Source organism: Clostridium sp. AUH-JLR23, from assembly GCF_964238065.1.
Lineage (GTDB): Bacteria > Bacillota_I > Bacilli_A > Erysipelotrichales > Coprobacillaceae > Allocoprobacillus > Allocoprobacillus merdigallinarum.
The window spans coordinates 57,672-108,475 of sequence record NZ_CAXSKY010000007.1 but is presented as its reverse complement, the minus strand read 5'-3'; the positions used below and the strand labels follow the sequence as shown (position 1 = coordinate 108,475).

General features: G+C 32.0%; 49 protein-coding genes and 1 other annotated feature (1 of these 50 only partly in view). Of the genes, 47 read left to right on the top strand and 2 right to left on the bottom strand.

The features are described 5' to 3' along the window. The first annotated feature begins 137 nt into the window (after positions 1-137). From ACESR5_RS05245 to thrS, 14 genes are all read left to right on the top strand, one after another. Positions 138-1,262 (top strand): FAD:protein FMN transferase, encoded by a 1,125-nt coding sequence (locus ACESR5_RS05245; protein WP_373154554.1) that lies wholly within the window; start codon positions 138-140, stop codon positions 1,260-1,262. A 10-nt stretch (positions 1,263-1,272) separates the two neighbouring features. Further along, complete coding sequence (locus tag ACESR5_RS05240) at positions 1,273-1,512, top strand: TIGR03905 family TSCPD domain-containing protein (RefSeq protein ID WP_087243347.1); 240 nt, start codon at positions 1,273-1,275, stop codon at positions 1,510-1,512. 70 nt (positions 1,513-1,582) lie between these two features. After that, a complete protein-coding gene (locus ACESR5_RS05235) occupies positions 1,583-1,891 on the top strand; it encodes a hypothetical protein (RefSeq protein WP_289527588.1) in 309 nt (102 codons plus the stop codon). A gap of 39 nt (positions 1,892-1,930) precedes the next feature. After that, complete coding sequence (dnaE, locus tag ACESR5_RS05230) at positions 1,931-4,990, top strand: DNA polymerase III subunit alpha (RefSeq protein ID WP_373154552.1); 3,060 nt, start codon at positions 1,931-1,933, stop codon at positions 4,988-4,990. Between the two features lie 2 nt (positions 4,991-4,992). Further along, on the top strand, positions 4,993-7,602 hold the full coding sequence (gene polA, locus ACESR5_RS05225; protein ID WP_087243344.1) for a DNA polymerase I: 2,610 nt from the start codon (positions 4,993-4,995) through the stop codon (positions 7,600-7,602). Positions 7,603-7,609: 7 nt separating this feature from the next. Then, a complete protein-coding gene (gene mutM / locus ACESR5_RS05220; RefSeq protein WP_087297962.1) occupies positions 7,610-8,422 on the top strand; it encodes a DNA-formamidopyrimidine glycosylase in 813 nt (270 codons plus the stop codon). A gap of 12 nt (positions 8,423-8,434) precedes the next feature. Continuing rightward, positions 8,435-9,031: a dephospho-CoA kinase gene (coaE, locus tag ACESR5_RS05215; RefSeq protein ID WP_087297963.1), complete on the top strand. Its 597-nt coding sequence runs from the start codon at positions 8,435-8,437 to the stop codon at positions 9,029-9,031. Further along, positions 9,012-10,259 (top strand): DnaD domain protein, encoded by a 1,248-nt coding sequence (locus tag ACESR5_RS05210; protein ID WP_373154550.1) that lies wholly within the window; start codon positions 9,012-9,014, stop codon positions 10,257-10,259. The genes coaE and ACESR5_RS05210 overlap by 20 nt, the downstream gene beginning before the upstream one ends. After that, complete coding sequence (locus ACESR5_RS05205; RefSeq protein WP_087297965.1) at positions 10,256-11,149, top strand: ATP-binding protein; 894 nt, start codon at positions 10,256-10,258, stop codon at positions 11,147-11,149. Before ACESR5_RS05210 ends, ACESR5_RS05205 begins: the two co-directional genes overlap by 4 nt. A 96-nt stretch (positions 11,150-11,245) precedes the next feature. Then, entirely contained in the window at positions 11,246-12,202 is a 957-nt protein-coding gene (gene pfkA, locus ACESR5_RS05200; protein ID WP_373154560.1) for a 6-phosphofructokinase, read from the top strand. 44 nt (positions 12,203-12,246) lie between these two features. Then, positions 12,247-13,659 (top strand): pyruvate kinase, encoded by a 1,413-nt coding sequence (gene pyk, locus ACESR5_RS05195; protein WP_373154558.1) that lies wholly within the window; start codon positions 12,247-12,249, stop codon positions 13,657-13,659. A gap of 404 nt (positions 13,660-14,063) precedes the next feature. After that, positions 14,064-14,342: a hypothetical protein gene (locus ACESR5_RS05190; protein WP_087243336.1), complete on the top strand. Its 279-nt coding sequence runs from the start codon at positions 14,064-14,066 to the stop codon at positions 14,340-14,342. Positions 14,343-14,572: 230 nt separating this feature from the next. After that, a complete protein-coding gene (locus tag ACESR5_RS05185) occupies positions 14,573-15,088 on the top strand; it encodes a GNAT family N-acetyltransferase (RefSeq protein ID WP_087305578.1) in 516 nt (171 codons plus the stop codon). Continuing rightward, positions 15,088-16,821 (top strand): threonine--tRNA ligase, encoded by a 1,734-nt coding sequence (thrS, locus tag ACESR5_RS05180; RefSeq protein WP_129737498.1) that lies wholly within the window; start codon positions 15,088-15,090, stop codon positions 16,819-16,821. Before ACESR5_RS05185 ends, thrS begins: the two co-directional genes overlap by 1 nt. Before the next feature lie 71 nt (positions 16,822-16,892). Here thrS and cysK read toward each other — a convergent pair whose 3' ends face one another. Continuing rightward, positions 16,893-17,819, bottom strand: a complete 927-nt coding sequence (gene cysK / locus ACESR5_RS05175) for a cysteine synthase A (RefSeq protein WP_373154547.1) — start codon at positions 17,817-17,819, stop codon at positions 16,893-16,895. Between the two features lie 164 nt (positions 17,820-17,983). On the opposite strand from cysK, the gene ACESR5_RS05170 reads away from it, so the two are divergent. The 7 genes from ACESR5_RS05170 (at position 17,984) to ACESR5_RS05140 (ending at position 23,629) form a co-directional block, all read left to right on the top strand. Continuing rightward, complete coding sequence (locus ACESR5_RS05170) at positions 17,984-18,334, top strand: hypothetical protein (protein ID WP_087243331.1); 351 nt, start codon at positions 17,984-17,986, stop codon at positions 18,332-18,334. A gap of 9 nt (positions 18,335-18,343) precedes the next feature. Further along, positions 18,344-19,510 carry a cation diffusion facilitator family transporter gene (locus tag ACESR5_RS05165; RefSeq protein ID WP_087243330.1) on the top strand — a complete coding sequence of 389 codons (1,167 nt, stop codon included), beginning with the start codon at positions 18,344-18,346 and terminating at the stop codon, positions 19,508-19,510. 40 nt (positions 19,511-19,550) lie between these two features. Further along, positions 19,551-19,784: a binding site (T-box leader), on the top strand. 33 nt (positions 19,785-19,817) lie between these two features. Next, positions 19,818-20,837: a methionine ABC transporter ATP-binding protein gene (locus ACESR5_RS05160; RefSeq protein WP_087297994.1), complete on the top strand. Its 1,020-nt coding sequence runs from the start codon at positions 19,818-19,820 to the stop codon at positions 20,835-20,837. Position 20,838: 1 nt separating this feature from the next. After that, on the top strand, positions 20,839-21,504 hold the full coding sequence (locus tag ACESR5_RS05155) for a methionine ABC transporter permease (protein WP_087297993.1): 666 nt from the start codon (positions 20,839-20,841) through the stop codon (positions 21,502-21,504). A 12-nt stretch (positions 21,505-21,516) separates the two neighbouring features. After that, positions 21,517-22,338: a MetQ/NlpA family ABC transporter substrate-binding protein gene (locus ACESR5_RS05150; protein WP_087243327.1), complete on the top strand. Its 822-nt coding sequence runs from the start codon at positions 21,517-21,519 to the stop codon at positions 22,336-22,338. A 110-nt stretch (positions 22,339-22,448) separates the two neighbouring features. After that, entirely contained in the window at positions 22,449-22,946 is a 498-nt protein-coding gene (locus tag ACESR5_RS05145) for a hypothetical protein (protein WP_373154545.1), read from the top strand. Then, on the top strand, positions 22,943-23,629 hold the full coding sequence (locus tag ACESR5_RS05140) for an ABC transporter ATP-binding protein (RefSeq protein WP_168081650.1): 687 nt from the start codon (positions 22,943-22,945) through the stop codon (positions 23,627-23,629). The genes ACESR5_RS05145 and ACESR5_RS05140 overlap by 4 nt, the downstream gene beginning before the upstream one ends. 26 nt (positions 23,630-23,655) lie before the next feature. On the opposite strand, the gene ACESR5_RS05135 is transcribed toward ACESR5_RS05140, so the two are convergent. Further along, positions 23,656-25,446, bottom strand: a complete 1,791-nt coding sequence (locus tag ACESR5_RS05135) for a flavin reductase (RefSeq protein ID WP_087243321.1) — start codon at positions 25,444-25,446, stop codon at positions 23,656-23,658. Between the two features lie 225 nt (positions 25,447-25,671). On the opposite strand from ACESR5_RS05135, the gene ppk1 reads away from it, so the two are divergent. The 26 genes from ppk1 to ACESR5_RS05005 form a co-directional block, all read left to right on the top strand. Next, positions 25,672-27,726, top strand: coding sequence for a polyphosphate kinase 1 (gene ppk1, locus ACESR5_RS05130; protein ID WP_087297991.1), 2,055 nt, complete (start codon positions 25,672-25,674; stop codon positions 27,724-27,726). Between the two features lies 1 nt (position 27,727). Continuing rightward, positions 27,728-28,816 (top strand): 6-phosphofructokinase, encoded by a 1,089-nt coding sequence (locus ACESR5_RS05125; RefSeq protein WP_373154556.1) that lies wholly within the window; start codon positions 27,728-27,730, stop codon positions 28,814-28,816. A gap of 126 nt (positions 28,817-28,942) precedes the next feature. After that, entirely contained in the window at positions 28,943-29,419 is a 477-nt protein-coding gene (locus ACESR5_RS05120) for a pyridoxamine 5'-phosphate oxidase family protein (RefSeq protein WP_373154544.1), read from the top strand. 141 nt (positions 29,420-29,560) lie between these two features. Beyond that, a complete protein-coding gene (locus ACESR5_RS05115; RefSeq protein WP_087297988.1) occupies positions 29,561-30,142 on the top strand; it encodes a TVP38/TMEM64 family protein in 582 nt (193 codons plus the stop codon). 438 nt (positions 30,143-30,580) lie between these two features. Beyond that, a complete protein-coding gene (locus tag ACESR5_RS05110; protein ID WP_373154542.1) occupies positions 30,581-31,939 on the top strand; it encodes an MBOAT family protein in 1,359 nt (452 codons plus the stop codon). 11 nt (positions 31,940-31,950) lie between these two features. After that, positions 31,951-33,072 carry a hypothetical protein gene (locus ACESR5_RS05105; protein ID WP_373154541.1) on the top strand — a complete coding sequence of 374 codons (1,122 nt, stop codon included), beginning with the start codon at positions 31,951-31,953 and terminating at the stop codon, positions 33,070-33,072. 1 nt (position 33,073) lies between these two features. Next, on the top strand, positions 33,074-34,582 hold the full coding sequence (locus tag ACESR5_RS05100; RefSeq protein ID WP_289527936.1) for an amino acid adenylation domain-containing protein: 1,509 nt from the start codon (positions 33,074-33,076) through the stop codon (positions 34,580-34,582). Next, complete coding sequence (locus tag ACESR5_RS05095) at positions 34,575-35,756, top strand: alanine racemase (RefSeq protein ID WP_373154539.1); 1,182 nt, start codon at positions 34,575-34,577, stop codon at positions 35,754-35,756. Before ACESR5_RS05100 ends, ACESR5_RS05095 begins: the two co-directional genes overlap by 8 nt. Before the next feature lie 4 nt (positions 35,757-35,760). Then, positions 35,761-35,988, top strand: a complete 228-nt coding sequence (locus ACESR5_RS05090) for a phosphopantetheine-binding protein (protein WP_087243312.1) — start codon at positions 35,761-35,763, stop codon at positions 35,986-35,988. Beyond that, positions 35,981-36,409, top strand: coding sequence for a DUF5301 domain-containing protein (locus ACESR5_RS05085; protein WP_129737524.1), 429 nt, complete (start codon positions 35,981-35,983; stop codon positions 36,407-36,409). The genes ACESR5_RS05090 and ACESR5_RS05085 overlap by 8 nt, the downstream gene beginning before the upstream one ends. Positions 36,410-36,530: 121 nt before the next feature. Then, the gene (locus ACESR5_RS05080) at positions 36,531-37,289 is read left to right on the top strand and encodes a MurR/RpiR family transcriptional regulator (protein ID WP_373154537.1); all 759 of its coding nucleotides are present in this window, start codon (positions 36,531-36,533) and stop codon (positions 37,287-37,289) included. A 9-nt stretch (positions 37,290-37,298) separates the two neighbouring features. Then, positions 37,299-38,315, top strand: a complete 1,017-nt coding sequence (locus tag ACESR5_RS05075; RefSeq protein WP_373154535.1) for a CapA family protein — start codon at positions 37,299-37,301, stop codon at positions 38,313-38,315. Between the two features lie 213 nt (positions 38,316-38,528). Beyond that, positions 38,529-39,263 (top strand): Abi family protein, encoded by a 735-nt coding sequence (locus ACESR5_RS05070; RefSeq protein WP_087304067.1) that lies wholly within the window; start codon positions 38,529-38,531, stop codon positions 39,261-39,263. Then, positions 39,260-39,478: a hypothetical protein gene (locus ACESR5_RS05065; protein ID WP_373154533.1), complete on the top strand. Its 219-nt coding sequence runs from the start codon at positions 39,260-39,262 to the stop codon at positions 39,476-39,478. Before ACESR5_RS05070 ends, ACESR5_RS05065 begins: the two co-directional genes overlap by 4 nt. Before the next feature lie 133 nt (positions 39,479-39,611). Beyond that, positions 39,612-41,024 carry an ROK family protein gene (locus ACESR5_RS05060; protein WP_373154531.1) on the top strand — a complete coding sequence of 471 codons (1,413 nt, stop codon included), beginning with the start codon at positions 39,612-39,614 and terminating at the stop codon, positions 41,022-41,024. Positions 41,025-41,086: 62 nt separating this feature from the next. Beyond that, positions 41,087-42,037 (top strand): methionyl-tRNA formyltransferase, encoded by a 951-nt coding sequence (gene fmt, locus ACESR5_RS05055; protein WP_373154530.1) that lies wholly within the window; start codon positions 41,087-41,089, stop codon positions 42,035-42,037. Positions 42,038-42,288: 251 nt separating this feature from the next. Continuing rightward, positions 42,289-42,786 carry a GyrI-like domain-containing protein gene (locus tag ACESR5_RS05050; RefSeq protein WP_373154528.1) on the top strand — a complete coding sequence of 166 codons (498 nt, stop codon included), beginning with the start codon at positions 42,289-42,291 and terminating at the stop codon, positions 42,784-42,786. 118 nt (positions 42,787-42,904) lie between these two features. Next, positions 42,905-43,546 carry a helix-turn-helix domain-containing protein gene (locus ACESR5_RS05045; RefSeq protein ID WP_087243304.1) on the top strand — a complete coding sequence of 214 codons (642 nt, stop codon included), beginning with the start codon at positions 42,905-42,907 and terminating at the stop codon, positions 43,544-43,546. Positions 43,547-43,549: 3 nt separating this feature from the next. Beyond that, the gene (locus tag ACESR5_RS05040; RefSeq protein ID WP_087297976.1) at positions 43,550-44,851 is read left to right on the top strand and encodes a pyrimidine-nucleoside phosphorylase; all 1,302 of its coding nucleotides are present in this window, start codon (positions 43,550-43,552) and stop codon (positions 44,849-44,851) included. Positions 44,852-44,924: 73 nt separating this feature from the next. Then, positions 44,925-45,767, top strand: a complete 843-nt coding sequence (locus ACESR5_RS05035) for an HAD family hydrolase (protein WP_087297975.1) — start codon at positions 44,925-44,927, stop codon at positions 45,765-45,767. Between the two features lie 226 nt (positions 45,768-45,993). Beyond that, the gene (locus ACESR5_RS05030; protein WP_087243301.1) at positions 45,994-46,746 is read left to right on the top strand and encodes a MurR/RpiR family transcriptional regulator; all 753 of its coding nucleotides are present in this window, start codon (positions 45,994-45,996) and stop codon (positions 46,744-46,746) included. Positions 46,747-46,758: 12 nt separating this feature from the next. Continuing rightward, positions 46,759-47,565, top strand: a complete 807-nt coding sequence (locus ACESR5_RS05025) for a Cof-type HAD-IIB family hydrolase (RefSeq protein ID WP_373154525.1) — start codon at positions 46,759-46,761, stop codon at positions 47,563-47,565. A gap of 57 nt (positions 47,566-47,622) precedes the next feature. After that, positions 47,623-48,003 (top strand): methylglyoxal synthase, encoded by a 381-nt coding sequence (mgsA, locus tag ACESR5_RS05020; RefSeq protein WP_087298119.1) that lies wholly within the window; start codon positions 47,623-47,625, stop codon positions 48,001-48,003. Further along, positions 48,000-48,674 carry a TIGR00266 family protein gene (locus tag ACESR5_RS05015; RefSeq protein ID WP_191341722.1) on the top strand — a complete coding sequence of 225 codons (675 nt, stop codon included), beginning with the start codon at positions 48,000-48,002 and terminating at the stop codon, positions 48,672-48,674. The genes mgsA and ACESR5_RS05015 overlap by 4 nt, the downstream gene beginning before the upstream one ends. A 3-nt stretch (positions 48,675-48,677) precedes the next feature. After that, entirely contained in the window at positions 48,678-49,607 is a 930-nt protein-coding gene (locus ACESR5_RS05010; protein WP_373154524.1) for a DUF1848 domain-containing protein, read from the top strand. Between the two features lie 585 nt (positions 49,608-50,192). Then, on the top strand, positions 50,193-50,804 hold the 5' portion of the coding sequence (locus ACESR5_RS05005; RefSeq protein WP_373154522.1) for a D-alanyl-D-alanine carboxypeptidase family protein. Its footprint extends 534 nt past the window's final position; 612 of the gene's 1,146 nt are visible here — the first part of the coding sequence; its start codon is at positions 50,193-50,195; its stop codon lies beyond the right edge, outside the window.

Sequence of the window (50,804 nt, the reverse complement as noted above, 5' to 3'; positions counted from 1 at the left end):
ACATATAGTCATACCACAAGAATTACAGAAATAAAAAAAGAGTCACCTAGTCTAATATACTAAGTTGACTCCATTGACCATGAAAAATTCATGGTTTTTTTTTATGTTTATTGCTATAATGAACACTGGTGATGAAATTGAAAAAAGGAATATTAAGCTTATTGGCTTTATCAATGATGAGTTTAGTCGTTGGATGTGAAAAAAAATATGAATTAATGAGTCATCATTTTACGGGACCATTTGATACCATTACGACTTATATGTCTTATGCCAATAATGAAGAAGAATTTAATGAACAATGTGATTATATTGAAGAACAGTTGAATTATTATGATCATCTGTTTGATAAGTATAATACATATGATAATATGAATAATCTCAAAACAATTAATGATAATGCAGGTCAAAAGGCTATTGCGGTTGATCAGCCGTTAATTGATTTATTGACACTAAGTATTGAAAGAAATAAAACGATTTCTTCTAAAGTGAATATCGCTTTTGGAAGTGTCATTAATATTTGGCATGATTACCGTGATAAGGCTGAAGCTAATGGTGGTATTGGTGAAGTGCCAGATAGCGAAGAATTAGAAAAAGCTAATTTACATACAAGTATTGATAGTATTCAAATTGATGAAAAGCAAAAGACTGTCTATATTGATGATCCAGAAGTTTCAATTGATGTAGGTGCGACTGCTAAGGGTTATGCGATTGAATTGATTAAAGATGGTCTGATTGAAAAAGGTGTTGATAATTTCTTATTGAGTGGTGGTGGCAATGTGGCCAGCCATGGTCAAAGAAAAATTCAAAAAGAAGGAGATTTTTATCTTGATGAATGTGCCGATAAATTCTGTGTCGGTATTGAATCGCCTCAAGATGGCAATTATTCAGCAAGTGCAGATGACCCTGACAGTGAAAATGAAGCTGTTTTAGTTGTTCAGGGAGAATCAATTGTCACAAGTGGAGACTATCAAAGATTCTATCAGGATGATAATGGAATCAGATATCATCATTTGATTGATCCGGATACTTTATATCCAGCTGTTTATTTTAGAAGTGTCAGTATCATTACTGAAGATAGTGGCTTGGCTGATTTCTTGAGTTCAGCTGTCTTCTTGATGAGTTATGAAGATGGATTGAAATTGATTAATTCATTGGATGGCGTAGAAGCAATCTGGCTATTAGAAGATGGTCAAATCAGAATGTCAGATGGTTTAAAAGATAATGAAAATATTTATGTGATAGAAAAATCAAGATTGAAATAGGAGGAAAAGTATGCAAAGTTATAAAACCAAAGGAACATGTTCATCACGTATTGATTTTGATATTGAAGATGGTAAAGTAACACATGTGAAATTTATTGGTGGCTGTTCAGGAAATACACAGGGAGTAGCCAGACTTGTTGAAGGGATGAGTAAAGAAGAAGCGATTGCCAGATTAGAAGGTATTCGCTGTGGTGCGAAATCAACATCTTGTCCAGATCAGCTTGCAAAAGCATTAAAACAAGCTCAGTAGAACAAAACAATGTTCTACTTTTTTTGTCTTTTTTAGTTGTTGTCTACATATGATAGATTAGGTGATGTCTATGATGATACGTAGAATGAAAAAAATGCAACTGTTATGTGGAATTCTTTTAATATTACAACTGGTATGTTTTCAATGGATTATTCCATTTCATTTTTTAGCTGTTTTGTTGAGTATCATTATTATAATTAATCAAAGATGGTTTAAAGTTATACAACTTCAATATCATTTTTATTTAATTGGTTTATATTTTTATCGTTTATGGGTTTTAAGTATTGAAAGTTTTTATTTTTTAGATTTGATTTATGTTGTGTTTTGTCTGTATATTGCGATTATGTTAATTCTTTTCTCGTTTCATTGTATCTTATAATGATTTTTTTTGTTATAATGTAGCATAAAGGAGGCGGTTATGATGTTTGGTCATTTGCAGATTTATAGTGGTTATAGTTTTCAGCAAAGTACAATTTTAATTGAAGATTTGGTTATGGCTGCAAAAGAGAAACATTTAGATGCCTTAGCCTTAACAGATAAAAATAATATGTTTGCGACAATAGAATTTAGTGAAACATGCTTAAAAAATAATATTAAACCTATTTTGGGCATGGAAGCTAGTGTCTTGATTGATGGGAATATTTATCCGTTTATTCTTTTGGCTATTGATGACCATGGTTATTTTGATCTGGTTCAAATCTGCTGTGAGATTAACTTAAGTCAAGATCGTGCCATTGCCTTAAATAAACTGGCTTTATATCATGAACATCTTTATATCATTTCTGGTTTGGAAGATGGCATTATTGAACGTCATGTCGCAAAGGAAATGGAAGATGAAGCCATTAAATATATGCGTTTATTTCAAGAACTTTTTCATGATCATTATTATATCATGTTACAAAATCATCGTTTAAAATTTCAGGAACAACGCAATCAAAGAATCATATCTTTGGCTCGTTATGTCAAAGTCAAAGTGATTTGTTCTAATGAAGTGCGCTATTTAAAAAAACAGGATGCTTTGGCTGTTGATTTGATGCAGGCTTCTTTAAGTGGGACGGTCTTAGATGTGCAATATGAGCCATTGACGCAAGAAAAATATTTAAAAAGTGAAGCTGAAATGGAACAGTTATTTTCATCAGAGATTATTGAAGAAACAAGAAAAGTGTTAGTGACATGTAAAGCGACAGTGCCTTTACATGAAAAATATTTACCAACATATCCTGTCCCACATCAGGGAAAAGCTGTTGATTATTTAAGAAGTTTATGTAAGGTTGGATTAAAGAAACGCTTTGGTCATCAGGACATTCCCGTCACTTATAAAAAACGTCTACAATATGAATTGAATGTGATTCATGAAATGGGATTTGATGATTATTTTTTAATTGTCTGGGATTATGTTCGCTGGGCAAAAGTGCATAAAATTCAAGTCGGACCAGGAAGAGGGAGTGCGGCTGGAAGTCTGGTTGCCTATGTTTTAGGAATTACCAATATTGATCCATTACGTTATGATTTGTTGTTTGAGCGTTTTTTAAATCCTGGTCGTGTTTCTATGCCTGATATTGATATTGATTTTCAGGATGATCGTCGTGATGAAGTGATTCGTTATGTTATTGATAAATACGGTCAGGATCATGCCGCACAGATTGTCACTTTTAATACTTATGGACCTCGTGTAGCAATCAAAGAAATGGGAAAAGTCATGGGAATTCCACTTGCACGATTAGAATTAATTGCCAAGATGATACCGACTTCTCCTAAAAACAAAAAAACGATTACGCAGATGTATCAGACTTCTGCTCAGTTTCAATCTCTGATCAATCAAGATCCACGTCTTAAAAAAATCGTTGGAGCAACGAGTATTATTGAGCATTTACCACGTAATGTATCAACACATGCGGCGGGAGTTATTTTATCTAGACGTGCTTTACATGAAGTTGTGCCATTAGTTGTAGGACCAACTTCAACATTAATGAGTCAATATTCTAAAGATTATATTGAAACAGCTGGTTTTCTGAAAATGGATTTTCTAGCTCTTAAAAATCTCACAATGCTGGATTATATTTGTAAAGATATTGAACACAATGAAGGGGTTTCTATTGCGTTGAATCAATTGCCATTAGATGATGAAAAGACATATCGCCTGATTTCCAAAGCAGATACTTTTGGTGTCTTTCAGTTAGAATCTTATGGGATGCGTCATTTGTTAAGACAGATGAAACCTTACTGTTTTGATGATATTGTGGCAGCCATTGCCTTGTTTAGACCAGGACCTATGGAAAATATTCCGACTTATTTAAAACGTCGCAGTCATCAAGAAAAGATTACATATCCTTTAAAGGAGTTAGAACCTATTTTAAAATCGACTTATGGCATCATGGTTTATCAGGAACAAATGATGCAGGTTGCCCAAAAAATGGCAGGTTTTTCACTTATGAAAGCTGATATACTGAGAAAGGCAACATCTAAAAAAGAAACACAGCTGATGCAGTCCATGAAAGAAGAATTTATTCAAGGTTGTTTAGATCATGGTTTCACTCAGGAAAAAGCTATTGAAGTTTTTGGCCTGATTGAAAAGTTTGCCGATTATGGATTTAATAAGTCACATAGTGTGGCTTATGGATACGTGGCTTATCAGTTGGCATATTTAAAAGCCAATTATCCACTATACTTTTTTGCATCGATCTTATCTAATGAATTATCAAGTGAAAATACAAAGGTGCATTGTATTCAGGAGTGTAAAGCTTATCATGTCCAGATTTTACCACCGTCAGTCAATTATTCTCAGGCTCGTTTTATGGTGGAAGATGGGCATATTCGCTATTCTTTATTAGCCATTAAAAATGTTGGATATGCGGGTTATAAAGCTATCGTTGAAGAACGTGAAAAAGGATTATTTTTAGATATTTATGATTTTATGATGCGTATGGAAAATTCACATTTATCTAAAAAAATGTTAGAATCATTGGTTGATGCAGGGGCTTTGGATGAGTTTGGAATGTCACGTCAAACCATTTTAAAGAATCTGGATGCAATTAGGGATTATGGACATTTAAAAGAAAATCTGGGGATTGATGAAAAACCGGTTTTAACGATTTATCAAGATCAGCAGGAAGAAAAACTCGCAAGAGAAAAAGCTGTATTAGGTGTGTATTTATCGATGCATCCTATTGAACTGATGAAACAAAAGATTCAGACAGCTTATGTTAATGTGGCTGATTTGGATGAATATATCCAAAAGACAGTCAATGTTGTTGTGCAGTTACAACGTGTGAAAAATATTACTGATCGTAAAGGTCAGGAAATGTGTTTTATTGAAGCAATGGATGAAACAGGTAGTATGGATGGTGTTGTCTTTGCTTCAAGTTATAAAAACATAGGAATGATGTTAAAGAAAGGAAATATTTGTCTTATTCAGGGAAAAGTAAATATGAAAGATAAATTATCTTTGATTGTGGATAAGGCAAGGGTTGTTGAATAGATATGGAAGAATTAATTTTGATTGATGGAAATTCATTGTTATTTAAAGCTTATTATGCAACAGCATCAATGGGGAATTTAATGGTGAATAAAGATGGGATACCAACCAATGCAGTCTTTGGCTTTGCGAATATGTTACAAAAGATATTAGAACGTGAAAGTGCTTATATTGTTGTGGCATTTGATTATGGTAAAAAGACATTTAGAAATGATTTACTGGAACAATACAAAGCCACAAGAAAAGAGACGCCTGATGAATTAAAATGTCAGTTTGCGATGGTTAGAGAATTTCTAGATGCTTATTCTATTCCTTATTATGAATTAGAGGGATATGAAGGTGATGATTTAATTGGCACATTATCAAGGCTAGGGGAAGAACAAGGTTTAAGCGTGTCTATTTTTACAGGAGATAAAGATGCTTTTCAGCTTGTTTCTAAGCAGACAACGGTTTATCGTACTGTGAAAGGTGTCACTCAGCTTGATGTTTATACACCTGAAACGATTCAGGAAAAATATGGGTTGGTTCCTGATCAGATTCGTGATTTTCTAGGACTTATGGGAGATAGTGCTGATAATATTCCTGGAATTAAAGGTGTAGGTGAAAAAACAGCTTTAAAATTGCTTCATGAGTATGGAACGATTGAAAACTTAAAGGAACATATGCATGAAATCAAAGGAAAAATGGGTGAAAAGATTCGTGAAAATATTGATATTGGACTTCAGTCTAAGAAAATAGCTACGATTTTAAGAGATGTTCCTATGACATTGGATTTAAATCAGGCCCGTTATGATGGATATGATTTTGAAAAGCTTAAGGCTTTTTATACACATTATGATATGAATTCATTATTGAAAAAGATTTCTGTTGAATCACGTCCAACATCAAAAACGGATTTTCAATATGAAGTTGTTCAAAAAATGCCACCGATTCAAGAAGACAGTAGTGTTTTAGGGGCTATTTATGATCAAAACTATCATAAATCCATTGTTTTAGGATATGCTTTATATAATGCACATCAGGCTTATTTTATTACTTTTGAAGATGCTCTCAAAGATCAGCAGTTTTTAGACTATTTAAAAGATGAGCATTATCATAAATACAGTTATAATATCAAAGCTCAAATTTTATCAGCCAAATGGAATGGCATTGAAATCAAAGGTATGGACTTTGATTTACAATTAGCCTCTTATATTTTAAATCCAAGTTTAAAAGATGAAATGAAATATATTGGAGATTATTATGGTTATACATCTTTACAATATGAAGAAGAGGTTTTTGGAAAGAACACAAAGAAACATATTCCTGAATTAGATTTATTAGCCAAACATACCATCTCTAAAGCGAAGGCTATCTATGATTTAAAAGATCAGGCCATTGAAAAACTAAAACAGGAAGAACAGTATGATTTGTATCAGAATCTAGAATTACCAGTGACTTATATTTTGGCTCAAATGGAATATGTTGGAGCTAAGATAGATGTTGATGTCTTGAAGAAACTGGAACAGAATTTTGATCAGCAGATTAAAGAAATTGAAGAAGATATTTATATGCTGGCTGGTGAAAAATTCAATATTGCTTCTCCTAAACAGTTAGGTGATATTTTATTTCATAAATTAGGTTTGCCTAATGGTAAAAAAACAAAGAGTGGGTATTCTACATCACAGGATATCTTAGAAAAGATTGAAGACTTACATCCAATTGTGCCTTTGATTCAACAATATCGTATGTTGACAAAGTTATCATCTACATATGTCAAAGGATTACAGGAACAAGTCTTTCCTGATGGTAAAATTCATACCATTTTTAATCAGGCTTTAACACAGACAGGACGTTTATCATCTATTGATCCTAACTTGCAAAATATTCCTGTTCGCCAAGAAGAAGGAAAACTGATTCGACAGGCTTTTGTAGCGAGTCATGATTATTTAATATCTTTTGATTATTCACAGATTGAATTGCGTATTTTAGCACATTTGGCTCAAGTGAAATCATTGATTGACGCTTTCCATCAAAATAAAGATATCCATACACATACAGCGGCACTGGTTTTCAAAGTCAAAGATGAGGATGTCACACCACAAATGCGTCGTCAGGCCAAAGCCGTTAACTTTGGAATCATTTATGGTATGGGAGAATTCCGTTTATCTAAACAGATTGGTGTGACATTATCTGAAGCTAAAGAATTCATTCGTCGCTATTTTGAAGAATATCCTGAAATTCAACAATATATGCATCGTGTTGTAGAAGACTGCAAAAAAAATGGTTATGTATCTACAGTATTGAACCGTAAACGTTACATTCCAACTATTAATGATAAGAATTTTATGGTGCGTGAACAGGCAAAACGTTTTGCGATGAATTCTCCAATTCAGGGAAGCGGTGCTGATATTTTAAAACTTGCGATGATTCAGGTAGATCGTTTAATGAAAGAAAAGAAAATGAAATCACAAATGATTTTACAGGTACACGATGAATTGATTTTTGATGTTTATAAAGAAGAATTGGATGAAATGATGACGATTATCAAATCAGCTATGGAAAATGCCTTCCAAATGGAAGTTCCATTAAAAGTAGATGGAACTTATGCAACCAACTGGTATGATTTAAAATAAGGATTATATGCCAGAATTACCAGAAGTAGAAACCGTCAGGCGTACTTTAAAGAATTTTATTTTAGAACGCCCTATTTTAGGCATTGATGTTTATTATGATCGTATCATTCAGGGAGATACACAATTATTTGTCAAAAGTCTTCAACATGAAATCTTTTGCGATATTGATCGTGTTGGAAAATATCTGATTTTTAAATGTCAAAATCATGCATTTGTTTCTCATTTGCGTATGGAAGGAAAATTCCATATTGTTGAAAGTGATGAGCCTGTCAGTAAACATACACATGTTGTTTTTCATATGGATAGGCATCAGGATTTAAGATATATAGATACAAGAAAGTTTGGACGTATGGAACTGGTAAGTCTGGATGATTATCGTGAACAGTTGCCTTTAAAGAAATTAGGTCCAGAACCTTTTGAAATCACAACAGAGGCTTTATATGAACGTTTGCATCATTGTTCTTTGCCTATTAAAACAGCATTGCTTGATCAAAGCATGATGTGCGGGATAGGAAATATTTATGCCAATGAGATATGTTTTTATATGCATATTGATCCACGTACCAAAGCTTCTCGTTTATCTCGAAAAAGAGTAGATGAATTAAGAAAGGTTGCGATTATGGTATTGCAAAGTGCCATTGAACAGGGTGGCACAACGATTCATTCCTTTGATGCTAATGGTATACATGGTCTGTTTCAGGTTCAGCTTAAAGTTCATGGACAAAAGGTTTGTCCAGTCTGTCATCATGATATTAAAAAAGTCATGGTTCATCAGCGTGGCACTTATTTTTGTCCACAATGTCAAAAGAAACGTTATTAAGGGGTGTGAAAAATGAGTCGAGTCATTGGAATTACGGGGTCAATTGCAGTGGGAAAAAGCAGTGTGACACAATATTTAAGAACACATGGTTATTGTGTTTTGGATGCTGATGAGATTTCACATCAGGCTTTAGAAAAGAACAGTGGATGTTATCATCAGATCATTGCTCACTTTGACTGTTTAGATGAAAATGGAAATATCAGTCGCCAAAAGCTGGGACAGATTGTTTTTCATGATGCCAAAAAGAAAGCTTTATTAGAAAGTATTATTCACCCTTATGTGAAAACAACATTACAGGAGGGAATTGAGACTTCTCAAGAACCGCTGATCTTTTTAGATGTACCATTATTATATGAAACGCATATGGATGAAATGTGTGATAGTGTCATTGTTGTTTATGTTGATGAAATGACTCAAATGAAACGTCTGATGGCACGCAATCATATTGATGAAACACAGGCTCAACATTTAATGAGTCAACAAATATCTATCGAAAGAAAAAAAGACATGGGAGATTATATCATTGATAATCGTTATGGTTTTGAAGAGTTATATCAAAATATAGAAAGGGTATTAAAGGATTTAAAAGATGAAACTGTATGTGACTGATTTATATCGTGTAGAAATGCGTTATCCGCTTGATGACGTACAAATAGATACATTATATTATCTGTATCAGCCTTTGATTGGCATGAATGCAATGCATTTGTATATGATGCTTGTCATGGAAGGAAAACGTATGCGCCGTTTTATTGCACCTTGTCCACTTTCACGTTTAACATCTTATATGTCAATGAGTGTTATGGATATGGAAAAAGCTTTACGTAGTTTAGAAGCAATAGGATTGGTGAAAACCTATGTCAAACATGAAAATGATATAACCCAATATATTTATCGCCTTTATGCCCCTCTATCTTTAAAAGCATTCTTTAAAAATCAGATTTTATCTTCATTATTACAGTTGTCTTTATCTGAAGAGGATTTTCAAAAAACAGTGCAATATTTTAAGATTTCTTTAGAAAATCTAGATGGTTATGAAGATATTACAGCAAGATTTCAAGATGTTTTTACTATCCAGCATTCTCCCCCAAAAACACGTCTTTTAAAATACAATGAAGATTTGATCCATCAAACAACACAGGATGTCAAAATAGATTATGATTATGATTTATTGTATCAGAGTTTAGCAGATTATCAGGTGAATCGTTCTTTACTGAGCCAGGATGATTTGAATTATGCGACAGAACTGGCTTATGTTTATCATGTTGATGCTTTAACACTGGCAGGCATCATCAAAGATGCTATGGAATCACAGGGAATCAATCGCGGTCGTATGAAGCAGGCAATTCAAAAATATTTTGATGTATCTCAAACATCTCAACTGCAGGAAGTTTATCATAAGCAGCCTATCCAGTTTCAAACATCAGATCAGACTTCATCACCACTTGTTTTACATATGAAATATTTAGATTCCTTAACACCCTATGATCTTTTAAAAGATAAACAGGGAGGCAAAGAACCTGTCTATCATGATTTAATGATTGTGGAAACATTAATGGTTCAATTAGGTTTAAAACCTGCTGTGGTGAATGTTTTGATTGAATATGTCTTAGGTAAGAATAATAATCGTTTATCAAAACGTTATTGTGAAGCGATTGGTGCTTCATGGGCCCGTAAGAATATTCAGACGGCTATGGATGCCTATCGTGAATTGATGAATCAATCCACACCAGAACAATCAAAAGAAGAAGAGGTTTCATCATCTTCATCACAAAGTCAAGTGTCATCACAAGAGCTGATGGACTTACTTAATCAATTGAAGGAGGGACAATTATGATCAAAATATCTGATATGATCGTCAAAGATGATATTGAAAAGTTAAAAAAAGAAAGCCAGTATGCATTATTAAAGGAACAAAATATTCAAGCTTTTTTAAAACAGAATCATTTAGATCCATCTGTTATGGATGATTACTGGGTAGAATTTTTAGATTATAATGATGATTTTCATGTTTGTCAGTCATGTCAATCTTTAAATCAGTGTCCTAAAGATACCATTGGTATGCAAAAAATATTAAAATATTATGATGGTGAAATTGTTTTAGAACTGCAAAGCTGTCCTTTTGGTAAAGAAATTGAAAAGAAGAGAAAACTTCTCGATCACTTTGTGATGAGCAATGTTAGTGAAGATTTAATGCTGACAGATTTGTCTTCACTCAAGATTGTTGAAAATGCGGCGAAACTTTCAGCTAATCATCAAAATGCTTTAGGACATATTCTTAAGTATTCACAGACACCCACTTCACAAGGACTTTTCTTACATGGTCCAATGGGAAGTGGAAAGACAACATTGTTGGCTGGTTTGATGAATAGTTTAGCTAAGAAAGATAAACAGATTGGATTTATTCATTTTCCAACTTATCTGATTGATCTCAAAGCCAGTTTTTCTTCTGGTGATAATGAATACGCTATGGATAAGTTGTTGAAGGTTGATTATTTACTGTTGGATGAATTAGGTGAAGAAAATATCACAGCGTGGTCACGTGATGAAATTCTATTAACCATTTTATCTTATCGTTTATTGAATCATTTACCCACTTTTTTTACAAGCATGTATGGTTATAATGAATTAAAAAAAGTCTATACTTTAAAAAAAGGTGATGAAATTCGTGCAAATACAATTATTTCAAAATTGAAAGCGTTAAGCATTGAAATAATGCTTGACTGAACCAAAATGACGATATAGAATGTACTCGAAAGTATAGAATACAATGTCATTTTATGATAAAATAATAACGAAAAAAGCGAGAGGAGAGTAGTTATGGTGAAATGCATTGGAGTATTAACTTCTGGTGGAGATGCGCCAGGAATGAACGCAGCTATCCGTGCTGTAACAAGAACTTGTTTAAACAAGGGAATTAAAATTTATGGGGTGCGATTAGGATATAAAGGACTTCATGATGGTGAATTTATTGAATTCGATAGGCATAGTACACGTAATATTATTAACATTGGGGGAACATTCTTAAAATCTGCACGTTTTCCTGAATTTAAAGACCCTAAAGTCAGAGAAGAAGCCATTGAACAAATGAAAAAAGTTGGAATGGAAGCTTTGGTTGTTATTGGGGGAGATGGAAGCTATAATGGAGCTTTAAAATTAACCGAAATGGGAATCAACTGTATTGGTATTCCTGGAACAATAGATAATGATATTCCTGATACTGATTTTACAATTGGATTTGATACAGCTTTAAATACAATTGTAGATGCTTTAGATAAATTAAGAGATACATCAAGCTCACATCAAAGATGTACAATTCTTGAAGTTATGGGAAGAAGATGTGGTGACTTGGCTGTTCATGCAGGACTTGCCTGTGGAGCAGAAATGATTGTGACAAGCGAAAGTGGTTTTGATGAAGAAGAAGTCATTGAAACTTTAAAACGTTCAAAAGCTTCTGATAAAAAACATGCTTTGGTTGTTATTACTGAACATATTACTGATGTTCATGAACTTGCAAAACGTGTTGAAGAAGCAACTGGTTTTGAAACACGTGCTAATGTTTTAGGACATATGCAAAGAGGTGGACGTCCATCTGCTAGAGATCGTGTTTTAGCTACTCGTATGGGAATCAAAGCTGTTGAATTATTAGAAGAAGGTAAAGGTGGTCTTTGCATTAGTGATGTTAAAGGTGAAATTGTTGGACTACCAATTCAAGAAGTCTTAGGACATAAACGTAAAATCAATCAAGGTATTTACGAAGATGTATTAAAACTTCGTTAAATATAAACTAAGCTATAGGAGATTAATTGAGAATGAAAGATAAGATGAAGAAAACAAAGATTATTTGTACAATTGGACCTGCATCTGAAGATCCAAAAATGTTAAAAAAATTAGTTTTAGCTGGTATGAATGTTATGCGTTGTAACTTCTCTCATGGTGATTATGAAGAACATGGTAAAAAAATGCAAACAATGCGTGATGTCAATGCTGAACTTGGGACAAACTGTGCTATTTTATTAGATACAAAAGGGCCTGAAATTAGAACTGGTGATTTTGAAGGTGGATTTACTGAATTTAAAAAAGGACAAGTATCTACAATCTGTGTGGAAGATATCGTAGGGACTGCAGATCGTTTCACAATCACTTATAAAGATTTATACAAAGATGTTAAACCTGGTGGATTTATCTTAGTGAATGATGGTCAAGTTGAATTATTAGTTGACCATGTTGAAGGAACTGATATCGTTTGTGTTTGTGCAAATGATGGTAAAGTCAAAAATAAACGTGGAATCAATGTTCCTGGTATCGAACTTGGATTTGATTTCATTTCTGAAAAAGATAGAGCTGACTTAGAATTCGGATGTCAACAAGATGTAGATTACATCGCTGCATCATTTGTACGTCGTCCTCAAGACGTTTTAGATGTTAAAAAAATATTAGTTGAAAATGGAAAACCTGATATTCAAATCATCGCTAAAATTGAAAATAGCGAAGGTGTTGAAAAAATGGATGATATTATCAAAGTTGCTGATGGTATCATGGTTGCACGTGGGGATTTAGGTGTTGAAGTTCCTGCTGAAGATGTACCATTAATTCAAAAAGAATTAATCAGAAAATGTAAAGCAGCTGGTAAAATTGTTATTACTGCAACACAAATGCTTGAATCTATGCAAGAAAATCCAAGACCAACTCGTGCTGAAGTCAGCGACGTTGCAAACGCTATTTATGATGGTACTGATGCTATTATGTTATCTGGTGAATCTGCACAAGGTAAATATCCAGAAGAAGCTGTTATGGTTATGAACAAAATTGCAATTAAAACAGAATCTACATTAGATTATGCTTCATTACATAGAAAAGCTGTCAGAACTGCATCTGATGATCCTTCTGAAGCTATCTGTATGTCAGTAGCTGAAATTGCAACAAAATTCAATGTTGCTGCCATCGTTGCATTTACAGAATCTGGATTTACAGCAAAGAAAATGTCTAGATATAGACCAGAATGTCCAATCATTGCGGCAACTCCATATGAAAAAACAACTAAGAAATTAGCAATTAACTGGGGTGTTAAATCTGTCACATGTAAACACATGGATACAACAGAAGGTTTATTAAACTTAGCTGAAGTTATTGCAAAAGAAAACGGTGTTAATGCTGGGGAAACAATCCTTGTTACTGGAGGAACTCCTGGTGTTCGTGGAACAACAAGCTACTTACAATTAATCACTGTTAAATAAATTTTCAATCAATTTCTATTCATGAGAAAAGTATCACTTTCAAAGTGATGCTTTTTTATGTAAAATTTACATTTTAGAGATTTTTTCATATTTTATACACAAAAATATGATATTTTAAATATAGAAAAGAGATAAAGAGAAAGGTATGCTGAAATATGTTTCATCAAGCAGGAGATAAACTGAAGATTTGTTCCTATTTATTTATGATTTTCTATACAATGAAATCACTCATTTTTCGATTACAATATATATTGTCAATTGAAAATTTATTCAGTTTTTCAAAAGATATTGTCTTTGCATTCATTGTGTCATTATTGATTTATGGCTGTAGCTATATAGTGAAATTATATGAAAATAAGAATATTTTATAAACTCAAAAAATGACAGGGGGGGGGGTACAAAACGTGACTTATAAAGTATCTAAAATTTTAAAAGTCTGTGCTTATATTTTCTTGGTTGGGAGTATCTTACAACAAGGATATACAATAGCGATGAATACATCTTATTTAAATACTGGTGAGCTAATGGGAGTAGAATCTATGCTGATGATGTTGTGGTCTTGTTTTATCTCCTTTTTGCTTTCATTAATCATCTATGGATTTGCAGAAATTATTGAATATTATGAAATGAAAAAAACAAAAGATACAGATATCTTGACAAATGAGAATAATGATGTAAAATAACTTTACAAGCAATGATTTAGGATATGTTTTTATAAGTGATTGTTTAGAGAAAAGATGGTTGGTGAAAATCTTTGATAGCTTATAGAAATACTCCCTAATAGGCTACACTCGAAAGAGATTGTCGTAGAACTGCGTTAAAGTTTTGAGGTTATCTGATAGATAATGAATAAAGGTGGTACCACGAGATTTCGTCCTTTGGATGAAATCTCTTTTTTATTAAGGGGGCAGATATGGAAAAAGGACATTTAGAATTTCCTGATTATCATCATGAAGAATCAATGAAGGCATTGATTCAAGCTATGAAAGATGATCATAATCCTTTTGGTGTCAATGGAGCAGGTTCTTTTGAAAGCTGTTCAAGTTATCAGGAATGGATTTCAAGAGAAAAGAAGAATCATTTAGGTATTGAATTAGAAGATGGTTTTGTTCCAGGGACAGAGTTTTTATATGTTGTCAATAATCAGGTGATTGGTTGTATTCATATCCGTCATTGCTTAAATGAGGCTTTATTCAAACATGGTGGACATATTGGCTATTCCATTCATCCCGATTATCGTAGGCAGGGATATGCGACAGATATGTTGAAACAGGCACTTCAATTTTGTCAACAATGGGAAATTGAACCCGTATTAATCACTTGTCATCAAGATAATGTGGCTTCAAGAAAGACCATTGAAAAATGTGGTGGTGTTTTTGAAAATCAATATGATGATATTTTAAGATTTTGGATAGGAGGAAAGAAATAATGAGAGATTTTATTAATGAAGAAGCTTTAAATACTTTAAATCATTCATGTGCACATGTGATGGCACAGGCAGTTAAGCATTTATATCCTCAAGCTAAATTCTGGGTTGGACCAGTTGTGAGTGAAGGATTCTACTATGATATTGATTTAGGTGATCAGGTGATTACTGATGATGATTTACCTAAAATTGAAAAAGAAATGAAGAAAATCTGTAAAGATGGAAAAAGAATTATCAGAGAAGACATTTCTAAGGAAGAAGCTTTAGACATGTTTAAAGATGATCCTTATAAGTTAGATTTAATTCAAGGTTTAGAAGATGGACATATTACATGTTATCGTCAAGGAGACTTCGTCGATTTATGTAGAGGGCCACATGTAGAAACTGTCAAATTATGTAAGAATTTTAAATTATTAAAACATTCTGGAGCTTACTGGAAAGGGGATAAAAACAATAAAGTTCTACAAAGAATTTATGGTGTTTGTTTCCCAACAGCCCAAGAGTTACAGGAACATTTAGACTTTTTAGAAGAAGCTAAAAAAAGAGATCATAAAAAATTAGGAAGAGAACTTGATTTATTTATGATGAGTGAATATGCACCAGGTATGCCATTTTTCTTACCACATGGGATGTTATTAAGAAATACATTAGAACAATACTGGTATGAAGAACATGCCAAAGAAGGATATCAGTTCATTAAAACACCAATCATGATGTCAAGAGAGTTATGGGAAACTTCAGGACATTGGGATAACTATAAAGAAAATATGTATACAAGTGAAATTGATGAGCGTGAATTTGCGATTAAACCAATGAACTGTCCAGGAAGTATGCTTGTTTATAAAAATGGTTTACATTCTTATAAAGATTTACCTCTTCGTATGGGAGAACTTGGACAAGTGCATAGACATGAAGCCAGTGGTGCTTTAAATGGTTTATTTAGAGTACGTACTTTTACACAGGATGATGCACATATCTTTATGACACCTGATCAGATTGAAAGTGAAGTTGTACGTTTGATTTCATTTATTGATCGTGTTTATTCTAATTTAGGCTTACCATATGATATTGAATTATCAACTCGTCCAGAAGAAAAATATATTGGAGATTTAGAAATTTGGGAAAAGAGTGAAGCAGCCTTAGCAGCAGCATGTCAAGCAGCTGGAAAAGACTTTAAAGTCAATCCTGGAGATGGGGCTTTCTATGGTCCAAAACTTGACTTCCATGTTAGAGATTCTTTAGGAAGAGTTTGGCAATGTGGAACAATCCAATTAGATATGAACTTACCAGAAAGATTTGATTTAACATATGTGGATCATAATGGTGAAAAAGTGAGACCAGTTATGTTACATCGTGTGATCTTTGGTTCTATTGAAAGATTTATTGGTATTTTGATTGAACACTTTGCAGGGGCATTCCCATTATGGTTAGCACCAACACAAGTCAAAGTGATTCCAGTTAAAAATGAATATCATTTAGAATATTCAAAAGAAGTCTATAAACTTCTAGAAGACAAAGGAATTCGTGTGGAATTAGATGATCGTGAAGAAAAATTAGGTTATCGTATTCGTGAAGCACAGATGAAGAAGATTCCATATCAGCTAGTCTTAGGTGATAAAGAAAGAGATGAAAGAACTGTGACTTATCGTCAATATGGTGAACAAAAACAAATCACTGTATCATTAGATGAATTTGTAGATATGGTCTTAAAACAAATTGAAGAAAAATCAAGATAAGCGAGTTGAATGACTCGCTTTTTGATTGAAAAGAAAAAGTTATTTCATAGTTTTGAAATAACTTCCCTTTTTTATTCATATAATGCTGTTGATAAATAACGATCGCCACCATCAGGTAATAAAACAACAATATTCTTATCTTTGTATTCAGGCTGTTTAGCTAAAGTTTTAGCAGCATATAAAGCAGCACCTGAAGAAATACCAGTAAGAATTCCTTCTTTTTGAGCAAGCTGTCTAGCAGCTTCAAAAGCTTCTTCAGTAGAAACAGTTATTATATGATCATAAATATGTGTATCTAAAGTTTCAGGAACAAAGTTTGCGCCAATACCTTGAAGCTGATGAGGGCCCGTTTGTCCATTTGAAAGGAGTGGAGAATCTTTTGGTTCTACCGCAATGATTTGTACCTGTGGATTCTTTTCTTTTAAATATTGTCCAACTCCACTGATTGTCCCACCAGTTCCAACTCCAGCAACAAAGATATCTACTTTTCCATCCATCTGTTCATTAATTTCTGGACCTGTTGATAGATAATGGGCTTTTGGATTACTTGGATTGGTAAACTGACTAGGAATGAAGCTTTGAGGAATATCTTTTGCTAAAGCTTTGGCTTTATTAATGGCTCCAGTCATTCCTTCTTGACCTGGTGTTAAAACAAGCTTGGCACCGAATGCTTTCATGAGTTTTCTTCTTTCTTCACTCATTGTATCAGGCATTACGATAATGACTTCAAAACCTAAAGCCGTACCAATGGCACATAATCCAATACCTGTATTACCGCTTGTTGGTTCTATAATTGTTGCACCAGGTTGTAGTTTTCCAGATTCTAAAGCATCTAATAACATACCTCTTGCAACACGATCTTTGACACTGCCAGCAGGATTATAATATTCCAGCTTGGCGAATAAATGGGCCTGAGTTTGTTCCTGCTTTTCTATATGATGTAATTGTAGAATAGGTGTCTGTCCTACCATCTCTTGAATACTGTGATAAATTTTCATATCTGAAAACCTCCTTTTTATTGTCCTCATTATAGAAAGTATAGGCTAAAAAAGCAAAGAATATGATAAATCTTTTGTGTGTCATTGATAAGAAAATCATAATATTATTTACCAAATCTTCATATTCTATGTTATAATGAAAAAACATAGAGGGAGGAATAAAAATGATCTGTTATGATAAAAATGATATAAAGGATTTAAAAAATCATGAAGATAAATATTATATGCCAAATGCATTGTTTGATACAATGCAATACAAACTTGTCCGTTTGGAAGTCAAATGGGCTTATGTTGCATGTTTGAATGTTATGTTGAAAACACCATTATATGATTATGATGGATTTGCTTATATTAAAGATGATCATCCTCAAATGATTGAAGTTTTAAAAGACTTAGCTCATAAAAATGTTGATCAGCAAAAAATTGATGGTTATATTCAAGAATTAGAAGATTGTGGACTTGCTCAAAGAAAAGGTAGAAATATTTATTTGAAAAAAATTTCTAATATCTTTTAGGAGGTTATTATGTTTGATTTGATTGTTAAAAAAACAATTCCAAATTATCAAGATACACAAGCACCTGAAATAAGAGAAAAGTATGGAACACTATGTAGTGTTCTTTCTATTATATGTAACTGTGTCATGGTCATCTTTAAATTATTATTTGGATTTATGACACATTCAGTAGCTATTCAGGCTGATGGATTTAACAATCTATCAGATATGGGGAGCAATTTAGCAACACTTTTTGGTTTTAAATTAGCAGGAAAACATCCTGATAGTGACCATCCTTATGGACATGGTCGTTATGAATATATTGCAGGATTAATCATTTCTTTTTTAATTTTATTAGTAGCGTTTTCCTCTTTTAAAGAATCAGTGATGAAAATTATCAAACCTGAAGCCCTTCTTTTTACATGGGGTGCCCTCATTGTTTTGGTTGTATCTATTTTTATCAAATTATGGATGGCTTCTTTTAATAGAAAAGCTGGAAAAATCATTGATTCCACATCTTTAAAAGCAGCTTCACAAGATAGTTTAAATGATGTCTGTGCAACTCTTGCAACCTTGGTTTCTTTATGTTTAAGTTTAGTAACCTCATTTCCTGTGGATGGAATAATTGGGGTTATTGTTTCCATTGTTGTGTTTAAGTCAGGAATTGATATTTTTAAGGATACTGTTGATCCATTATTAGGAAAAGCGCCTGATAAAGAACTGGTTAATGACATCTATGAGTATGTTCTATCATTTGATCAGGTTTTAGGTATTCATGATTTTATGTTGCATGATTATGGGCCTGGACGTCAATATATGACTTTTCATGCTGAAGTGGATTGCCATGAAGATATCATGACTGTTCATGATCAGATTGATGTTATTGAAAGAGATTTATTAGAAAAGTTTAATATTTTAACAACAATCCATATGGATCCTATTGATACAATGGATGAACTTACAAATCAGTTAAAACAGGAAGTTCAAAATATTGTTCAGGCATTGAATCCAAACTATAGTATTCATGATTTTCGACTGGTCAAAGGACCAACACATATTAATCTCATTTTTGATGTTTTATTGCCTGCTGATGATGAAATTTCACATCAGGAGTTGAAGCAAAAAATCACAGAAGCGATTCAACAAATCAATTCACACTATTTTTGTGTGATACAGATAGATCATGCATTTTTATAAAAAGTGTTTGACAAATGTTTATAGACAAGATAATATATTATTAACAACAGTGAAGAGAAGAGTAGTTTATGATGATTTGATAGAGAGTTCTTGGTTGGTGGAAAAGAATATTGAGGCATAAATGAAGATGGTCTTGGAGTTTCATTAGTGAATGATTTAGCTAATGGCGGGTGTACCCGTTATCGTACTAGAGTATGTTGGTACTCGAAGAGATTGTTATAGTGATGTAACGATGAATTAAGGTGGTAACACGGGTTATATACTCGTCCTTAGCGGGACGGGTTTTTTTATTTATAGGAGGGATTTCATGATTGAATTAAAACATATTCAAAAAGTTTTCCATACACCTAAAGGAGATATTCATGCCTGTCAGGATGTTAATTTGACAATCCAGAATGGTGAAATCTTTGGGGTTATTGGATATAGTGGTGCTGGGAAGTCAACACTTGTTCGTATTATTAATCAGCTTGAAAAACAGACAAGTGGAGAAGTCTTTATTGATGGTGAAGATATTTCATTATACAATGCTAAAGATTTAAGAAAGAAAAGAACAGAGATGGGAATGATTTTTCAACATTTTAATTTATTGTGGTCAAGAACAGTACAAAAAAATATTGAATTGCCATTAGAGATTGCTGGTGTTGAAAAAAGCAAACGTGTTCAAAAAGCAAAAGAATTAATTGAACTGGTTGGATTGCAGGGACGTGAAAATGCTTATCCAAGTGAATTATCTGGTGGACAGAAACAACGTGTAGGTATCGCAAGAGCATTAGCCAATGATCCAAGTATTCTGTTATGTGATGAAGCAACCAGTGCATTGGATCCAGATACAACGGAACAGATTTTAGATTTATTAAAAGATATTAATCAAAAACTCGGGATTACGATTGTCATGATTACACATCAGATGGAAGTCGTACAAAAAATCTGTCATCGTATCGCTGTTATGAGTGAAGGGAAAGTTGTAGAAACAGGTCGTGTCAAAGATATCTTTGAACATCCTCATCATCACATTACCAAACGTTTTGTCAGAGATATATCAAGTAAGATTGATGATGATAAGCAAAATGAAAATCTTAAACAGATTTATCCAGATGGTATTTTATTAAGATTAACATTTGATGAAGATATTTCCAGACAACCTATTGTTTCTCGTGTCATTAAAGAAACAAAATTAGATTTAAGTATTGTTTCAGGAAATCTCACAAATACAATTGATAGTTCTTTTGGAGTATTGATTGTCAATGTCATAGGTGGAACACAACAGGATTATGAAGATGTCATTCAAAAATTTAAAGACTATCAGGTTATTGTGGAGGTGATTTAAGATGAGTGAATTTTTAAGTCAAATTGACTGGGATGCTATGTATGTTGCCATCCAGGAAACATTATTGATGACAGTGGTTTCTTTAGTGATTGCTGTTATATTAGGGTTTGTTTTAGGAATCATCCTTTATATCACAAAAGAAGACGGACTTTATCCTCATAAAGTTATTCATCGTATTTTAGATTTTATTATTAATCTTTTTAGAGCTATCCCATTTATTATTTTAATATTCCTGCTTCTACAGTTTACAATTAAAATTATGGGAACAATGTTAGGAGTCAAAGGCGCTTTACCAGCACTGATTCTATCAAGTGCACCTTTCTATGCAAGAATGTGTATGATAGCTTTAAGTGAGATTGATAAAGGAACAATTGAAGCCAGCAAGGCTATGGGAGCAAGTTCCTGGCAGATTATTACAAAGGTTCTTATACCTGAAGCTAAACCAGCATTAATTTCAAGTATGACTGTTATGGCTATTTCTTTAGTAGGTTATACAGCTATGGCAGGATGTATTGGATCTGGAGGACTTGGAAACTTAGCCTATATGTATGGATATGCTAGACAAAATATGCCAGTTATGTATACAGCAACATTCTTTGTTTTAGTGATTGTCTTTATTATACAGATTATTGGTGATTTGATTGTGAAAAGAATTGATAAGAGATAGGGAGGAAAACATATGAAAAAATTATTTATTGGAATTTGTGCATTATTTTTAGCTATTGGATTAACAGGTTGTGGAGGTGGAAACACAGCGAGTGATGAAAAAACATTAACTGTTTCTGCAACATTAGATCCTCATTCTAAAATCTTAGAGGAAGCTAAACCTATATTGAAAGAAAAATATGACATTGATTTAGAAATTAAAGTGTTGGATGATTATTATATTTTCAACAAAGCTTTAGATGCAGGAGAAGTAGATGCTAACTATTTCCAACATCGTCCATTCTTTGAAGGTGAACTTAGTGAACATGGATATAAAATTGTAGAGGAAGCTGGTATTCATTTAGAGCCATTTGGATTTTATTCTCAGACAATAAAAGATATCAAAGATATTCCTGAAAATGGGGAAGTGATTATTTCTAACTCTGTAGCTGACCATGGAAGAATTCTTGGAATTCTAGAAGATGCTGGAGTGATTGAATTAAGTGATGATGTCGAACGTCTTGAAGCAACAACAGAGGATATTGTATCTAATCCAAAGAATTTATCATTTGAAGAAATTAAACCAGAATTACTTGCAACTGCTTATCAAAATAATCAAGGGGATTTAGTTGCGATTAATGGAAACTATGCCCTGCAGGCTGGATTAAATCCAACAGAAGATGCGTTAATTATTGAAACAGTAGATGCTGATAATCCATATGTGAATATTGTTGCAGTACAAGAAGGTCATGAAAATGATGAAAAGATTAAAGCATTGATTGAAGTCTTAAAATCTGATGAAATAAAACAATTTGTAGAAGATGAATATAAAGGTGCTGTTGTTATGGTAGATTAAGATGAGTATTTCTCATCCATTGGCATAAACTTAAGATATACTCTTAGGTTTATGCCTTTTTAATAGGATTTCATATTTGAATTGTGGTATAGGATGATGATGTTATATTGATGAAAGTTATAAAAATAATAGTGGTCGTCCAAATAATTGAAGATAATGATATTGGAGGAATATCTATCTATGATATGGGATTGAAAGAATTTACACGATATAATGGGTCAATTGAAGAAATACCACTTCTTGTAGATAATGAAATGATGATTGTTGGTCTCATTATGTTTTTTATTCTATGTTATTACTTAAATAAAAATTATCTCATCAATCATCAAAGAGATTATATGATGATGAGAATTGTGGGATTGACAAAAAGAGAAATGTTAATCAAAGAAGTAGAAAAAGGTTTTTATTCTTTTGTCATTATTAATATTATGAATATAACTTTGATTTTATTGGTAGAATCTTATCTTCAGATTGTCTATATTCCTATAGTGGAATTCCTTGTGATGAGTTTCATATGTTTAGGTATATGTGTGGTTATTTATATGATGCCATTATATGTTTTATGGAATGATTTAATGAATATTGATAATGGAGGTGGATTATCATGATCATTTTAGATGGGAAGAATTTAAGAAAAACTTATGGATATGCTGAAAACAAGGTAGATGCGATTAAGAATATTTCAATAGAAATTGAAGAAGGTTCTTTTGTGGCTGTTGTTGGAACCAGTGGTAGTGGGAAGAGTACTTTATTGCATGTATTGGCTGGCTTGGTAAAGCCAAATGCTGGAAAAGTTTATTTACAGGGAGAATCACTCTATGATATGAATGATGATCGTTTAACACGTTTAAGAAGGAGAAAAATGGGATTTGTGTTTCAATTCTTTAATCTGATTACAACTCATAATGTGATTGAAAATATTGTTTTACCAATTCATTTAGATAATAGACAGGTGGATGAAGAATATGTGGATGAGATTATTGATTTATTGAAACTTAAGGAAAAGAAATATGCCTTTATTCATGAACTTTCAGGTGGACAACAGCAACGTGTCGCAATTGCTAGAGCACTGGCCTCTAAACCAGCAATTATCTTTGCTGATGAGCCAACTGGAAATTTAGATGCGAAGAGTTCACAGGAAGTGATTCAATTATTAAAAATAGCACAAAGAAAATATCATGAAACTGTCATTATGGTGACACATGATGAAATGATTGCTAATGTAGCTGATCGTATTTTACGTATTGAAGATGGACAAATCATACAGGATACGGCACAAAAAAACGAATGATTGTATAAATCATTCGTTTTGAATTTTTATTGAATTGGTTCAAAATCAATAGCACCATGTTTACATAATGGACAGATGTAGTCTTCTGGAAGAACATCTCCTTCATAAATGTAACCACAGATTTTACATACAAATCCTTTTTTGCCTTCTGTTTGAGGTTTTGGTTTGACATGATTTTGATAATATGTATAAGTCATTGTATCTAAATCAGAAATGACGCGCGCTTCTGTTACTTTACATATAAACATACCATGTGTCTGTAAGTCTACATATTCTTCAACTTCAAGTGACATAAAAGCATTAATATAACGAGGTAAGAAAGCTAAACCGTTATCAGCATATAATGGTTCAAAACCATCGAATTTATTAACTGTACGACCACTTTGGAAACCAAATCTTTCAAAAATACTAAATGGAGCATCAACAGATAAACAGTTGACATTCATTTTTCCCGTTTGTTTAATGACATGATGTGAATAATTTTGTTTATTAATATTCACCGCAACACGATTTGGATTATCACTGACTTGTGTGACAGTATTAACAATTAATCCGTTATCTTGTTTACCATCATGACTTGTCACAACATAAAGTCCATAACCAATTTTAAATAAAGCACTCATATCATGTTTATTTGCTTTATCATTAGATTTGGCGATATAGTCACGACATAATTCATCCGCTAATTGGTCAATGGCTTCTTGACTTTCACTATTTAATGCTGATTTAACAGTGACATGATTTTCAGCCCAAGTTATGTTTTTACAGTTTTCTAACATGCCTTTCATGACTTTACAAGCCATTGGAGCCCATGATCCATTTTCTATTAATGCGATTGTACGATTTTGAAAATTTCTTTCCGTTAAATGATGAATGAATTCTTTCATGAATGGGAAAACATCTGCATTATAAGTCACTGAAGCTAAAACAAGCTTACCATATCGAAAAGCATCACTTACACATAAAGCCATATCATCACGTGCTAAATCATGCACAACAACTTTTGGACATCCTTTTTCTGTTAATTTTGATGCCAATAAATCAACTGCTTTTTGAGTATGTCCATAAATAGAATTATAAGCAATCATAACACCATCTGTTTCCACACTATAAGATGACCAAGTCTGATAAAGATTTAAATAGTGTGATAGATTGTCTTTTAAAACAGGTCCATGTAATGGACAGATCATTTGAATATCTAAAGTTGCAGCTTTTTTAAGCACTGCCTGGACTTGTGCACCATATTTTCCAACAATACCAATGTAGTAACGACGTGCTTCATCATCCCAGTCTTCTTTGACATCATTAGCTCCAAATTTTCCAAATCCATCTGCTGAAAATAAAATCTTATCCTTTTGATCATAAGTCATCATCACTTCAGGCCAATGTACCATTGGCGCAAATACAAATGATAATGTATGTTGACCTAAACATAATTCTTCACCGTTTTTCACAACTAATCTTTGATAGTTTTCATCTAAAGCGAAGAACTGTTCTATCATCATAAATGTTTTAGCATTCCCCACTAATGTTGTGTTAGGGTAAACTTTCATAAAGTTTAAGATATTAGCAGAATGGTCAGGTTCCATATGTTGAATAATTAAATAATCAGGCTGACGCCCTTGTAAAACTTCATCAATATTATCTAGCCATTCATGTGTAAAATGAATATCTACAGTATCCATTATCGCAATCTTTTCATCTAAAATCACATAAGAATTATAAGCCATACCATTTGGGACAACGTATTGTCCTTCAAATAAATCAATATGATGGTCATTAACACCTACATATCTGATATCTTTTGTTATTTCCATACTTTGAACTCCTTTCAATGTCTCTATTCATTATAGTCATATCCTAGTGAAAAATCAATGTCGATGCGTAAAACAAAAAATGTTTATTTTCATGATAAAAAAGTGTAAAATAAAAATATAAAATCAATGTAAAGAAAACCTAAAGTTTTTGTAAATAAGATAAATAAGCTTGATTATATGAATAAGACATATTATTTTTTTATTGACATATATAAGGAGGAAATTATGAGAGGTTGTAGAGAAAATAGAGAATTGTCATGGTTAAAATTCAACGACCGTGTTTTAATGCAGGCAAAGGATAAAAAAGTACCTTTAGGGGAACAGTTAAACTTTGTATCTATCTTTCAATCCAATATGGATGAATTTTTTATGGTGCGCATTGGAACACTATATGATCAAATGTTATTTTACCCATCTTCTAAAGATAATAAAACACAAATGACAGGAGAAGAACAATTAAAAGCCTGTTTAACAAGAGTTGGTTTTTTAAATCGTAAAAAAGATCGTATCTATACACGTATTATGGATGATTTAAAAGAATATGGTTGGGGTATTGTCAAATATCATCAATTAAAGAATAAAGAAGATCGTAAATATTTTGAAAACTATTTTGATTCAGAAATCTTACCTTTGATTTCACCACAGGTTGTATCTAAAAGACAGCCATTTCCTTTTTTAAATAACAAGGAATTATATATTATTGTTCAGTTAGAATCTAAAAAAGGAAAACGTAAAATGGGGATTGTCTCTTGTGGTAATGCTATTGATGAAAGAATGTTGGCAGTCCCAAGTATGCAAGGTCAGTTTATTTTAGTAGAAGATATTATTTTACATTTTGTATCTAAAGTCTTTAGTAAATATACGATTAAAAATAAAGGTTTTATTCGTGTGACAAGAAGTGCAGATATTGATGAAGATGATCATTCTTTGGAAGGACATGATGATTATCGTGAAATGATGGAAACTTTGATTAAACAACGTCGTAAATTATGTCCAATTCGTTTGGAAATTTCAGAAGGATTGGAAGATTTGGAAATTATGATGTTGATGAACTTCTTGAATTTAAAGAAAAATCAGGTCTTTTTATCACAGGCCCCTTTAGATTTAGGTTTTATTGGGACATTAAGAGATCATTTACGTATGTTACATCCACAGTTATTTTATAAGAAATTAGAGCCAAGAAATAGTCCAATGGTTGAAAATGCTGTGCCAATGATTAAACAGATTAGTAAAAAAGATATTTTACTTGCGTATCCTTTTGAATCCATGTCACCATTTTTAAGACTATTAGATGAAGCCAGCCGTGATCCACATGTTGCAAGTATCAAGATGACATTGTATCGTGTCGCTAAAAATTCTAAGATTGTTAAATCTTTGATTAGAGCAGCTGATAATGGAAAAGAAGTCGTTGTTTTGGTGGAATTAAGAGCGCGTTTTGATGAAGAAAATAATATTGACTGGTCAAAACGTCTAGAAGCTGCTGGATGTCGTGTGATCTATGGATTGGATGGTTATAAAGTTCATTCAAAACTATGTCTGATTACTTATAAAAATAGTCAAGGTGTTCAATATGTTTCACAAATTGGAACAGGAAACTATAATGAAAATACCGCTAAACTTTATACAGATTTATCTTTAATGACACATCATCATGAATTAGGTGAAGAAATTAATGATGTCTTTAATCATTTAAGTTTAGGGGAAACCATGTCACATACAGAGCATTTGATGGTGGCACCACACTGTATGTTGTCAAAAATCTGTGAATATATTGATGAACAAATTGCATTAGCTAAAGAAGGTAAAGAAGCTTATGTTGGATTTAAATGTAATTCTGTGACATCAAAAACAATGATTAATAAGTTAATTGAAGCCAGTCAGGCTGGTGTTAAGATTGATATGATTGTCAGAGGAATTTGTTGTATTATTCCTCATGTAGAAGGTTATACTGATAATATCCGTGTAATTTCTATTGTAGGACGTTATCTGGAACATTCACGTATTTATATTTTTGGAACTGGCGAAGACAAAAAAGTTTATATTTCTTCAGCTGATTTAATGACAAGAAATCTAGAAAGACGTGTTGAAGTTGCGACACCTATTTTTGATAAAAAGATTCAAAATATCATTTGTTCAATGTTTAATACTATGTTGAATGATAATGTGAAAGCTTGTGAATTATTGGGAGATGGAAGTTATAAACGTATTAAAAATAAACAGACTGCAATGAATAGTCAGGAATACTTTTTTAAAAAAGGAATTGATGTAAAGGAGTCATGATATTGTGAGAGTGGGTATTTTAACAAGTGGTGGTGATTGTCAGGCTTTAAATGCGACAATGCGTGGACTGGCTAAAACACTTTATCAACAGAAAAAAGATGTTGAAATTATTGGTTTTTTAGATGGGTATAAAGGTCTTATGTATGAAAACTATCGTATTATGAAACCTGAAGATTTTGAAGATATATTGAATCTTGGTGGTACCATTTTAGGGACTTCAAGATGTCCATTTAAAAAAATGCGTGTGATTGAAAATGGTTTTGATAAAGTGGCTGCTATGAAAAAAACATATCAAAAATTAAAATTAGACTGTTTAGCCATTCTTGGTGGTAATGGATCATTAAAAACTGCCAATCTGTTATCACAGGAAGGGTTGAATGTTATTGGGTTGCCTAAAACCATTGATAATGATACATGGGGAACAGATTATACATTTGGTTTTCAGTCAGCTATTGATATCGCAACAAGATATTTAGATGAAATTCAAACAACTGCTGCCAGTCATAGCCGTGTGTTTATTGTGGAAATCATGGGACATAAAGTTGGACATATCTGCTTATCAGCTGGGATTGCCGCTGGTGCTGATATTATTCTATTGCCTGAAATTCCTTATGATATCGAAGTTGTTGTGGGAGAGATTGAAAAGAAAGTGAAAGCAGGAAAAAAACATATTGTGATCGCCTGTGCAGAAGGGGCTATTTCTAAAGAAGAATCACTGCTTTCAAAGAAACAATATAAATTGAAAGTCGCAACGCGAGAAGGACATTCTGTTGTTTATGAAATCGCCAATAAGTTATCACATTATATTGATAAAGAGATACGTGTATCTTGTGCCGGACATGCTCAACGCGGTGGACAGCCTTGTGCATATGATCGAGAAATATCAACATTATTTGGTATTGAAGGTGCCAAACTGATTATGAATAAGGATTTTGGAAAACTGGTTGTTTTTGTCAATCATCGTCTTGATGCTATTCCATTAGAAGAAACTGCTGGAAAATTAAAATATGTTGATGTACAAGGTGATACTGTCAAAAATGCCAAACTGATGGGAATTTCTTTTGGTGATGAGATGACTTTGTCAAAGTGAAGATCATTAAGAATCAGACTTATTTAACAGGTCTGATTTTTTTGTTAATGTTTTTAACATTTTACTATTGATAGAGAATTGTTTTATAATAGAGTAAAGGAATAATGAAAGAGGAAGGATTTTGTTATGTTTAGAAACATGAGAAGAGTGAAAAATGAGATTTCTGTAGAAGAAGCTAAAGAGTTATTAAAAAAGAATAGAAGAGCAGCATTATCAGTTCATGGAGATGATGGTTATCCATATACAATTCCTATTAATTTTTATTATGATGAAGATGAAAATAAAATTTATTTTCATAGTGCAAAAGCTGGACATAAGATTGATGCAATGAAAGTCAATGATAAAATCTGTTTGACAACATGGGATGATGGTTATCTGGTAGAGGGAGATTGGGCTTTTTATGTATCCTCTTGTGTTATCTTTGGGCGTGCCAAATTGATTGAAGATCGTCAAGTCACAGAAGATAAAACGAGAACATTAGCTTTAAAATATTTCCCAACAGTAGAAGAAGTGGAATATGTCATTAAAAAGAGTATTGATCGTGTTCAACTGGTTGCTATTGAAATTGAACATATTTCAGGTAAGAAGATTCATGAAAAATAAAGGGTGTGTCTAAATCAAGATCGACTTTGATTTATTTTAATTAGAAAAATAAGTCAAAATACAAAATATTTAGAAAATATTAAGAATTTGTACATTATTTTATTCTTTTTTTGGGGTTATACTTTTACTGAGGTGGAAAGTATGACTTTAAAATCAACGAAATGGTTAACAGTAGCAGGAACTGTTGCATTATGTCTATTTCTTGTTTATTTGGGACAATCCCATTATTTGTCTCATCCAGAAAGTCTACAGTTATATTTAAAAAGAACAGGGGTTATCGCACCTGTTATATTTATACTTATTCAAATTGTACAGGTCATTATTCCAATTATCCCTGGTGGTGTCAGTAGTGGGATAGGTGTTATTGTATTTGGAGCTGTTGAAGGCTTTCTATATAATTATGTAGGATTGCTTATTGGTTCTTATATTGTTTTTCGATTAGTGAAAAAATATGGCCAAAATTTTATATTGAAAGTCACTGATCAAAAAACATATGATAAATATATTGGATGGCTTGATAAAGGTCAAAAATTTGAAATCTTTTTTTCTTTAGCAATTTTGCTGCCCGGTTTTCCAGATGATTTATTATGTATGATTGCTGGTCTTACCAGTATGTCAACAAGAAAATTTATGATAATTAATATTCTTTGTAAACCAATAGGATTGTTTTTCTATTCTTATGGAATAAAAGAGCTGTTAGGCATTTTAGGACAGTTCTTTTAAATGTTGAGCTTTGCCGTACAGGTTAATACATATAAAAATGATTTGATTAAAGTGATGTTATATTGATATATCAAAAGAAGCCAATCGTTATGATTGACTTCTTTTTTTGAAATGAAACTTTTATAAAGTACACAAGAATTACACAAAATTTCCATAGTAATTTCATAACAATTTTATATGATGAATTTTGTAAAAAAGAAGTGAAAAATAAGATTGATAAGGAATGATTTTATGGCTTTTAATACATTGGTTTTTTTATTGTTTTTTTTATTTGTTTTAGTCGGAAGCTTTCTTGTTCCCGCAAAGTGGAAGTGGATTTTTCTGCTGCTTTCCAGTTACTTTTTTTATTGTTATGCAAGTGTGAAGTTCTTGATATTTATTTTGTTGACGACACTGAGTTCTTATATGGCCACTCTGTATATGGGCAAGCAATATCAGATGGAAAGGAGTCAAACATCAACAAAAGAATATAAAAAGAAATGTCGTTTGAAAAGAAAAAGAGTACTGATTCTCACATTAGTATTGAATTTTGGAATTTTATTATTTTTAAAATATTTTAATTTCTTTTCAGAAAATATAAATCATTTATTAGAAACATTGTCTTTGGGAAGTCAGATACCAACACTTCATCTGATCCTACCATTGGGAATTTCTTTCTATACATTTCAGACCATGTCTTATGTTATTGATGTTTATTGGGGGAAAATTGAACCAGAACGCAATCTGGCAAAAGTGGCTTTATTTGTGTCTTTCTTTCCACAAATTCTTCAGGGACCTATTGGTAGATTTAAAGATCTGGCTCCCCAACTTTATGCACCCAAAAAGGCAAGTTATCGTGATTTGAAATTTGGCTTACAGTTAATGTTATGGGGTTATTTTAAGAAAATGATTATTGCTGATAGAGCTGCAGTCATAGCTGATTTTGTCTTTGAAAATTATATGAATGTCTCAGGTATGGGTGTTGCTTTAGGAGTCTTTATGTATGCTATTCAGGATTATACTGATTTTTCAGGCTGTATAGATATTGCACGTGGATGTGCACAGACAATGGGAATGACTATGGCAGAAAATTTTCGTCGTCCTTATTTCTCAAAGACTGTTTCAGAATTTTGGAGAAGATGGCATATGTCATTGGGAAGTTGGATGAAAGATTATGTTTTTTATCCATTCTCATTGACTCCCGGGGTTAGACAAATAGGAAAATTCGCAAAGAAGCGTTTTGGTAAACACATTGGTCGAACTTTACCTATCGCTTTAGGAAATTTACTAGTCTTCTTTTTGGTGGGTGTATGGCATGGAGCACAATGGAATTATATTATCTGGGGAATCTTTTATGGATTCTTAATAGCAATCAGTGGACTGATGAAACCAGTTTGGAATTATTTGAATCAAAAGCTACATATATCTGTTCAATCTCGTAGCTTTCAGCTCTTTCAGATATTGCGTACCTTTTGGATAACTTGTGTAGGATGTATTATTTTTAGAGCAGTGACACTTACAGATGGATGGCGTGTTTTTCTTAAATGCTTTCATTTTTATGAATTTCCATTAGATATTAAAAAAGAGCTTGTTTCATTTGGATTGAATGGTAAAAATTATGTTGTTTTGTTAATAGGGTTGATTGTTTTATTGATTGTAGATATTCTTCAGGAGAAAAAGAGTGTTCGTGAACGTATTGAAAAAAGGTCTATCTGGATACGCTGGGGACTTTATCTTGTTACATTTCTCATTATTTTATTGTTTGGCATGTATGGTCCAGGATATGATCAAACACAATTTGTATATATGCAGTTTTAAGGAGGAAGTATATGACAAAATTTCAGAAATTCAAAATCTTTATTATGACAATCCTCATTGCAGGTCTGGTCTGTGGGATGAATTTTGTAATGTGTCGTCAGGCATATAGTTCTGATGCTGTACGTGTCAAAAACTTCTATAAGTTAGAAAACAATAGTCTTGATATGGTCATGATAGGAGCCAGTACAACATTTACGAATTATTCTGCCCCTCTAGCATTTAAAGAGTTTGGGTATACGAGTTATTCTCTTGGAACAAATGGTGCTCCTATGGGACTTGCAAAATCAATGCTGATTGAAGTTTTAAAGACTCAAAATCCTAAAGTGATTATTATTGATATTAATGGCATATTATATGATGATAAGTTTGAAAGCAAGGAAGGATCTTTGAGAGCATGGATTGATAATATGCCTTATTCTCAAAATAAGATCAAGACAATTCAAGAGCTGGTTCCTGAAGATGATCGGTTGTCTTATTATGTTCCATTTTTAAAATATCATTCCAATTGGGCAAAATTCAAAGATAATGTCAATGCCAGTATAGATGAATTAACGCATCATGATGATATTCATTTATCTTCAATGGGTATTCAAGGAACAGCTCAAATTACACCACAAAAATCTCCTATTCCTATTAAAACACATACGCAAGAAAGACCCATGTATCGTTTATCAGGACTGCATCTCAAAGAATTATTAGACTATTGTCAAAATCATGGTTTAAAAAATATTTTATTTACCAATATGCCACGTTATTATTCAAAAAAAATGATACCAGAACGTGAACGTAATAACGCTGCAAAAGCTTTGATACATCAATATGGTTATGAGTATATAGATATGGATGATTATGTTGATGAGATTGGCTTAAATCCACAGACAGATTTTTATAATCAGAATCATTTGAATATTTATGGTCAAAAGAAACTAACGATGTATTTAGGAAAACGATTGAATGAAAAGTATCATTTATCAGATACTCAACATGATGAGAAGGTAATTCAACGTTATCAACAGGAAGTGACAGCTTATGAAAAAATATATAAATGGGTAGATGAGCAGATTCGTTTAGGAAAGAAGAGAAGATATAACTATAAAGAAGTTAAAGAAATTATAGAGAAACAGGAGATATAAAATGTATAATGTTTTAGATTATTTAAAAGAGAGTGCCAGAAAATATCCTGATAAGGTTGCTTTTGCAGATATAGATCAATCAATAACATATGAAGAGCTATACAGAAAAGCACAGGAGATTGGTAGTGCATTAGCTTCAAAAATTTCAATAGGGCAGCCAGTTCCTATTTTTATGGAAAAGAGTGTAGATACGATTTGTCTGTTTTTTGGTGTCGTTTATGCTGGTGGATTTTATGTTTTGCTGGATATGAAACAGCCCCAAACAAGATTAAATCATATTATGAAGACGTTAGATTCAAAAATGATAGTGACATCTCAAAAATATATAGAGGCACTCAAAAAGAAACAAATGGAAAGTGATGTTATCTTATTAGAAGATTTATATGGACATGTTAATCTAAAAAAGTTAGATAGTATTGCAAGTCAGCATACGGATACAATGCCGTTATATACAATTTTCACATCAGGTTCTACCGGTATTCCTAAAGGTGTATGTGTTGCACATCGTAGTGTGATTGATTTTATCGAAACATTTACCAAAACATTTCATATTAATGAAAATGATGTTATTGGGAATCAGGCTCCCTGGGACTTTGATGTCTCCGTCAAAGATATTTATTCAACAATCAAAACGGGAGCAACTATGCAAATTATACCAAGGCAATATTTTTCAATACCAACTCAATTGTTAGATTTTTTATGTGAAAGAGAAGTCACAACAATTATTTGGGCTGTATCAGCTGTTTGCATTATTTCAACTTTGAAAGGGTTTGAATATAAAGTACCTCATAAGATATCTAAAGTGATGTTTAGTGGTGAAGTCATGCCAATGAAACAGCTTCGTATCTGGCAGTCTTATTTACCAGATACAATGTATGTTAATTTATATGGGCCAACAGAAATCACATGTAATTGTGCTTATCATATAATAAGTCAAATGGATCAGGATGATGTCATTCCTATTGGAAAAGCATTTCAAAATGAAAAAGTCTTTCTTTTGGATGAACACAATCAGGAAGTGATAATACCAGATGTCTTGGGTGAAATCTGTGTCAGTGGAACTGCCGTCAGTCTAGGATACTACAACAATCCACAACAGACACACCAGGCTTTTTGTCAAAATCCTCTGAATCCTTATTATCGAGAAATCATTTATCGTACTGGTGATTTAGGTTATTACAACAAACAAGGTGAATTATGTTTTGCCTCACGTAAAGATTTTCAGATTAAACATATGGGACATAGAATTGAGCTGGGTGAAATCGAAAAGGCCATGCAACATGTTGAAACGATTCAAAGAGCTTGTTGCCTTTATGAAAATCATAAAATCATTGCTTTCTATGATGGTGATATTGAACGTCGTGAATTGACACGTGTTTTAAAAAAAGAATTACCCGCCTTTATGATTCCTAATGTTTTTTATAAGGTTCATGGGTTCCCTCTCACAAAAAATGGAAAGATTGACAGACAGAAATTAAAATCAATGATGAAGGAGGATTGCAATGTTTAAACCACAGTATCAGGATGTTATCACAGATTTAGCAACACCAGCATATGTATTTGACATAGATGTTTTACAAGAAAGAATAGAGTTTATTCAAGGCATATTAGGAAAGAATATACAGTTATGTTATGCTATGAAAGCTAATCCCTTTGTGATTAAAAGTATTGAGGGGCTCATTGATTGTTATGAAGTCTGTTCTCATGGTGAATTTGAAATCTGTAAAAGGGCAGGCATACCTATGGAAAAAGTCGTCTTATCGGGTGTATATAAAAACGCTGATGATATTTTAAAGGTTATGAAGACATATCGTGAATGTCTTGTTTATACAAGTGAATCTGTACATCAGTTTACTATGATACATGAAATAGCTAAAAAACTAGATTGTCAGGTACCAGTATTACTGAGAATAACAACAGGGAATCAGTTTGGTATGTCAGAAAAAGAGATATGTCATCTCATTGAGTCTCGTCAACAATATCCTCATGTTGAAATTGTTGGAATCCAACATTTTTCTGGAACTCAAAGAAAAAAATTAAAGCTATATGAACAAGAACTCAAATATGTTGATACACTTTTACAGCGATTAGAAAAAGAGTATGGATATGTTGCAAAAAAATTGGAGTTTGGACCGGGCTTCTATGTGGAATATTTTCATGGAAGTCAGGTCTATGATGAAGTTGAACTTCTCCAAGGTTTTAAAGAACTTTTAGAGGGACTTCATTTTCAAGGGCAGATTATTTTGGAATTAGGAAGATTTATTGCAGCTAATTGTGGACAATATTATACCGAGATTGTTGATTATAAAGTCAATCAGGTTCCCTATTGCATTGTTGATGGTGGGATGCATCAGATAACATATTATGGTCAGATGATGGCTATGAAAATTCCACATTATCGTCAAATCAAAAAAGAAAAAGGAAATGATCAAATTATTCAATGTCATGTGTCCGGGTCTTTGTGTACAATCAATGATAATCTGGTTAAGGCTTTACCTTTAGAGAATCCGCAGATTGGAGATATTTTAGAATTTCAACGAGTAGGTGCATATGCAATGTGTGAAGGTATATCGCTCTTTTTAAGTCGTGATTTACCAAGTATTTATCTTTATTCAAAACAGAATGGATTATGTTTACAACGTAGTCGTTTTGAAACAAATATATTAAATTACAAAGGAGAATAAGAAAATGGAAAAATTATTAGAATTATTAGAAGAAATTGATGGTGATATTGATTTTAGAGAATGTCAGACATTGATTGATGATGGTGAATTGGATTCATTTGCAATCTTAGAAATTGTAGCTGAAATCAATGATACGTTTGATGTTCAGATTGGAGCTTCAGATATCGTTCCAGAAAACTTTAATTCAGCAAAAGCTATGTGGAAAATGATACAAAGATTAAAAGATGAATAGAAAACATGTACATATTTATAAAAAAAGAATGAAAGCAACAGCAATTATAATGCTTATTATTGGCATTTTATATGGAATGTATATATCTAGAACCACTTATCAGATTGAGGTTCCTCAACTAAAAAAAATAAAAAGTATCGTTTTAATTCAAAAAAAGACCATTCAGGAATTGACCGATCAAGATGCAATAGCTGATATTGCTACTCTCTTGAAAGGGAAGAAAACTCAACAAGAGAGTATTAATAATACTCCTTTCAATGTTAGTCAAAAGATTAGACTTGAGTTTCATTCAAAATATGGTGACATAACCTTTATCTATCTTTATAAGAAAGATAATCAATATTATATAGAGGAACCTTACAATGGTATTTATCAGATGAGTGAGAATGAATATAACAGTATTACTCGTTATCTTAGATAAGAGTAGTGTGTATGTTAGAGGCATGAGTGCCTCTTTTTGTATGGATTGATTTATTTTATAGTGGGAGAAATATTAGTTTTCATTCTTGTTTTGTTGTATAATAGAAAAAAGGGGTGGAAGGATGGAAATATTAATATCACGTATTTTAAAATATTTAAATGGCTGCTTAAATGATGATCATATGTATCGTATTGGTAGCTTTGTGGTTAAACATTATAATGAAATCTGTCAATATGATTTAGAACAATTTATCAAATCATCAAAGTGTTCTCAAGAAGAAGTACAAGACTTTTTTTATCATCTTGGATTTCATTCTTATGAAGAGTTTCATCAACAGCTTATCATTGATAAACAAATTCGTTTGGATCAGATCAATGCCAGAATGTTACATACTTCTGTAGATAAGTTTTTATCACATTTAAATATTAAATTTTCTAAAGAAGAGTTTTTACATACCATTGATCAGATTTGTGATTTGATTTTTCATGCAAAAAGAGTTGTTATTGTGGGAGCACTATATCCAAGCAGTATTGCAGTTGATTTTCAGACCGATTTGATTACATTGGGAAAAGAAGTAATCGAATATCATCATTTTGATAAAAGTTTTACATTTTCTGAAGATGATGTTGTCATCTTTATCACAGCAACAGGGCGTACAATGGAACAAAATGCGAAAAAAATGGTGAAACAACATTTATGTGATGCTTATGTTGTTTTAGTGACACAAAATACAAAATATATTCAGTTTGAAAATGTCTGCCCTGATTATGTTGTTCATGTTTTAGGAACATTTGATGGTTTGGAATTTAGCTATCAGACAATGATGATTTTAGATTTATTAAGAATCAGATATTATCAAAAATTTTATGAAGAAGAATAAGTGAGGGTTATGAAAAAAAGAGTACAGTATTTTTTAGCATTAACAACTATTTTAATGATGACAGCTTGTCAAAGTCAACAACAGACATCACAAGTTGATGAAGAAAAGCAAGTAGAGACTCAAGAACCAGAAGTGAAGAAGACAGAAATAACTTTATCATTTGTTGGTGATATCACTTTAGGAAATTATATTGGACAGGGTTATGAAGGATCTTTTGATCAGGAATATGAAAAACAGAATCAAGATAGTGCTTATTATCTCAAGAATGTTAAAGATGTTTTTGAAAAAGATGATTTAACGATTGCCAATCTAGAAGGTCCACTCACAACAAGCCCAGATTATGCTGAGAAAACTTTTGTTTTTCAGGGGAAACCTGAATATGTTGATATATTGGCTGATGGTGATATTGAGGCTGTGACATTAGCTAATAATCATTCTAAAGATCATTTTGAACAAGGTATGACAGATACTAAGGCAATTTTGGATGAAAAAGGAATCAGGCATTTTGGCTATGATGAAAGTTGTATGATTGATGTGAAAGGAATTCAAGTGGGATTTTTAGGTTATGCTTTTCCATATGAACTCACTGCAGAAATGAAAAAAGCAATAAGTGATTTAAAAGCTCAATGTGATATTGTGGTTGTTTATTATCATTGGGGTATTGAACGTGATAAGGCGCCAATGGAATCACAACGCAGTTTAGCTAAACAGACAATTGATGCTGGAGCGGATTTAATTATTGGTTCTCATCCTCATGTCTTACAGGGAATTGAAACATATAAGGGTAAGAAGATTGTTTATAGTTTAGGGAATTTTTGTTTTGGTGGGAATAAAAATCCTAGTGATAAAGATACAATGATTTATCAGCATACATTCTCATTTGAAAATAACGAATTGGTTCAAGAAGAACATGAAGTGATTCCATGTATGATATCATCTGTATCATCACGTAATAATTATCAGCCAACAATTGTAGAGGGTGACGATGCCAGTCGTGTTTTAGAAAAAGTGAATGAAATCAAATAGCATGAATTCATGCTGCTTTAGGCTGTTGATAAAGTATATATGGTCAACAGCTTTTATGATATGATGTTTAAAATATATAAATTGAGTAAATTGAAAAAGTCAATTCTATGTTTTGTAAAGGTATAGGATTTCATTTTTATTGAAGAATGATATAATTCTTTCACTTACATTATCTAATGAAACAATGCTAAAATAACTTGGAGGTGAATAATCATGCGCACAAAGTGTTCAGTTTCACAACAAATTATAAATCTAAAGAGTAAAAATATTAAGTTTAATATTATCAATGAGCAATCTGCTATACAATATTTGACACACCATACATATTACTTTAAGTTAAAATCTTTCGCTAAATCTTTTGAATACAATGAAGTAAAAAATGTATATATTAACTTAGATTTTGCATATTTAGTGGAATTATCAAAACTTGATATGTATTTAAGGGAATATATTATCAAACTATCTTTAGATACAGAGCATTTTTTAAAAGTAAAATTAATTAATGATTTAACTCACAATGATAAAGAAGATGGATATCATATTATTGATAAACTTTTTATAAAATATCCATATATTAAACAAAATATAAATCATAAGAAGAATGATTCTGCATGTGCTGATTTGATTCATAAATACCAAAATAATTGGGCTATATGGAACATTGTAGAAGTCCTTTCATTTGGTGATTTTATTAAACTTTTTGAATTATATTACGAACTTTATCCAGAAAATAAGTCTAGAACAATAAATCATTTGTTATGGCCTTTAAAATTTATTAGAAATGCATCAGCTCATAATAATTGCTTATTAAACACTTTAAGAAAACCCTATACTCACACACATTTATACAATAACACAAAAAATATAATTGAACCAAGCAAAGAATTAGTGCTTTTATTAACAAAAATACCAAACATCAGTAAAAATTCTAGACGAAAAAAATTATGAATCCAGTAATCCATGATTTTATAGCAACTTTATTTTTATTTAATGAAGTTTGTACGAGTTCTGTCTTAAAAGAAAAACAATTTAACAGATTAAAAGATTTAATTCATGTCAGATTTATTAAACATAGGGATTATTTTATTAAAGACAATATACTCGTATCTCATTATGAATTTGTAAAAAAAATAGTTGATTATTTATACGAAAAATGCATATAATAAGTAGAAGAACAAAAACGAAAGTTTTATGTAGAACAATGCCAGCATTGTTCTGCTTTTTTTATTTAAGGGTTTTATTTGATAATGGTGAATGATACAATATGATTAACAAATATCAAAGTGAGGAAAATATATGGATACTAAGAAAAAGGAATTGGATTTTGATTTTCAATCATGGATTAAAGAACAATATAATGATGATTATCAGATTGTAGAAGATAATGAATCTTTAATCAGATTAGTTACGGATTATGGAGAGGCTTCTATTCGTTTTACTGTTATTGAACAAAGTACAATTGTAGAGTTCTCTATTGTTTCTAAAAAAGATGATTCAGTGAAATTCTATCTTCATTTTGAGTTGAATGATGAAAATCATGCAAAACAATTATTTGATGAAATGGTAGAAACATTAGTTGGCTTAAAAAATGAAAAAACTTTACAAGTTCTTTTATCATGCTCATCTGGTTTGACAACGTCTATGTTTGCAGAGAACTTAAATAGTGTGGCAGGAATGTTAGGGTTGGATTATCATTTTGATGCTGTTTCTTATTTAAGTATTTATGAAGAAGTTGAAAAATATGATGTGGTTTTGATTGCACCACAGATTGGTTATATGTTGAATCGTTTAAAAGAAAGTTTAACAGATAAATTAGTCCTTCAGATTCCCACAACTGTTTTTGCTTCATATGATGCTCCAGGGGCTTTAAGATTTCTACAAAATGAACTTGAAGAGTATTATACTAACAAAACACAGGAAGCTCAAAAACATCATACGCATTGTATAGAATATGAAAATCGTATTTTATCTATTGTGATTTCTAATAATAAGGCACAAACAAGAATTTATTATCGTTTGAGTGATCATTGTGAAATTATTGATCATAATATGATTATCAAACCTTCTTTAAATGTTTATGATCTTTATGATATTATTGATACTGTTTTATTAAAACATCAATATGTAGATATGATTGGTATTGCCACACCAGGAATTGTTAAAGATGATCAACAGTTAAGAAATTCACCTGATGAAAAAATTCTGGATATAAAAAATGAATTTGAAAAGAAATATGGAATTAAAGTTTTAGTATGTAATAATGCTAATGCTGCAGTTGTGGGATTTTCTTTGGAACATCCTGAATATCAAAATATTATCTTTCACTCACAACCATTTGGTTTTGGTGTAGGAGGACAAGGTATTATTTCTCATGGTCAGATTGTGACAGGAAGAAATGGGGTTGCAGGTGAAGTTCGTTATTTTATTCATCGTATGCAATTTTCTGATGAATGTGCAAAACTGGCATGGACGCAAGAAGGTGTATTAGAGCTTGTGACAAAATCATTATTACCTTCAATATGTATTATGGGACCTGAAGCAATTGCCGTGTACTCACCTATGACAAATGATATGAATGAAGTCAGAAATAAACTCTTATCATTTATTCCTGAAGATTATATGCCAGAGCTTTATTCAATTAAAGAAATGAGTCCATATATGCTAGATGGTCTTACAAAACTATGTGTCAATGATTTAAAAAAGAATTAAAAAGATTGTATAAAATGGAAAAATAGCCTAATATTATAAGATAGTGAAAGTGAGTGAATAAAATGAAAGAAAGAATTGTATTTATGGGAACAGCATCATTTTCGTTGGCTGTTTTGAAAATGCTGATAGAAGAGGGTTACAATATTGTTGGCGTTGTCACTCAGCCTGATCGTTATGTAGGGAGAAAAAAAGTTTTGACAATGCCAGATGTAAAAGTAGAAGCTTTAAAATATGATATTCCTGTTATTCAACCTGCACGTATTAAAGAGGATTATCAGGCGATTGTTGATTTAAAGCCTGATTTGATTATTACAGCAGCGTATGGTCAGATTGTACCACAGGCTGTTTTGGATATTCCTCGTTTAGGATGTATTAATGTTCATGCATCATTGTTACCATTATATCGTGGGGGTGCACCAGTACATCAGGCTATTATTGATGGACAAGAGAAAACAGGTGTCACAATTATGTATATGGTCAAAAAAATGGATGCTGGAGATATGATTGCCCAAAAAGAAACACCTATCTTAGAAGAAGATACAGTAGGTATTTTATATGATCGTTTAAGTGATCTAGGTGCCAAATTATTAAAAGAAACATTACCAGATATTTTAAAGGGAACAAATCAACGTATACCTCAAGATGAAAATCTAGTGACTTATGCGCCCACTCTTTCTAGAGAAGATGAACGTCTTGACTGGAATATGTCTGCTAGACAAGTTTATAATAAAGTTCGTGGAACAAATCCATGGCCAGGAAGTTATACAACTTATCAGGGAAAGACTGTTAAAATCTGGGCAGGACAGGTTCATCAATGTGAAAATGCGATGAGACATCATGCTCATCAGGACAACGGAACAATTGTCAAGATTTTTAAAGATGCTATTGGAGTTAAAGTGAATGATGGCGTTTATTTGATTACAGAATTACAATTAGAAGGTAAAAAAAGAATGTCTGTTAAAGATTATTTAAATGGACATTGCATTTTTGAAGTCGATACAAAGTTTGAATAAAACTTTGTATTTTCTTTATAAAGAGCTTGTATATTAATAAGAATCATAAAAAGGAAATGGAGATTATTTTGATTTAAAATATATCCATATGTAGATTTTTCATAGCTGTGTGATTCAATAGTAGAAAACTTTTTAAATCAATAGTGAACTTTCTATTTTATATTCCATTTTTATGATATTCTCTTTTTAAGAGAAGTTATTGCATAAGAAGGTAACAATGTTTTAATAATAATCATTCAAGGAGCTAACATATGGATTATAAAATCATTCAAAAAGAAGCATTTCGTTTTGTAGGAGTCAGTAAACGTGTATCACTTCAATTTGAAGGTGTGAATAATGAAATTGTACAATTAGCAAGTGAAATAACAGAGGAACAAAAAAGAGAGTTGCATCAACTACAAAATATGGAACCGTATGAAATCGTGAATGTATCTTATGATTCTGATACTGATTTTCTGGAAGAAAAAGGACAACTGACACATATGATTGGTGTCTTAACGACATGCGTTGATATCAGTGATCAATTTGATCAACTTTCAGTTCCTTCGCTGACATGGGTAGTATTTCCAAATGAAGGACCATTCCCATCAACTTTACAAAACACAATGGCAAGCATTTATGCTAAGTGGCTTCCAACTTCTGATTATGAACTGGCATATTCATTATCATTTTCTTTTACAAAAATGGATGAACATCAAGATCATTATGCCTACAGTGAGGTCTGGATTCCTGTTCAATTGAAAAAATAAGAAAATAGAAAAGTTTAAGCAGTTTATTGGAATGATGAACTGCTTTTTTATATGATTCTACTTTTACGTGGTGTCCTTTTTATCTGTTTTCGTTATAATGAAGGCAGGAGGAATCATTATGGATCAAAAGAAAATAGGATTATTCATAGCAACTTGTCGTAAGAAAAAAGGATTGACTCAAAAACAATTGGCTGAAAAACTTTCTGTTACAGATAAATCCGTATCTAAATGGGAAAGGGGCATTCATCTTCCTGATGCTTCGCTTTATATCCCTTTATGTGAAATATTAGGAATAACTATAAGTGAATTTTTCTTAGGAGAATATGAAACAGAACATCATGAAGTTGTTCCACAAGTTTTAAAAGAAGATTATCATAAGATGCAACGCAATGAAAGATGGAATATGGTTTTATTTATCGTATCAATGCTTAGTGTATTTTGGATATCTTTTACGTGGCACTGGGATTTAGGATGGTTAATGTTGGAAGAACATTTGGCTCCATTTGCGAATATGTATTATTTGTCATATGGATATTGGTTGGCTTATTATCTTATATTTAGAAGAAAAAAGTTTGGATATGTTTTGATGTGGATCATTTATTTGATTTTAGTAAGTGGTATTATAGCAAACTGGGGATATGCTTTTGATGTTATGTTAAATCATATTGATTTTTGGATAAATAGTGCATTCACAATCTGGGGAGTGTATAATGGAGATATAAGATTTCGTAATCTTTTAAAAAAGAAAAGTGAGGAATAAAATATGCGAATGGTTGATTTGATTGAAAAGAAAAAAGATGGATTCAAACATACTCCAGAAGAGATTCACTTTATTGTAGCAGGTTATACAAAAGGTGATATACCTGATTATCAGATGAGTGCATGGTTGATGGCCGTTTGTTTTCAAGGCTTAGATAAAGAAGAAACAGCTATTTTAACCAAAGAAATGATGCATAGTGGTGATGTCATTGATTTAAGTCGTATTCAAGGAATCAAAGTTGATAAACATAGCACTGGCGGTGTTGGTGATAAAACATCTTTGGTTTTAGGACCGATTGTGGCAGCCTGTGGAGTACCAGTAGCTAAAATGAGTGGAAGAGGATTAGGACATACTGGTGGAACATTGGATAAATTAGAATCTATACCGGGACTTCATATTATGATTGATGAAGAAGATTTTGTGAAGCAGGTTAATGATTGTGGATTGGCGATTATTGGACAGAGTGGTCATTTAGATCCAGCTGATAAAAAAATGTATGCTTTACGTGATGTTACCGCAACTGTTTCCTGTATTCCATTAATTGCATCTTCTATCATGTCAAAAAAACTGGCGGCCGGCAGTGATGCGATATTGTTAGATGTCAAATATGGTGATGGTGCCTTTATGAATACCATTGAAGAAGCAAAAGAATTGGCACGTACAATGATTGAAATTGGTGATTCGCTAGGCAAAGATACCAGAGCAACCATTTCTAATATGAGTCAGCCGTTAGGTTATGCTATTGGAAATAGTCTGGAAGTCAAAGAAGCTATTGATACTTTAAATGGGCATGGACCAGAAGATTTATTAGAGCTTTGTTTACAGGCCGGAAGTCATATGTTAATTCAGGCTCAAAAAACAGATTCGCTCATTACCGCAAGAAAAATGCTTGAAGATGCTATTGAAAGTAAAAAAGCACTTCGTACATTATGTGCTATGGTCAAAGCTCAAGGTGGCGATGATGCCTTTATCAGACATCCAGAAATGTTTCCTAAAGCAAAAGAAGTGATTCCTGTTTATAGTCAACAAACAGGATATGTCAAAGATTTAAAAGCAAAGCCTTTAGGAATAGTGAGTATGAAACTAGGTGGAGGACGTGAAAAAACAGATGATGACATTGATTATAGTGTCGGTCTCGTTCTTCATAAAAAAATAGGAGATTTTGTAAAAAAAGGTGAAGTGTTAGTTGAAGTTCATACAAATACGGGTTTGAGTCAGGAGCTTGAAACTGAGATTTTCAATGCTTATGATTTTTCAGATGAATTTGTTGGAAAGCCACAACTCATTGATGAAGTTTTGTCATAATTATTTTCAAAAAGTGATATTTTTATATGGGATGTTGAAAAATGATGTATAATAATATGCGGTGGTGAAAATAATGGGAAAATTTTTATTTTTTGATATTGATGGGACATTAGTAGGAAAATCTAAAATGGTGACAGAGAAAACAAAGTTGGCCATTCAAAATGCAAGACAAAATGGACATCGTGCTTTTCTTTGTACAGGGCGTGCTCCAACGTCTATTGTAGGGGATATTCGAAATATTGAATTCGATGGTGCTATTTGTAGTGCTGGAGGATTTGTCATTGTGGATGGAGAATATATTTTTGAAAACTTTATGAATCAATATATTCTATCTGAAGTCATGACTTTATTCATTAATAATCATATTTTATTTACATTAGAAACAAAAAAAGCTTTATATCAGACACCAGGTGTGAATGAATTTTTTGATCAGAAACATCAAAAAGATTGTGAAAACAATCTTGAATTAATGCGCTTTTTCCAGCTCAGACGTATGGGTGAAAATCGTTTGCCAATTAAAGACTTTAATATTTTAACGACAGGTGTCACAAAAGTGTGCTTTATTGCTCCAAATAAACAAAGTTTTTATGACTGTGTACCATTTTTAGAAGAATTCTTTAATATTGTGACTTTTTCAAAAGAAGAAGATGATTTTATCAATGGTGAAATTATTTTAAAGCATTGTACAAAAGCAGATGGTATTTTAAAAGTGGTTAATCATTTTCATGGTCAAATGAAAGATACTGTTGGTTTTGGTGATAGTATGAATGATTATCAGATGCTTCAAGAAGTCGAAACAGGTGTTGTTTATGAAGGAGCATCAGATAATTTAAAAGCGTTAGGAAAATATTTCTTTACTGATCCAGATCAAGATGGTATTTATAAGGTTATGAAAGAAATGGATTTAATAGGATAATACAATATCAGGCTTGAATGGAATCAAGCCTTTTTCAATGAAAAAATTTGTCATTCTTTTCTTTAAAAGAAGCTTTTTGATGATAAAAATGATTTATTTCATAGAAAAATAAGTATTTGATTATTATTTTTGATACAATCATTATGTCTTCTATCTATTTGAGAAAAAAACATGTTTTTTGATAAAAAAGGATTATAATAAAATTATCAGATAAGGAGGCTTCTTTATGGACATTGTTTTATCAAGAATTTTAAAGTATTTAAATGGATGTTTAGATGATGACCATATGTATCGCATTGGATTGTTTATTGTTCATCATTATGTGGAGATGGAAGATTATTCATTGCAAAGGGTCATGGAGGAAGGGCATTTTAGTGAAGATGAGATTTTAGATTTCTGTCGTCACTTAGGTTTCCAGACATATGAAGATTTTCAAGACGAACTGATTGCGGATTATATGCTTCGTGTTTCTCAGATTCGTGCACGTATGTTAGGTGTTTCTGCTGCTGGATTAATTGAACAATTAGATTCATCTTATGATAAAGAAAATCTTGTGAAGGAATTAGAATTAATCTGTGAACTTATATTTAAAAATAAACGTGTGATTCTTATTGGAGCTTTGTATCCAACAAGTATTGCTGTAGAGTTCCAGACGGATTTTATTACTTTTGGTAAAGAAGTGATTCAATATCATCATTTTGTGAAAGATTTTCAATTCCAAAAAGATGATGTCGTTATTTTTATGAGTGCAACAGGAAGAACATTGCATGATTATTTAAAAGAAAGTGCGCATCAAAATATCCAGGATGCTCAAATTGTGTTATTGACACAAAATGTTAAATATAAAAATAAAAATGATTTAGGAGCACAATATGTGATTCAGGTCCCAGGACGTTTTGATGGTATTCAATTCAATTATCAGATGATGATGATTTTTGATGTTTTACGTATTTATTATTATACAAAATATTATATTTAGAAGGTTTCATTTATGGATGTTAAAGCAATTATGTGTGATGTTGATGGAACATTATTAAATAGTCAAGGAATTGTTTCACCAATGACAGTAGAAATGATTAAAAAAGCAAGAGAAAAAGGTATTTTATTTGGTTTATCAACTGGTAGAGATGTGCATAGTGTCAAAACGCTTTTAAATATTTGGGGTATTGATGGTTTGGTAGATGCGATTGTAGGAACAGGTGGCGCTGAAATTTATGATTATACTCTTCAAGTCGATAAATCAAGCTATCCACTGGATGGAGAACTGATTAAAGACATTATTCATCATTATGAAGATATGGATGTCAATTTTGCAGTGCCATATCAAGGTGTATTGTATGCACCAAAAGATGATGATTATATTCAAATGTTATCTAGAGATGATCGTGTGCCTTATGAGGTTGTAGATTTTGATGAATTCTTAAAGGAACCACGTCCTAAACTGATTATTATCTGTAATCCTGAATATATGGATAAAGTTGTGGAAAGAAGTCAGACATTTTCAAATGTTAAATATAAATCATCTTCTTTAAAAACAGCCAGTGTTTTATATGAATATATGGATCCAAGAGTCACAAAAACACATGGATTACAGGAAGTTATGGCAATGCATGATATTTCAATGGAACAATTATGTACATTTGGAGATGCCGATAATGATTATGATATGACACTTCATGCTGGTGTAGGTGTTGTGATGGCGAATGGTAGTGATAAGACAAAGAGCGTCGCTGACTATATCACTGACGATAATGATCATGATGGTATTGGAAAATTTATTGAAAAACATATTTTATAAGCTTTCATTTTGATGAAGGCTTTTTTTCATGTATAATAAAAATAGGAGGTGATAGGGATGAATATAGCTTTGATAGCACATGATTCTAAAAAACAGGAAATGATTGAATTTGTGAAAAAACATGAATCTTTTTTTAAACAGCATTCGTTATTTGCGACAGGAACAACAGGACTTAAAATTATGGAAAATACAGATTTGAAAGTTCATCGCTGTTTATCTGGACCATATGGTGGAGATCAACAGATTGGAGGATATGTGGGAGAAGGAAAAATGGATTTTGTGATTTTCTTTAGAGATCCTTTGACAGCGCAGCCACATGAACCAGATATTAATGCTTTAATGCGTGTTTGTGATGTGCATCAGGTTCCTCTAGCATCACATCAAAAAACAGCAGAACTGATTATAAAAACTTTAGAAAGTGAGGGAAGTATAGAATGAAATATGAAATTCAAGGAACACCTTTTCCAGTTGTCATTTGTGAATTAGAAAAGGGAGAAAAAATGGTGAGTGATAGTGGAGCTATGGTTTGGATGGATCCATGTATGACGATGGAAACAACAAGCGGTGGTATAGGGAAAGCTTTTGGGAGAATGTTTTCAGGTGAAACAATGTTTTTAAATGTCTATCAGGCTAGAGAAGCTGGTAAAATTGCTTTTGGTTCTTCATTTCCTGGTGAAATTCGTAAATATGATATTGCACCTGGACAGGAAATCGTTGTCCAAAAATCATCTGTTCTGGCATGTGAAGAAACAGTAGAAAGAAGTGTATTCTTTAATAAAAAAGTATCTACAGGTCTTTTTGGTGGTGAAGGTTTTGTCATGAGTCGTTTATCGGGACATGGTATTGCATTTATTGAACTTGATGGCGCAACGGTTGAATATCAGCTAGAAGCAGGGCAACAGCTGATTGTTGATTCAGGAAATCTGGCTATCATGGATGCGACGTGTCAATTGGCAATACAAAGTGTACCAGGCATGAAAAATAAATTATTAGGTGGCGAAGGTTTATTCAATACAGTGATTACAGGACCAGGACGTGTCGTTTTACAGACAATGCCAATATCAACAGTCGCCAATAGTATTATTCCTTTTATACCAACTGGTAAGTAGACGATGATTTTTAATATAAGTGGTCGCACAGATATCGTTGCTTTTTATAGTGACTGGATATTTCAACGTATCAAAGAAGGATATGTCTATGTGAGAAATCCTTATTATCCAACCCAGATTACCAAATATTTGATTAATGAGGATGTTGTTGATTGTTTTATTTTCTGTACAAAAAATCCTCGACCTATATTATCACGTTTAGATAAACTGAAGCCTTATCCTTCTTTTTTCTATGTGACCATAACGCCTTATGGTCGCGATATAGAGCCTCATGTTCCTGATTATCAAAAAGTCATATCAGACATTCAAAAGCTATCTTCTCAATTAGGAAAGCAAGCTGTTAGCATCAGATATGATCCTATTTTTATCAATCAGGAATATACAATAGAGAAGCATCTTTATTATTTTGAAGATATCCTCTCTCAGCTTCAAGGTTATGTTCATCATTGTGTGATCAGTTTTATTGATCTTTATCAAAAAACAAAAAGAAACTTTCCTGGTATTCAGGAAGTTCCTTTGTTTTGGCAACAACAGCTAGTAAAAGCTTTTGTACAGATTGCTAAAAAATATCAATTTCAGGTTCAAATGTGTGCAGAACCATATGATTTTTCAGAGTATGGTGTTTTATCACAAAGTTGTTTGAATGCGAGAATACTCAAAGATATAACAGGATATGATTTTATATCTGTGTCTAGTCAGCCTTTAAGACAGCATTGTCATTGTTATCCAAGTCGTGACATAGGGGAATATAATACATGCCCACATGGTTGTTTATATTGTTATGCAAATGAAAATAAGCAAAAAGTTATGGAGAACTATCAACTTCATGATCCTTTATCTCCATTGCTGATAGGACATGTTCATGAAGGTGATATCATCAAGCAGGCTAAACAAAAAAGTTATAAAAACAGACAATTATCTTTGGATATATAAAAAATGCAAGGTGGATTACCATCTTGCATTTTTAAGATAAGAGCCAATCAATGAGATATAAAGATTTGATACCCTCATAGGATTTAATATGGCTTCTATCCATTGATAAAATTATTTTTACCATTATGTAAAACTTTACATTATTCCCACATCTGCAAATACCAGTTACAATTTTAACAAGATGAATATCTTTGTTTGAAATGAGCTGATTTAAATATTCGGGACGGTTTATAAGCTTAGTTATGAAATTCCTTCTATCTTTTTTATATATTATATCCGAAAATATAAAAAAAAGTTTCGGACATACAAGTCTAAAACTTTGTAAAAAACGATATTTTTCGACATATAAACTCATTATTTCAACAAATTGTACAAATGATTTGTTTTGTTAATATGTCTACATAATAAATGAGATCAACATTTCTCATTTTTATGAGATATGTGGTTTTTATGATTTGTCATCATTTTAATACAAAAATGAATGAAGTGAATAGAATAAGTTTTTTTGTTGAAGTAAGCATAAACAATCTTTGTAAAAATGGACTGTTTTTCGCTTTTTTTCATATAATAAATTGAGGTGTTTTGATGATAAAAAAATGCTTGATTTGTTTATGTGTCTTTGTATTATGTCTCCAGATAACACCGGTTCATGGGGAAGAATTAAAATTAGCACCAAATGCTTCAGCATCCTTATTAATGGAAGCATCAAGTCGACAGGTTCTTTATTCAAATCATGAAAAAGAAAAGCTTTTTCCAGCTTCTACCACAAAGATTATGACCATGATTTTACTTTTTGAAGCTATTGAAAAAGGCAGTTTAAAATGGGATGAAGAGTTGACATGCAGTGCCTATGCAGCCAGTATGGGTGGTAGTCAGATTTATCTGGAAGAAGGAGAAAAAATGAGTGTCGCAGATTTGTTTAAAGCGATTAGTATTGCTTCTGCTAATGATGCCTGTGTGATGATTGGAGAACGTATTGCTGGAACGAATGATAATTTTGTGAAAATGATGAATGAAAAAGCGAAGGAACTCAAATTGGTGAATACTCACTTTGTGAATCCTACCGGTTTACATGATGATAATCATTATACTTGTGCCTTGGATTTAGGAACAATGGCCGCCTATTTAATAGAAATGGGTGGAGAACGTTTATTACAGACAACTTCTTTATACGATAGTTATATCCGTGAAGATACT

Bases quoted from the DNA above. Each gene is read 5' to 3' on its own strand.
- ACESR5_RS05240 (WP_087243347.1), top strand. From the start codon at position 1,273: ATGCAAAGTTATAAAACCAAAGGAACATGTTCATCACGTATTGATTTT.
- ACESR5_RS05235 (WP_289527588.1), top strand. From the start codon at position 1,583: ATGATGATACGTAGAATGAAAAAAATGCAACTGTTATGTGGAATTCTT.
- dnaE (WP_373154552.1), top strand. From the start codon at position 1,931: ATGATGTTTGGTCATTTGCAGATTTATAGTGGTTATAGTTTTCAGCAA.
- polA (WP_087243344.1), top strand. From the start codon at position 4,993: ATGGAAGAATTAATTTTGATTGATGGAAATTCATTGTTATTTAAAGCT.
- mutM (WP_087297962.1), top strand. From the start codon at position 7,610: ATGCCAGAATTACCAGAAGTAGAAACCGTCAGGCGTACTTTAAAGAAT.
- coaE (WP_087297963.1), top strand. From the start codon at position 8,435: ATGAGTCGAGTCATTGGAATTACGGGGTCAATTGCAGTGGGAAAAAGC.
- ACESR5_RS05210 (WP_373154550.1), top strand. From the start codon at position 9,012: ATGAAACTGTATGTGACTGATTTATATCGTGTAGAAATGCGTTATCCG.
- ACESR5_RS05205 (WP_087297965.1), top strand. From the start codon at position 10,256: ATGATCAAAATATCTGATATGATCGTCAAAGATGATATTGAAAAGTTA.
- pyk (WP_373154558.1), top strand. From the start codon at position 12,247: ATGAAGAAAACAAAGATTATTTGTACAATTGGACCTGCATCTGAAGAT.
- ACESR5_RS05185 (WP_087305578.1), top strand. From the start codon at position 14,573: ATGGAAAAAGGACATTTAGAATTTCCTGATTATCATCATGAAGAATCA.
- thrS (WP_129737498.1), top strand. From the start codon at position 15,088: ATGAGAGATTTTATTAATGAAGAAGCTTTAAATACTTTAAATCATTCA.
- cysK (WP_373154547.1), bottom strand. From the start codon at position 17,819: ATGAAAATTTATCACAGTATTCAAGAGATGGTAGGACAGACACCTATT.
- ACESR5_RS05170 (WP_087243331.1), top strand. From the start codon at position 17,984: ATGATCTGTTATGATAAAAATGATATAAAGGATTTAAAAAATCATGAA.
- ACESR5_RS05165 (WP_087243330.1), top strand. From the start codon at position 18,344: ATGTTTGATTTGATTGTTAAAAAAACAATTCCAAATTATCAAGATACA.
- ACESR5_RS05160 (WP_087297994.1), top strand. From the start codon at position 19,818: ATGATTGAATTAAAACATATTCAAAAAGTTTTCCATACACCTAAAGGA.
- ACESR5_RS05155 (WP_087297993.1), top strand. From the start codon at position 20,839: ATGAGTGAATTTTTAAGTCAAATTGACTGGGATGCTATGTATGTTGCC.
- ACESR5_RS05150 (WP_087243327.1), top strand. From the start codon at position 21,517: ATGAAAAAATTATTTATTGGAATTTGTGCATTATTTTTAGCTATTGGA.
- ACESR5_RS05145 (WP_373154545.1), top strand. From the start codon at position 22,449: ATGAAAGTTATAAAAATAATAGTGGTCGTCCAAATAATTGAAGATAAT.
- ACESR5_RS05140 (WP_168081650.1), top strand. From the start codon at position 22,943: ATGATCATTTTAGATGGGAAGAATTTAAGAAAAACTTATGGATATGCT.
- ACESR5_RS05135 (WP_087243321.1), bottom strand. From the start codon at position 25,446: ATGGAAATAACAAAAGATATCAGATATGTAGGTGTTAATGACCATCAT.
- ppk1 (WP_087297991.1), top strand. From the start codon at position 25,672: ATGAGAGGTTGTAGAGAAAATAGAGAATTGTCATGGTTAAAATTCAAC.
- ACESR5_RS05120 (WP_373154544.1), top strand. From the start codon at position 28,943: ATGTTTAGAAACATGAGAAGAGTGAAAAATGAGATTTCTGTAGAAGAA.
- ACESR5_RS05115 (WP_087297988.1), top strand. From the start codon at position 29,561: ATGACTTTAAAATCAACGAAATGGTTAACAGTAGCAGGAACTGTTGCA.
- ACESR5_RS05110 (WP_373154542.1), top strand. From the start codon at position 30,581: ATGGAAAGGAGTCAAACATCAACAAAAGAATATAAAAAGAAATGTCGT.
- ACESR5_RS05105 (WP_373154541.1), top strand. From the start codon at position 31,951: ATGACAAAATTTCAGAAATTCAAAATCTTTATTATGACAATCCTCATT.
- ACESR5_RS05100 (WP_289527936.1), top strand. From the start codon at position 33,074: ATGTATAATGTTTTAGATTATTTAAAAGAGAGTGCCAGAAAATATCCT.
- ACESR5_RS05095 (WP_373154539.1), top strand. From the start codon at position 34,575: ATGTTTAAACCACAGTATCAGGATGTTATCACAGATTTAGCAACACCA.
- ACESR5_RS05090 (WP_087243312.1), top strand. From the start codon at position 35,761: ATGGAAAAATTATTAGAATTATTAGAAGAAATTGATGGTGATATTGAT.
- ACESR5_RS05085 (WP_129737524.1), top strand. From the start codon at position 35,981: ATGAATAGAAAACATGTACATATTTATAAAAAAAGAATGAAAGCAACA.
- ACESR5_RS05080 (WP_373154537.1), top strand. From the start codon at position 36,531: ATGGAAATATTAATATCACGTATTTTAAAATATTTAAATGGCTGCTTA.
- ACESR5_RS05075 (WP_373154535.1), top strand. From the start codon at position 37,299: ATGAAAAAAAGAGTACAGTATTTTTTAGCATTAACAACTATTTTAATG.
- ACESR5_RS05070 (WP_087304067.1), top strand. From the start codon at position 38,529: ATGCGCACAAAGTGTTCAGTTTCACAACAAATTATAAATCTAAAGAGT.
- ACESR5_RS05065 (WP_373154533.1), top strand. From the start codon at position 39,260: ATGAATCCAGTAATCCATGATTTTATAGCAACTTTATTTTTATTTAAT.
- ACESR5_RS05060 (WP_373154531.1), top strand. From the start codon at position 39,612: ATGGATACTAAGAAAAAGGAATTGGATTTTGATTTTCAATCATGGATT.
- fmt (WP_373154530.1), top strand. From the start codon at position 41,087: ATGAAAGAAAGAATTGTATTTATGGGAACAGCATCATTTTCGTTGGCT.
- ACESR5_RS05050 (WP_373154528.1), top strand. From the start codon at position 42,289: ATGGATTATAAAATCATTCAAAAAGAAGCATTTCGTTTTGTAGGAGTC.
- ACESR5_RS05045 (WP_087243304.1), top strand. From the start codon at position 42,905: ATGGATCAAAAGAAAATAGGATTATTCATAGCAACTTGTCGTAAGAAA.
- ACESR5_RS05040 (WP_087297976.1), top strand. From the start codon at position 43,550: ATGCGAATGGTTGATTTGATTGAAAAGAAAAAAGATGGATTCAAACAT.
- ACESR5_RS05035 (WP_087297975.1), top strand. From the start codon at position 44,925: ATGGGAAAATTTTTATTTTTTGATATTGATGGGACATTAGTAGGAAAA.
- ACESR5_RS05030 (WP_087243301.1), top strand. From the start codon at position 45,994: ATGGACATTGTTTTATCAAGAATTTTAAAGTATTTAAATGGATGTTTA.
- ACESR5_RS05025 (WP_373154525.1), top strand. From the start codon at position 46,759: ATGGATGTTAAAGCAATTATGTGTGATGTTGATGGAACATTATTAAAT.
- mgsA (WP_087298119.1), top strand. From the start codon at position 47,623: ATGAATATAGCTTTGATAGCACATGATTCTAAAAAACAGGAAATGATT.
- ACESR5_RS05015 (WP_191341722.1), top strand. From the start codon at position 48,000: ATGAAATATGAAATTCAAGGAACACCTTTTCCAGTTGTCATTTGTGAA.
- ACESR5_RS05010 (WP_373154524.1), top strand. From the start codon at position 48,678: ATGATTTTTAATATAAGTGGTCGCACAGATATCGTTGCTTTTTATAGT.